Below are 54983 nucleotides of genomic sequence, written 5' to 3'. Positions count from 1 at the left end.
GCCGACAAAACCGACACCTCGTTCATTGCCATCATCCATCTCGCAGCCGCCGTCATAAATTCACGATGAATCTCAACAGGCCTTAGTCGGCGTCGCGCAGGCTCGCGGACAATTGCGTGAGGCTTATGAACTGATCGAGCAGGCAATGGCCAACGCATCCTGGGCGACGGGCGATGATTTCACGCTTGCCGACTGCGCGGCCGCGCCGGCGCTCTTTTATGCCAATACGGTCGAACCGCTGGAAAGCGGGCACGGCAATGTCGCGGCCTATCTCAAGCGCCTCATGGAACGACCTTCCTTTGCCCGTGTCCTGCGCGAGGCCGAACCCTATTTCGACCTTTTCCCGATGGACAAGAAGCCGACAATTGCGCCACCCGCATAACGGGCGCGCTTACCGTGCCGCCTCGGCCCCGCCTTCGGACCAGATCTCCTCGTCGATCTGTCCTGAAAGCTCGGGATAGGCGTCAGCATGGAAGGTCGGCACCAGGCCCTTGCGCTTCTGGTCGAAATAATCCCTGGTCAGTTTCACCACATTGTCCGACAGCATGAGGATGGCGATCAGGTTGATCGTCGCCATCAGGCCCATCGAGGCGTCGGCGGTGTTGAAGACCGTGGCGACGCTCTCATGGGCGCCCCAGATCACCATGGCCATGACGGTGATGCGAAGAATGGCGAGCGGCAGGCGGCTGCCGGCGCCCAGGAAGGCCATCGCGCTCTCGGCATAGGAATAATTGCCGATGATCGAGGTGAAGGCGAAGAAGAAGATCGCGATGGCGACGAAATAGCGGCCGGCCGCGCCGATATGGATCGACAGCGCCTCCTGGGTGAGTTGGGTGCCCGTAACGCCCGAACCGTAATCCAGCGTTCCCGATAGCAGGATCATCACCGCCGTCGCGGTGCAGATCAGGATCGTGTCGATGAACACGCCGAGCGCCTGCACGAAGCCCTGCGAGCAGGGGTGGTGCGGATCGGGCGTTGCCGCGGCGGCGATGTTCGGCGCCGATCCCATTCCCGCCTCGTTGGAAAACAATCCGCGCTTGACGCCGTTGAGCATGGCTGCCGTCACCCCGCCGGTCACGCCGCCCGCTGCCTCCGTGAAACCGAACGCATTTGACAGGATGAGGCCGATGATGCCGGGCACGGCGGTGATATTGACGATCAGCACATAGAGCGCGACCAGCAGATAGGCCACGGCCATGAACGGCACGACGACGCCCGCGACCCGTGCGATCTGGCGAATGCCGCCGAAGATCACGATGCCGGAGAGCGCCGCCACGACGATGCCGACGACCAGATTGGAGACGCCGAAGGCGCCTGCCATCGCGTCGGCGATCGAATTGGCCTGCACCGCGTTGAAGACGAGGCCGAAGGAAAGGATGAGACAGACCGAGAAGATGCCGCCCGCCCAGGGCGCGCCGAGACCGCGGGCGATGTAGAAGGCCGGGCCGCCGCGATAGTCGCCGTCCGCGTTGCGCACCTTGTAGAGCTGGGCGAGCGTCGATTCGGCGTAGGCCGTGGCCATGCCGACGAGCGCCACCATCCACATCCAGAAGATTGCTCCGGGACCGCCGAGATACAGAGCCACGGCGACGCCGGCGAGATTGCCCGTGCCGACGCGCGAGGCGAGGCTGATCGTCAATGCCTGGAACGGGCTGATGCCGGCGCGATCGCTCTCACGGGTCCCGCGCACGGCGCGGATCATCTCGCCGAAACGAACGAACTGCAGAAATCCAAGCCGGAAGGTGAAGAAGACGCCGACGGCGAGCAGGCCGTAGACGAGAACGTAGTCCCACAGGATCGCGTTCAGGAAATCGATGATGGGCGCCATGGTTCGTTCCTTCGTGTCAGGCCGCTCGGGGCGGACATTGTCGGACCCACCATCCGCACGAACTTTGGCCGAGTGAATGCCGGCTGTCCAGTATTGCGGCGCCTGCGTTTACGGCGGTGCGGCCTGTGTGCCCGCGGCGATCGGAGCGGCCGTATCAAATTCAAGTTGAATGAAACGTGCCGCCCCTTCACACTAACGCTCAGGTGCAAGCGCTGGTCGAACCGGCCTGCCGACGGAGGGGACATGATGGACGATAGAATGCAGTCGAAATGGCGCGTTTCTGCAGGGGTGATGCGCAGCGTCGTCATCGTGGCGGCACTCGTGTTCGGTGGGCTTTGGCCCGCGGCGGCACAAACGCAGGATCAGACGACCGCGCCCGCCGTCGAAGGAACGTCGTCCGGTCAGGCCATGACGCCAGAGGCGATCGGCAAGATGGCGTCCGAGATGAGCGAAGCCGAATTCCGGCAATACGTCATCGAGAAGCTCGGACCGCCGCCGGCCGCCGATACACCGGCCGCAGTCACGGCGACCGATCCTCTGCGCCTGACGCTCGACCTGTTCGGCAGTGTCGGCGAGCGCGTGATCACGGCGGTGACGAACCTGCCGGAGATCGCGGCACGGGTCGTTACGGCCGCAAACAATTTCGTCGATCGTCTTGGCTGGTCAGGCGTGGCCTGGTTCGCCCTCGGCGTCGTCGTTGCGATCGGCGCGGGCCTGCTTGCCGAATGGCTGGTCAACCGGTTGGCCGCCCGCTGGAAGCGGGTCGCGGATGCCAAAAGCGAAGACGGAAGCCTCGGCGGCACGTTGCGGGTGCTCGCCGTGCGGTTCGCCCTCGATATGGTGGGACTGATCGCCTTCCTGATCGTCACGCGCGCCGTCGGCCGGGCATTGATTCACGTCGATGCACGGCCGGTGGCGGCGCTGCTTTTGCTCTACGGCGTCGTCGTGCCACGATTTGTCGCCGCTCTTCTGCGTTTCGCTCTGGCGCCCGACCGGCCGGCCTTGCGCCTGGTCAGCACCGACAACTGGACCGCCTCGTTCCTCTATCGAAACCTGGTCGGCATCCTCGTGCTCGTCGGGCTGAGTCTCTTCCTGCTCAACTTCATGCTGATCAACGGCGTCGGCGTGCTTCGCGCCGGTGTCGGTTTCTGGCTCAATCTGGCGATCTTCGTCTGGCTGGGCTGGGTCATCTACAAGGCGCGCGACGGCATGGTGACCATGGTCAGGGGTCTGGACGACGACGCCACCGCCTGGGAGGAGCGCATGGCGCGCGCCTATCCCTGGGCGGCGCTTGTCGTTCTGGGCCTTGCCTGGCTGCTGTTCGAACTGATGGTGGTTGCCGGCTATGGCGACTTGCTGGAAGGCGGCAAGCAGTTCCTGACGCTCGGCATCCTGCTCCTGGCTCCGGCGCTCGACACGATGATCCGCGGTCTCGTGCGTCATCTCGTGCCGCCGATCGCGGGGCAGGGCGCGGTGGCCGAGAAGGCCTATGCGTCAACCAAGCGCAGCTATGTGCGCATCGGCCGCGTGCTGGTGTTCGGCTTCGTCATCTTCGTCGTCGCGATGATCTGGGACCTCGGCGTCACCAGCTTCACCTCCAACGAACTGGGGCAGCGCTTTGCGGCACGCTTCTTCACCTTCCTGATAATCCTGGCGACCGGCTATCTGTTGTGGGAAATTGCGACGCTTCTGTTCAATCGCCAACTCGCCCGGGAGACGACGTCAGATGGCGACCAGCCGGCCGAGGAGCCGGGCGAGAGCTTCGGCGGCGCCGGCGCCACCAGGCTCACCACCGTCCTGCCGCTCCTGCGCATGACGACTCAGGCGACCATCATCGTCCTGACCGCCCTGGTGGCGCTCAGCAATCTCGGCATCGACATCACGGCGCTGGTCGCCGGCGCCGGCATTCTCGGCCTCGCGATCGGCTTCGGCGCGCAGACACTGGTCAAGGACATTGTCTCGGGCATCTTCTTCCTCATCGACGACGCCTTCCGCGTCGGCGAGTACATCGTCGTCGGCAGCACGGTCGGCACGGTGGAGAAGATATCGGTGCGCTCGCTGCAGCTGCGTCACCATGAAGGTCCGGTCCACACCATCCCCTATGGCGAGATCGGCCAGGTGACCAACAATTCGCGCGATTGGGTGATCGTGAAGATGAAATTCACCGTGCCTTTCGACACCGACGTCAACAAGATCAAGAAGATCTTCAAGAAGATCGGCGCCGACATCCTGGAGGAGCCCTATGCCGAGGACATCATCCAGACCTTCAAGTCCCAGGGCGTGGCGAGCGTCGACGATGTCGGCATCGTCGTGCGTGGCAAGTTCATGTCGAAGCCCGGCAAGCAATGGGTGATCCGCAAGGACATCTATTCGCGCGTGCAGAAGGAATTCGCCGCCAACGGCATCCAGTTCGCGCGCCGTGAGGTCCGTGTCGTCATTCCCGACCTCGACAATGGCCAGAACCTCAGCGACGAGCAGAAAGAGGCGGTCGCGGCGGCGGCAGCCGAGGCTGCGGCGCCGCGCGAGCCGACCAAGACGTGATGTACCGAGGGCGCCCTGCGTGCCGCGAACCGTGAAGGACCGCCGGTGGCCGGGCGGAGCGCCCTCAATAGCTGATCGTGCAGGTGTGCGTGATGACGACGGGAACGAGCGGCAGTGCCGGGTCAGGCAGATCGGAGTCGAGCCGGCCCGATATCTCGCATTCCGTCCTGGCCACTCCATAAAGCCGCTCAGAGCCCGATGCGGTGCAGACGCCGCCTTGCCCGTTCTGGGTGCAGTTGACGGTCTTGGGATCGCTGATGAGCGGGACCACCCTGGTGTAGGCGAAGAAGCCGCCATCGGTTGCGCCGACCTGCGTGTTGAGCACCGAAGCCGAGACGTTGCGATAGCCCTCGTCTGTGTCGACCTGGTGGTCCGCAAAGCAGTTGGACTCGGATCCGCCGGACGTTGCGGTGACGATACTTGTCACGGTGTTTCCGACCTGCGTGGTGTTGGTGACACAAGTGTAGCCGGCTTCAACGTCGTGCTGTGTGGCGAGGATGGTCAGTCCGGCCAGCCCGGAAACGGCGACGGCGGCAAGGAGGGAACGGGCCCTGCGATGAAGTTGTTTGTGGATATCGAGCATCATAATTCTCCTTTCTTCCTTCGGGCCCGTTCCGCTCATCGGTCAGTAGTTGATCGTGCACGTGGTGTTGATGGCGACGGGCACCAGCGGGAGCGCGGGATTGGGCAAGGGTTTGCTGGTCCCGCCATCAACCCGGCATTGCACGGAGGCCACGCCGTCGATGGAGCCTGAGTTGGAGGAATTGCAGGCACCACCCCCGGTGGGCGTGGTGCACGTCACCTCGAAATCACTGCCGGATCCTTGCCGCACGGCACGGCTCCGGGCAGTGACGGTCCCGGTCGTGGAGCCGATTTTTGTCGATAGAACGGAGGCGGAGACGGATGTGCTGGACGAACCGGCTTGCGTGCCTGCGACGCAAAACCCGAACGGGCCTCCAAACGTGGCCAGCACGTCGAGGACCACAGAGTTGCCGATCTGCGTGGTGTTGGTGACGCATCCGTAGCCGGCTTGCGCTTGAGTGTCGGTGCTGAAGAACGCCAGGCCGGCCAGGGCGAGGACTGCCATGGTTGCGAAGGCCGGGTGGGCGCGTTGGGTGATCTGTTTCAGGATGTCGAACATTGCGGTTCTCCTTGAGCTAATGCCCCCATTGCTTCGAGTTCTCTCCGTCAGGGTGGGGCCCGTCAGAGGCCATTGATCCAGGCCATCGGCCGGTCACAGGCTGCGGACGGGATTGCCATGACGCACCTCGCCTGTGCGGTCGCCGATGGTCGTCGGCCGGCAGGGAACGCAGGACGTCGATCTTCACAACTCGGAATACGCGCACGCCGCCTGGAGCTTCGGTCGGATTTCGACCGTCGGCGAAAACAACTAATACGAGAATATGTTTAACAATACGTCGTGTAGATTGTAGAGTCAATTTCCGATTGCAGGCTGGATATTGATTTAATGGCAGCTAATTCTTCAACAACTCATGCAATTCGAGATTGCCCGTGTTCCATCCTTGCTGCTTGAGTTGGATTGGCGCGGTGTCGCTCATTGCGTTGCAGGTGGGTGCCGCAGTCGCGCAGTCCGTGCCGGTGCCGACGCCGCGACCGGACCCCGATGCGCTCGAGGCCGTTCCCACTCCCACACCGCGCCCCGCTCATGTGCCGCCAGCATCAAGTGAAGCCGGATACGCCTCCGATCCCCGCTTCACGCTGTCGGGCACACCAATGTCCCTGGCCGATGCCATCTTTCTGGGGCTGCGCCAGAACCGCAGCATCAAGAGCGCCTATATCAACCGGGTGGCGCAGAAATTCTCGCTGAAGGTTGCGGAAGACCGCTTCACGCCGCAATTCGCCATCGCCGGAAGTGCCGCCCGGCATAGGATTGGCGATGTCGACTCCACCACGATCGACGTCTCGCCCGGCGTCTCCGTTCTGGCGCCGACCGGCGCCGTTTTCGATTTCGCCTGGAACAATTCGGCTTTCCTGGGCGAGAGCGAGCGCACTCTTTCCTCGATCGCGGAACTGAGCGTCGAGCAGCCGCTGCTGCGCGGCGCCGGGGTGAGGGTCAACACCGCGCCCGTGCGCACTGCGCGCCTTGGCGAGCGCATCAACCGGCTGCAATTGAGCGCGACCGTGTCGGAAACCGTCGCCTCGGTCATCTTTTCTCACCGCGACCTGCTGTTGGCGCAGGAGGAACTGGCGCTCGCCAAGGCGGCCGTGGGGCGGGCCGAGGAGCTGGTCGGGATCAATGCGGCGCTGATCTCCGCCGGCCGGATGGCCGCAGTGGAATCCGTCCAGGCCGAGGCTGACCTGGAAAGCCAGAAGCTGCGCCTCCTGCAGGCTGCGCAAGGCCTCGACAATGCGCGTTTCGCCCTGCTCGACCTTTTGGGGCTCGATCTGAATTCGAAGATCGTCGCGCGCGAAAATCCGACCCCGAAACGGATCAGCCCGCAGGCCGACAAGCTGATGAGCGTGGCGCTGATGAACCGGCCTGACTATCTGGGGCAGCTTTACGCGATCGAGCAAAGCCGTCTCGGCTACGAAGTGGCCGAAAACGAACAATTGTGGGATATCGACCTGTTCGCGCGCGGCCGATTAGGGCGGGAATACGCCGATGTCGCGCCGACCCGGCGCGTCGCCGACATCACGGCTGGGCTGCGTTTCGACATACCGTTCAACGATCTGTCGCGCCGCCAGCAACTCGTCAATGCCGGCACCGATCTGCGCTCCGCCGAACTGCAACTGGCCGTCATACGCTCGGGCATCGAAATGCAGATCCTCAGCACCGTGTCGGAAATCGAGATCCTGTGGCAGCAGCTCGGCATCGCCCGGCGTTCGCACGAATTGGCGCTGGAAGCGGTCGACATCGAACGGACAAAGCTCAGCGCCGGCCGGTCATCGACCTTCGAGGTGCGCTCTCTCGAAAACGATCTGCGCGCCAGCGAGATCCGGTTGCTCCAGGCGCGGGTCGGCTATCTCAATGCGCTGACAAGGCTCGATCTGCAATTGGGCACGACGCTCAAGACTTGGGAGATCGATCTGCGCGACTGATGCAGGAGGGATCCGGAGTAAAGGCGGATCTGGCCGTGCCGATGTCGCTGATTTCATGGATCATGGGTTGTATATGTGATATCAGTACAATCTTGTCGGGTGGCTACGGCACCGCCGGCCGGAGAGCGGCCCGCATTGCGTGCTAAGGAGGTTGGATCAAGTTGCTCATGCCGCACACTGCTGATCCGGTCCGCGAAAGACAAATGGAGACGAGCGCGGCGGTGCGCGAGGGCAGGGCCGAGCCCGGGCGCGGCGGCATCGCGCTGCGGCTTGAAGGGATAAGCAAGGTCTACGGCGCCGGCCAGCGACGCGTGACGGCGCTCGACAATCTCACGCTTTCCATCGGCGCGGGCCAGCTGACCGCCATCATGGGCAGCTCGGGCTCCGGCAAGACGACGCTGCTCAACATCATGGGGCTGCTCGATGCGGCGAGTGCGGGCTCCTACCATATGGGCGGCCGCGAGACCGCGCGCCTGTCGTCCGACGAGATGGCGATACTGCGCAAGCGATCGATCGGCTTCGTTTTCCAGTCGTTCAATCTCCTGCCCCGGCTGACGGCGCTCGACAATGCCGCGCTGCCGCTGATCTATCACGGATTGCCGCGCCGCCGTCGCCGCGAACGCGCGGCGCGCCTGCTTCAGCATGTCGGCCTGGCGGACCATCTCGGCCACACACCGGCACAGCTTTCCGGCGGCCAGTGCCAGCGCGTCGCCATCGCCCGCGCCCTCATTGCGCGGCCGGCCCTGCTTCTGGCCGACGAGCCGACCGGCGCACTGGATTCGCTCACGGCCTCGGAAATCCTGCGCCAGTTCAGCCGCGTCAATGACGAGTTCGGGGTCACGGTCGTCATCATCACGCATGATCCGCTCGTCGCCGATCATTGCCGCAGGCGGGTGACGGTTCGCGACGGGGCGATCCTCGCAGACGGGGCAACACCATGAACGAGGCCCGATCCATGATGTTCACTGCCTTTGGCGCCGAACACGGGCCAGGCATGCCATCGCACCGGGGCCCGCACATGGCGCTGGCGGTGCTGCGCGAGATCCTGCGCGATTCCATCGGCAATCTGGGGGCGGGGCGATCGCGCACCATCCTTTCGGTGATCGGCATTGCGATCGGCACGGCGGCCGTCATTGCCATGCTCGAGATCGGCCACACCGCAAGGCAGCACGCCATTCGCCTCTATGAAGCGATCGGCGTGGATTTCGTACTGGTGCGCCTCGATGCCAATCGTGCCGGCGCTCCCTTGGGCTTTGCTGCAGCGCGACACCTTGCCGATGCCGGACTGGGCCTTGATGCCGTGGCGCCGCTGGCGGTCGGGCACGGCCAGGCCGTCAGTGCAGGAACGCAGGTGCCGGTCAGCCTGGTGGCGGCCGGGCCGGAGCTCTTCACCTTGACCGAGATGGCCGCCGCCACCGGCCGCGTCGTGACCGAACGCGACGGCCCGGCGCTTTTTGCCGTTGTCGGAACCGATATTGCCGGGGCGATCACGCGTTCCACTGGCCGGCCCCCCGTCGTCGGCGATCACATCCGTGCCGGCAGCGCCGTCATGACCATCGTCGGCCGATTGGCCGAAACACCGATCAACCCACTCATCGGCATCCAGTTCGACCGCGCCGCGGTGGTGCCTGCGTCGGCGGCAAGGCGTGTCATGCCGTTCGACGGCGTGACCCAGATCATTGGCCGCCTCACGCCGGGCTTCGACAGCGAACGCATGAGCGAGCGGGTGCGGGCCTATGTGCACCGCCATACACGCGGCGGCGACGCGACCGTCATGGTCAGCGCCGAGCTTATCGAGAATGTCGAGAAGCAGATGCGGATCTATCAGATCCTGCTCCTGGCGATCGGCAGCGTCTCCCTTGTTGTCGGCGGCATCGGCATCATGAATGTCATGCTGATGAGCGCGCTGGAAAGGCGTGCGGAAATCGGCCTCAGACGGGCGATCGGCGCGCGTGCCGGCGAGATCCGCGCCATGTTCCTCGCCGAATCCGTCATGCTGTCGACGTTCGGTTCGGCCTGCGGACTGATCCTCGGCATGGCGATCGGCTATGTTTTCGCCCGCCTTTCGGGATGGCAGTTCGTCGTTGCACCGTCGGCCGTGCCGCTCGGCATCGGCATGGCGCTTGTCGTCGGATTGTTCTTCGGCAGCTATCCGGCCGCGCGGGCCGCCGCCGTCAGCCCGATCGAGGCGTTGAGAGCCACGTGACGCGATGCCGATGCAACCCGACCAGCTCATAAGCACATCTGGACACCAGCGGCGGCGGCGCGGTGCCATCCTCGCCGTCGTGTTGGCCGTCCTGTTCATTGCAGCCGCCAGTATCTGGATGGGTCGTGCTCATCTCGAGCGGCTGCTTGCCGGCCTCGCGGCGGCGCCCGTCGACGGCGGGTCGGCGCAAGCCGATGTGATCGACAGGCTGAAAACGCCCGACCCGGCGCCCGGGGGAGAGCCCGTGCGGCTCGTGACGCTCGAACCCCGGCCGCTGGTGCAGAATGTCGCGTTGGCCGGAACGGTCCAGGCGGGCCGGAACATCAATGTCGCCGCGCCGTTTGACGGTGTGATCGAGGACAAGCGGGTCGAGTTCGGCACGCTCGTCGAGAAGGGCGACGTGCTGGTCGTCATGGACACCGCCGAGATCGACACACGCTTGCGCGAGGCGGAGGCGGCGCTCTTGAAGGCGCGGATCGCGGTGGAGGAGTTGGAGGACTGGCAGAGCGGACCGGAGGTCGCCCGCTCCCGGCGCTCGGTGGAGGACGCCGAGGCCCAGCTCGACCATCTGGTGCGCCAGGAAGCGGAGCTCAAGGGACTTCTTGAACGGGGCATCGTGCCGCGCAACGAATATGACAACCTTGTCCAGCAGCTCGACACGCAGCGCCGCCAGCTTGCCGGGGTCCGCCAGGACCATGCGGTGCTGCTCGAAAAGAGCAACCAGACCAATCTGCGGCTGGCAGAAATAGAGCTGGAGAATGCACGCATCAACCTCGCCCAGCTTGAAGAGCGGCGCGCCGGAGCCGTGGTGCGTGCGCCGACTTCGGGCATCGTCACAAGGCCTGAACGCGAGAGCGGATCCGGCGCCTCCCAGCCGACGCAGATCGGCGTGCGCATGGCCCATGGAACAGCGTTGTTTTCCATCGCCGACATCGGGCAGATCGTCGTGCGCGCGAGTGTCGACGAGATCGATCTGATGAAGCTTGGTGCCGGGCAGGGGGCCGAAATCGTCAGCGAGGCACTGCCCGGCCATGCCCCGTTCGAGGGGCGGATCACCTCGATCGGCGCCGAGGCGTTGACCGCCGACCGCGCCGGCGCGTCGGCCGGCATTGCGCGCTTCGACGTCCGGGTCGACTTCGCCGACAGCGATGGAGCGCTTGCCGCCGGGTTGCGCATCGGCATGTCGGTGACGGTTGCCGCCAAGGTTTACGAGAATGTGGCGGCGCTGGTGGTGCCGCATGCCGCATTGCTGCGCGACGGCGCGCGCGACATCGTCATGGTCGTCGATCCGATAACCGGAGCGCGCCGGCCCATGCCGGTTTCGCTCGGCGTGCCGACGCAGACCGGCGTCGAAGTGGTCGCCGGCCTGTCGCCGGGCGCCGTCATCGCAGTGCCGAACTGAACGCGCGCTAGACGATCAACGCGGCGGCTTGTCGTCCGGTCCATGGAAGAAGGCCCGGATTTCCTCCTGCGTCACCTCACCGTCGTTGTCGGCATCCAGGGCGTTGAATATCCGGGCCTGGAATTCCTGCGCCTCCTGCAGCGACACGGCGCCATTGCCGTCGGCGTCCATGATCGCGAAGGCGAATTTCATGCGCATGCCGTGCCCTGGGCGGCGGCCGTCAGTGCGGCCTTTCATGTGGTGGCGGCCCATCTGGTGGCGGCCCATTCCATCGGCGCGCCCCATCTGTCGTCCATGAAACCCGCCGCGCCGATCACGGGCCTCGCCGACCTCGCCATCCGCTTCGCCGTCTTGTCCGGCGCGCTCCTGCATCATCTCGCGCATCATGTTGCGCATCATGGAACGCATCGATTCTTCCAGGCTGGTTTCGCTTTGTGCTTCGTCGGCCGGCTGGGCCGGCGTTTCCTGAGCCGACGCAAAGCCGTGCGATAGGACCAATGCACCGATCGCTGCGATGCCTGTCAGCGTTGTCAGTTTCGTCATGACGTCCTCCTGTTGATCGGCGAACGCGCAATTCAGTTCGTCCGGGGTTGGGGAGAATACGGCCTGGGTCCGTTCCCGCGCTACAGGCGGGACAATCAAATGATTGTTATGGACGCGGCATGAACCCGCAGGGGTTGAGGCCCGGTTGTCCCGGCGCGCGCCGTGGACCGCCGCTGCGATGCTATCAATTCCTGTGACGTTTCGTTCAGAAATTGAACTGTATGCGGGTGGCCGCACTGGCTCTTCGTCTTGCCCCCGGTCAGTGCGGCGCCCTATCCTTGTCTCTTCGGCGGGGGAACTGACAATGATTGCACCGAGGCTGCTGTCGGCACCGATGACTGCCGTCACCGGCCGGTCGCGGGTAACGGGAGCGATCCTCTGCGGCACGGATCCGAACTGTCGAGACGATGATGATGAGCAATGTGCTGATGGCGGCAGGGCTGAGCATGATCCTGCTTACCTTGGCTGCGTGCACCGAGAATCAGAAAAAGGAATATGTCGTCGAGTCCAGTAAAGAGACAGTTCCGACGAAAGACGAACCGTCGCCAATGCAATACCCGCCGATAATTCACGATTAGAATAACCATTACAAATATTTCTCTCTTATACATATAGTTTATAGTGTTTCTATTTCGCGGAGATGCGGAATGTGTATTACAAATTGTATTCAATTTTGAGGATGAGGCACGAATTCTCCCGATTCGCGCCACAAAGTCGTCTGGGTTCATTAGCGACATTCGCAGCGTGAGAGGTGGCGCGAAGGCACGCAAAGCGCCGTCGCAGCCATGGGTCGTTGGAGTGCGCGATGTCAGAATCTAACTGGGCGGATCGAAGCGAGCCAAGCAGGGCAGCAAACACATCGTTGTTGGACAGGGTTCTCAACGCAGCATTCTTCGCGGCTATCGGAGCGCTGCTCTTTGTCGCCGGCACGATTGTCGCGACCAGCGGCATATTCCCCGGCCCGCAGATATCAAGGGCCTATGAAGGCGGCAAGGCGCTCTATTCCAAGCTGTCGCAGTACCAGGACGTCTACCAAACCGACCTGTGGTATCCCGAGCGACGTCCGGACAAGGGCGTGGTGGTCAAGCAGCAGGATCGCATGCAGCCCGGGCCGACGCTCTATGCCTCGGGCAGCGCTCCGGCCGCCTTTTTGATCGATGCAGATGGCAAGCTGATCTACAGCTGGAGCAAACCGTTCAGCGAAATCTGGACGCCGCAAGCCGGAGGCGTAAAGAAACCTCAGCCCGATCCGTTCGTCTATTTCCGCAGGGTGCACGTCTTCCCCAACGGCGATCTCCTGGCGCTTTACGAAGGGGCCGGAGACACGCCCTACGGCTATGGCCTCGTCAAGCTGGACCGTGATTCGCAGGTCATCTGGAGCTATTTCGGGCACGCGCATCATCAGTTCGACATCGGCCCGGACGGCAGGATCTATGTTCTGACGCACGAATTCGTCGAGGACGAATTGAAAGGGTTCGAGCACCTTGCCAGCCCGCGGCTGGAGGATTTCCTTGTCGTCCTGTCGCCGGATGGCGAGGAGTTGCAGAAGATCAGGCTGCTCACCGCTGTCGCCGAATCCGAATATCGCCAGCTCATCTACACCGTGGCCAGTTTCGCGGTGGCTGATCCCACCCACGCCAATACGGTCGAGTTTGTCGATCGCGAGGCCGGCGCAGATTTCGCCTTCGGCGACGAAGGCGACGTATTGCTGTCCTTCCGGGCCCTTGATGCGGTCGCGGTTCTCGATCCTGAAACCGCGACGCTCAAATGGGCGACGAAGGGGCCCTGGATCGGCCAGCATGACCCGGACATCCTTGCCAACGGCAACCTGCTGCTGTTCGACAATTACGGCAATTATTCCCGTCCCAGCGGCATTTCGCGGCTCATCGAGTTCAATCCGTCCACGATGGAAATTGCCTGGCAGTATGCCGGAACCGACGATGCTCCCCTCGACAGCCAGATCCGGTCCGACCAGCAGCGCCTGGCAAATGGCAACACGCTCATCACCGAATCGAATGGCGGACGTATCATTGAAGTCACCCCGAGGGGCGAGATCGTATGGGAATTCCTGAATCCCGTTCGCGGCGGACCGGATGACGACATGATCCCCATCATCGGCTGGGCCGAGCGGCTGGATCCGGCCGACCTCGATCCCTCCTTGCTCAATCCGCAGCAACAGTCTGCCCAGCTCAATATGAAGGACCTGCCATGAAGAAGATTGCCATTTTCGTGCTGTTCGTCGTGACGGTTGGCGCACCGGGCACCGCATTCGCCTATGTCGGGCCCGGCGCCGGCCTGAGCCTGCTGGGCGCCCTGTGGGCCCTTGTCGCGGCGATTGCGACGGCGCTAATATTCGTTCTCGCCTGGCCGATCCGCCGCATGATGCGCCGGCGAAGGGCGCAGAGCAGTACGCGGGCGACCGACGGCCAGGCGACCTTGAATTCTGATCACGAGGCACGAGAGAAGAACCGGGCAGGTTGAGAAGATGGGATTTCTGGATCTCCCGGCGTCGCTGCTTGCCGCGATCGACAACTGGATGGCGCCCTATCTTCCCGCCGCGCTCAGGCTGATCCTGTGGGCCGCCATTGGCGCCGTGGTCTCCATGGAGCTCTATCGTCTGCTGTCGCCGCAGGTCAGGATCGCCGAGACCAAAAAGGCGCTTGCCGAAACCCAGCGATACGTTGCCGGGTTTGACGGCGAGTTTCATGAAGCGTGGCCGCACCTGCGCAGGATGATGTCGCTGGCATTTCACCGGATAGGGTTGGTCGTTCCGGCGACTCTTGCGGCGTCCCTGCCGATCCTGGCCGTCATCGTCTGGCTGGGAAGCCAGTACGGCGTCGCCTATCCGCCGCCCGGCCAGAACGTGCCGGTGGTCGTGGACGGCGATTTTAAAGGCCGCTGGGTCCATCGGGCCGAAGAGACCCCGCACGCGGTCGTCATGGACCGCAATGGCGGTGCGGTGGCCGACGTGCCGGTTTCGAAGCCCGTACCGGTCATTCACAAGCGGCAGTGGTGGAACATGATCATCGGCAATCCGGCCGGCTATCTGGACGACGACTTGCCCTTTAATCGCATCGACATTTCCCTGCCGCACCAGCAGGTGCTCGCATTCGGCCCCGCCTGGCTGCGCCGGTGGGAGGTCATCTACTTTGCCGCCATGATCATCATCGCCTTCGCGTTCAAATCGGTGCGGCGGATCGCATGAGCAGGACAGCAGATACGGACAAGCCGGCATCGCCGGAGATCGATCCGTGGACGCACAGGATCGGCGGTGTCGTGGAACGCTATCCGCGCTTTTGGATCAGGATCGGGGATATGGAGACCCGCCTGCTCGATGACCGGATCGGCGACATGAGGATCGACCGGCCCGTCTTCGTCACCGGCCTGGCGCGCTCCGGCAGCACCATCCTGCTGGAATTGCTCGACCGCCATCCCGAAACGGCATCGCATCGCTACCGCGATTTCCCGATGGTCTTCACACCCTGGTTGTGGAACTGGTTCGTCGACCGCGCCGCCAACAATCATCATGAAGCCCGCGAACGCGCCCATCGCGACCGCATAAGCGTCACGCCGGAAAGCCCGGAAGCCTTCGAGGAGGTCATCTGGATGGCGTTCTTTCGCCATCTGCATGATCCGTCGGCCAGCGCCGTGCTCGACGCGGCGACGCACAATCCCGGCTTCGAGCGCTTCCACCGCGACCACATCCGCAAGATGCTGGCCCTCAGGGGCGCATCGCGCTACCTCGCCAAGGGCAACTACAATGTTTCGCGCCTGCGCTATCTGAAGACGATCTATCCTGATGCGCGTTTTGTCGTCCCGGTCAGGGATCCGGTCTGGCACATCGCGTCGCTGATGAAGCAGCACCGGCTCTTCGTGTCGCTGGAAGAGCGCGATCCCCGTATCCTGGCCCATATGCGCCGCAGCGGGCATTTCGAGTTCGGGCTCGGCCGCGTGCCGATGAATCTGGGTGACGGCAGGGCGCAGGACATCGTCAGGCTGTGGCGCGAGGGAGACGAGATCGCGGGCTGGGCCGCCTATTGGGCTTCCGTATATGATCACGTTGCCGATCTGGCAGAGAGTGCCGAGCTTTCGGGGTCCGTCATCGTCGTGCGGTATGAAGACATCTGCGCCGATCCTTCCGGCATGATCGCGTCGATCCTCGACCATTGCGGCCTCGAGCCCGAAGGGCTCGCCGAAACGGCGCGGGCGACCGTCAGCGCGCCGAGCTACTACGAGCCGAAATTTTCCGCTTCAGAGCGGCAAGTCATCCGCGACCGGACGGCGGATACGGCCGCCCGTTTCGGCTATGGGCGGTGAGGGTCTGATCTGGCGGTGAGGGGTTTGGTTGCTGCATCCGTCGGCGCACGACGGCGCTGAGTTCTTTCGGAATGGGAACCATCGGAAAAGTGTTGGCTGGGGAACCTGGATTCGAACCAGGACTAACGGAGTCAGAGTCCGCTGGTCTACCGTTAACCTATTCCCCAAGAGCCCGGCGCTGCCGCATGTCCGATCTTCGGCATGCTCCGCATGGCCTCTTCATGCCCGGCGTTTTATTCATTGAGAGACAAGAGTCAAGGCCGCAGTGCCATCTTGTCGGCTTCGTGCGTTGCGCATTTGCCGATTTCCCGGCGACGGGTTCATCGAGGTCTGCCTGCGCTGAACGCGCCGCATGCCGCATTGGGCTGGATGAATTTGCGTGTCGTCGCTTTCGGAAAACCGGTTCCGATTTACCGGATGATACGTTAGAGTGCCGCCAACTCAACGATCAGGGCCCTGCTGCCGCCTATGGCTGGCGCGGGCCGAAAGGATCTTCTGTGAAAGACCCCCAGGATGGCGGGCTTCCGCCAGGTGGCGGGGCTTCGCGGGGACGTGCGGTCTCCAAACGCCGACGGCACCGCAGATCGGGCCGACAAAAGGCGGCGCGCCTCGCCGAAGGCCTAAAAGAAGCCGAAGCACCGCCCGGCGAAGCGAAGCAGGCACCGCCGCGCAAGCGGCGCAAACGCCGCCGCGCGCGCAAGGTCTATGCGCGTGACGGTGCGGCAATCACCGGCGGGCCGTCTCAACCGACCGCACCTGGTTCGACCGCACCTGGTTCGCGGACCGATGGCGCCGCCGCACCGGTCCGCGTCGGTGCTCCGCCCAAACCTTTCGTACGGACCGGCACGGACGAGGCGGCCTTCGCCGCGCTCGACCTGGGCACCAACAATTGCCGGCTCCTCGTGGCGGTGCCGACGCGGCCGGGTCGCTTCCGGGTGGTCGACGCCTTTTCGCGCATCGTGCGGCTGGGCGAAGGCCTGTCGACCAGCGGGCGACTGGGCGAGGCGGCGATGGACAGGGCGCTTGAGGCGCTCGCGGTGTGTGCCGACAAGCTCAAGGCGCGCCGCATCCGCCGGGCCCGGCTTATCGCGACGGAGGCCTGCCGCTCGGCGGAAAACGGCCAGCAATTCATCGAACGGGTGCGCGAGGAAACAGGGCTGGTCCTGGAGGTGATCGACCGCGAGACGGAGGCGCGGCTCGCCGTATCGGGCTGCGGATCGCTGGTCGAGACGGACACGCAGGGCGTGGTTCTGTTCGACATTGGCGGCGGCTCGTCGGAAATCGCCCTGATCGACATAGCCGGCCGCAGGGCGGCGCGGCTGGCCCGGCATATCGTCTCCTGGGTCTCGCTGCCCGTCGGCGTCGTCTCGCTGTCGGAGCGCTTCGGCGGTCGCCACGTCACGTCGGAGATCTTCGGCCTGATGGTCGATGAGGTGTCGGCGCATCTCCAGACCTTCGAAGGGCGCGAACGGCTGTCTCATGTCGCGTCCGGCGACCGTTTCCACCTTCTGGGGACCTCGGGAACGGTCACGACGCTGGCCGGAATCCATCTCGGCCTGCCGCGTTACGACCGGCGCCGAGTCGACGGGTTGTGGATGGACAACGGCGAGGTCGATCGGATGATCGGCACATTGCTCGGCTGGGAGTTCCAGCAGCGCGTGGACAATCCCTGCATCGGTGCAGACCGGGCCGATCTGGTTCTGGCCGGCTGCGCCATATTGGAGGCGATCCGGTCCGTCTGGCCCTCGCAGCGCCTGCGGGTCGCCGACCGGGGCCTGCGCGAGGGCATCCTGACCGAACTCATGGCCGAGGAAGGCGTGTGGCGCCGCGGCCGCGGCAAGGCGAAGGGAGGCCGGCCATGAAGAAGCCGTCTGGCACTGCCGGGCCGCGCGCATTGAAGACGCGCATCAAGAAGAAGCGCGGCCTGAAGAACTCCTCGCGGCGCTGGCTGGAGCGCCATCTCAACGATCCCTATGTTCATCGTTCGAAGGCCGAGGGCTACCGTTCGCGCGCCGCCTACAAGCTGATCGAGATCGACGACCGCTACCACATCCTGAAGCCGGGCGCGCGCATTGTCGATCTGGGCGCCGCGCCGGGCGGATGGAGCCAGGTCGCCGCGCAGCGCATCGGTTCGACCGACGAGGCGCCGACGATCGTCGCGATCGACTATCTGGACATGGATCCGGTGCCGGGTGCCCACTTCCTGAAGATGGATTTCCTCGACGACGAGGCCCCGGCGCGGCTGATCGAGACGCTGGGCGGCGCACCCGATCTTGTCATGTCGGACATGGCCGCGCCGACGACCGGTCACCGCCGCACCGATCATCTGCGCACCATGCATCTGTGCGAGGTCGCGGCCGACTTCGCCATCGAGACCTTGAAGCCCGGCGGGCATTTCCTGGCCAAGACGTTCCAGGGCGGCACGGAGACGAGCTTGCTCGACCGCCTGAAGCGTCATTTCCGCACCGTCCACCACGTCAAGCCGCCGGCCTCGCGCGACGCGTCGGTCGAGCTCTATTTGCTGGCGCGCGATTTCAAGGGACGTTCGGACGAAGGCGGTGCCGAAGAAGACGTCGGGGACGCCGGATAAGCGGCCGCCAGCGGGGTTACGCCGGTGCGCGAATTGTCGCCGCCGATGCGGTGGCCCGAGACGGCATTGCCCGCATCCGCGGACAGCGCGGCAAACGGCAGTGCGGCGATGGCGGTGATAAGCGCGACGATCACGAAGGCGGTGGAAAAGGCGGCGAGTTCCAGCGTGCCGGCCGCGAAATGGGCGAACGCCTCCAGGATCGCCCCGGCGATCGCGACGCCGAGCGCGATGCTGATCTGTTGCGACACCGCCGCGATGGCCGTCGCCTGTCCGGCCTGGCTGTCGTCGAGATCGGCGAAGACCAGCGCATTGGCCGAGGTGAAGAACAGCGAGCGCAGCACGCCGCCTGCCACCAGCACCGCGATAATGGCCCAGACCGGCGTTTGCGGCGTGAACAGGGCAATCGCCGCGATGAACACGGCCCCGCCGACGGCCGCCATCACCAGCACGGTGCGGAAGCCGCCGCGCTGCAGGGTCGAGCGGGCCATGAATTTCATGCCGATGGCGCCGAAGGCTCCGGTGAAGGTCAACAGCCCCGACTGGAACGGCGTCATGCCGAAGCCGAGCTGGAACATCAGCGGCAGGAGAAAGGGAATGGCGCCGGCGCCGATGCGAAACAGCGACGAACCGGATATCGCTGCGCGAAAGATCGGATTGGCAAACAGCGCCGGATCGAGAATGGGATTGGCGATGCGCCGCGCATGAACCAGATAGAGGGCGCCCGCGGCGAGGCCGACGACCAGCGTCGCCAGCCCCACCAGCGGCGGCAGTGCCGGCAGGCTGACCACCGACAGGCCGAACACGACGCCCGAGGCCGCAAGCCCGGCCAGCACGAACCCCTTGAAGTCGATCGTTCCGGGTGCATTGACGTCGATCTCCGGCAGATGGATCCAGGCCGCGGCAATGCCGGCCAGGCCGATCGGCACATTGATCAGGAAGATCCAGTGCCAGCTTATATAGGTGGTTATGAAGCCGCCGACCGGCGGTCCGACCAGCGGGCCGACAAGGGCCGGGATCGTCAGCCAGGCCATCGCGGAGACAAGCTCGCTCTTGGCCGTGGTGCGCACGAGCACCAGCCTGGCCACCGGCGTCATCATCGAGCCGCCCATGCCCTGCAGGAAGCGCGAGACGACGAAGGCCTCGAGCGAATTGGCGAAGGCGCAGGCGATGGAACCGATCATGAAGACCCCGATGGCCGCGCAGAAGACGCGCTTGGCGCCGAAGCGATCCGCCATCCATGCGCTCAGGGGAATGAAGATCGCGATCGACACCAGATAGGCGGTCAGCGCCAGCTTGAGCGCGATCGGACTGGTGTCGATGTCGGCGGCGATCGCCGGCAGGGACGTCCCGATCACCGTCGAATCCATTTGCTCCATGAACAATGCGACGGCGAGGATGAGCGGGATCGTGCGATTCAATTGTCTGGTCCGGATGGCCTGAAGCGCGCCCCGCTTAGCATGTTGCCTCCGGCCTGTCCCGAGGGAACCGTTCGTCCAGGCGAACCCTGGAGCGAGCGTCGTCACGAAACTTTGAATGGCCCGTCGTGGTGTCGAAAGGGCTTCCGCACCTAAACTCGCGCTTGCATGCCGCTGAGCGAATGCACCGGCCTGAGCACACAACTTGAGCATACAACAGGGAAAAGGGGAGTTGGCGATGAAGAGCTCGATCGACCGCCGTTCGGCGCTGAAATTGACCGTTGCGGGCGGCGCGCTGCTTGCAACACCTCAGATCATGATACGGGGAGCCCATGCACAGATGAGCGAGTCAGAACTCGAACCATCCGGTTTCAATCGCTTCAAGCTTGGCCAGTTCGAGGTCACGACCATCCTCGACGGCAAGCGGGCATATGAAAACACGGCCGAAACCTTCGGCATCGATCAGCCGCCGGAAACGGTGGCCGAACTGCTCGCGGGCGAATATCTGCCGGCCGACCACTGGATGAACTCGTTCACGCCGACGCTCGTTCGTACGGGCGATGATCTGGTTCTCTTCGACACCGGCCTCGGCGAGGGCGCCCGACAGAATGGCCTCGGCAGGCTGCGCGAGCGGCTGGGTGCTGCCGGACATACGCCCGAGGACGTCACGATCGTCGTCATCACCCATTTCCACGGCGACCATATCGGCGGCCTGATGGAGGGCGAGGCGCCGGCCTTTCCCAATGCGCGCTACGTTGCCGGCCAGGTCGAATACGACTTCTGGACGGCGCCGGAGCGCCTGTCCGGGCCCATGGAAAGCGGCGCCAGGAACGTCGAGGCGAAGGTCAAGCCGCTGGCCGACAAGATGGCCTTCATCGGCGACGGCGACAGCGTCGTGTCCGGGATCACCGCCATGGCCGCCTTCGGCCATACGCCCGGCCACATGATCTTCATGCTGGAATCCGACGGCAAGCAACTGGTCCTGACCGCCGACACGGCCAACCATTACGTGGCCTCGCTGCAGCGCCCGGACTGGCATGTGCGCTTCGATGTGGACAAGGAGGCAGGCGTGGCCACGCGCAAGAAGGTGTTCGACATGGTCGCGGCCGACAGGCTGCCCTTCATCGGCTATCACATGCCGCCGCCGGCCATCGGCTTCGTGGAAAAGGTCGGTGAGGGCTATCGCTTCATTCCCGAGACCTACCAGCTCGATTTTTGAGGCGCAGCCCGGCGCGCGGGGGTGACGCCTGTCATCGCCGCGCGATGACTTTTCATTGTCATCGAGACGTGTTACCAGCCACCGCCAATCCTGAAAGGGAAAACCGGAAGATTCGACGCGGTCGGCAAGGGCGCGGCGTCGGTCTCCATTTTTCAAGGAATGGCCATGGCGAAGATCATCGAGACCGCAACCGGCGCCGAGGCGCTCACTTTCGACGACGTGCTTCTGCAGCCCGGCCATTCCGACGTCATGCCGGGTCAGACCGACATCCGCACGCGCATCGCCGGCGACATCGAGCTCAACATTCCGATCCTCTCGGCGGCCATGGACACGGTGACCGAATCGCGCCTCGCCATCGCCATGGCGCAGGCCGGCGGCATGGGCGTCGTCCACCGCAATCTGTCGCCGAGCGAGCAGGCCGAGGAGGTCCGCCAGGTCAAGAAGTTCGAGTCCGGCATGGTGGTCAATCCGGTCACGATCGGCCCCGACGCCACGCTGGCCGACGCGCATGCCCTGATGCGCGCACACGGCATATCGGGCATCCCGGTGGTGGATAATGGCGGCGTCGGCGGTCATGTCACCGGTCGCCTGATCGGCATCCTGACCAATCGCGACGTCCGCTTCGCCTCGGATCCCTCGCAGAAGGTGGCCGAATTGATGACGAAGGACAACCTGGTCACCGTCAGCGAGAATGTCGACCAGGAAGAGGCCAAGCGGCTCTTGCACCAGCGGCGTATCGAGAAGCTGCTGGTGGTCGACGATAGTGGAGCCTGCGTCGGCCTGATCACCGTGAAGGACATCGAGAAGTCGCAGCTCAATCCGAACGCCTGCAAGGACGCCCAGGGACGGCTGCGCGTGGCGGCGGCGACAAGCGTCGGCGATGACGGCTTCGAGCGCGCCGAGCGGCTGATCGAGGCGGGCGTCGACCTGCTCGTCATCGACACCGCGCACGGACACTCGCAGCGTGTTCTCGATGCGGTCACGCGCGCCAAGAAGCTCTCCAACGCTGTGCGCATCCTGGCCGGCAATGTGGCGACCGCGGACGGCACCAGGGCGCTGATCGATGCCGGCGCGGACGCCGTGAAGATCGGCATCGGTCCGGGATCGATCTGCACGACGCGCGTGGTGGCCGGCGTCGGCGTGCCGCAGCTGTCGGCAATCATGTCGGCCGTCGAGGCGGCCGACAAGGCCGGCGTCGGCGTCATTGCCGATGGCGGCATCAAATATTCGGGCGATCTGGCCAAGGCGCTCGCGGCCGGCGCGCGCGCCGCCATGGTCGGCTCGCTGCTGGCCGGTACCGAGGAAAGCCCGGGCGAGGTCTATCTCCACCAGGGACGTTCCTACAAGGCCTATCGCGGCATGGGCTCGGTGGGCGCCATGGCGCGCGGCTCGGCCGACCGCTATTTCCAGGCCGAGGTGCGCGATACGCTGAAGCTGGTGCCCGAGGGCATCGAAGGCCAGGTGGCCTATAAGGGGCCGGTCGGCGGCGTCCTGCACCAGTTGGCCGGCGGGCTGAAGGCGGCGATGGGCTATGTCGGCGCGCCCAACCTGGAAGAGTTCCGCAGCCGCGCCACCTTCGTGCGCATTTCCGGCGCCGGCCTGCGCGAAAGTCACGCCCACGACGTGACGATCACGCGCGAAAGCCCCAACTATCCGGGCATGGCCTGATCTAGCGCGCATTCGCTTCAAACAGTTCCGTTCGAAGCAAAGATATGCGCGCCAGATCAATATGCTGGAACATGTACCTTTCGCTCAAACGATTCCGTTTGAGCGGGACATGTTCTAGATCGCGACCGAGCGGCGTTGGCCGTCCTTGTCTTCGCCGGCGTCGGGCCAAGGCTCCTCTTGGTAGGCGCGCAAGGCGATATCGAGAGACGGCGACAGGGGCCAGGCTTGCGGCGACGGTTCCGCAGAGGACAAGCTGCGCGAGGCAGCGGGATCGGGCAGGGTAACTGCCGTGCCCGATGATGCTTGGCTTTCGCTGCCCGTTTGCCGCGCGTTGCCGGACGGACGAGCGAACAGGCTTAGGGACTGGATGATCGCGGCTGCCAGGTCGGCGTCCAACGCCTGATCGCGGGGATCGTGCGGACCGGCCATGATGCGCGCTGCGCGATTGATTGACGGGAAATTCACGGTCGGCTGCTTCTGTTCAGATCAAGCGCATTGTTCTGCGACGTGGTTAAGGCGGCGTTAATGCGCCGAAGCGAAAGGAGCACGCGATGAATGCGACTGCGATCGTCTGGCCGCTGATTGCCCATGTCGTCCTCGTCTACGCCGTCTATGGCTTGTTGTCGCTGCGGCGGTTTTCGGCCGTGAAAGCGGGATCGGCGACCAACGAGCAGTTCCGCGACAACGTGATCGAGCCGGCCGAAAGCCGCTACGTGCGAAACAATCTGCAAAACCAGTTCGAGCTGCCGGTCCTGTTTCACTCCGTCTGCCTGGCGCTGTTGGTGACGGAGGGCGTTTCGGGAGCCATGATCGCAATGGCATGGATCTTCGTTGCTTCGCGCTGTGCCCATGCCTGGATGCAGGTGACAAGCAACCGGATCCGCCATCGCAGCCCGTTCTTCATGGTCGGCTTTCTGGCGCTCGCCCTGATGTGGCTATGGCTGGGGCTCCATCTGCTTGGCGGCGTCTGAAGGAGCATCCGTGCTGCCCGGCGTCGCGATTTCCCTGACGGCGCGCGCCAGGGCGCGGCATTCGTCACCGCGCGGGCTGTTGCGCCGCCAGGCCAGGCAGATGGTGCGCGCCGGCGCCGGCTCGGCAAAGGGCACGAGCTTGAGATCACGCATGGTGCTGGTGGCTTCAAGTGCCATTTCCGGAACGAGCGTGATGCCCAGGCCATGCGACACCATCTGCAACAAGGTCGTCAGGCTGGTTGCGCCGTAGCTCGCCATGGCCACCGGTTTTACATGGCCGCAGACCGCCAGCGCCTGCTCGCGCAGGCAGTGGCCCTCCTCGAGCAGCATCAATCGGTCGAGGGCAAGGCTTTCGGGCGGGACCGGATGCGAGGTGAAACTCGGATCGGCCGCCGGCACGGCCAGAAAGAACCGATCCTCGAACAGCTTTTCACTGGCAAGGGCCGGTGTTTCAAGGGGCTCGGCGGCAATGAAACCGTCGAGACGGCCATTCAGCGCATCGTCGATCAGCGTCGTCGTCATGGCCTCGCGCAGTTCGAGCTGCAGTTCGGGAAAGCGCTGCCTGATGGCGGGCAGGGCCTCGGGCAGCATGTAGGGCGCGATCGTCGGGATGATGCCGAGGCGGAACCGTCCCTGCATCGCCTGGCGTCCGCGCCGCGCAATCGCCTCGATATCGCGCAACTCTTCCAGGATGCGGGCGATGCGCGGTCTGAGCAGCCGCGCTTCCTCGGTCAGGCGCACGACGCGCCTGTCGCGCTCGAACAGCCGACAATTGAGCCTTTCCTCCATTTCGGCGATCTGCGCCGACAGGGCCGGCTGGGTGACGCCGACGATCTCGGCCGCCCGGCCGAAATGCATCGTGTCGGCCAGGGCCTGGAAATATTCCATCTGTCTCACGGTCAATCTTATCATAATGAAAAATTATCACAGGAAATAGGAATCGCAATTTGAATCTATCGTGAATCGGTCGTAACTTTTGAATTGTTCCAAACTGGAGTGACAAGCACACTCCGGTTCGCCATCTTCCGGCCTCACGGCCCATGCGAGGAAGCCCGCCTGATGACAGATTGTCCAACCTGGCCACACGGATCGGCCCGCGCGCTGCGCCGAACGTGACGTGAATGCCTCTGCCGCGACGATCGGGCGCCGGGCGGAACAGATATATCGAGCGAATTCGAAGACCACAGATCGGAGAGAGACATGGACGCTAAAGCTGAAAAGGCCGGCACCTGCCCGGTGGTGCACGGCAACACGAATGTGAACATGCGGTCGAACCGCGACTGGTGGCCGAACCAGCTCAACCTCAAGATTCTCCACCAGAATTCTTCCCTGTCCGACCCGATGGGCACCGGCTTCGACTACGCCGAGGAATTCAAGACGCTCGACCTGGCGGCGGTGAAGAAGGACCTCACCGCGCTGATGACCGACAGCCAGGAATGGTGGCCGGCCGATTTCGGCCATTATGGCGGGCTGATGATCAGGATGGCATGGCACTCGGCCGGCACCTATCGCACCGGCGACGGACGTGGCGGCGGCGGCAAGGGCCAGCAGCGCTTTGCGCCGCTCAGCGCCTGGCCCGACAACGTCAACCTCGACAAGGCGCGCCGTCTGCTGTGGCCGATCAAGCAGAAATACGGCAACAAGATCTCCTGGGCCGACCTGATGATCCTCGCCGGCAACGTCGCGCTGGAATCCATGGGCTTCAAGACCTTCGGCTTTGCCGGCGGCCGCGCGGACACCTGGGAGCCGGAGGAAGACGTCTACTGGGGCGCAGAGAAGGAATGGCTGGAGCTCAGTGGCGGATCCAACAGCCGCTATTCGGGCGAGCGCGAGCTCGAGAACCCGCTGGCCGCCGTTCAGATGGGCCTGATCTACGTCAACCCGGAAGGCCCTGACGGCAACCCGGATCCGCTGCTGGCGGCCAAGGACATCCGCGACACGTTCGGCCGCATGGCCATGAACGACGAGGAGACCGTCGCGCTGATCGCCGGCGGCCACACCTTCGGCAAGGCGCATGGCGCCGGCGATGCCTCACTCGTCGGGGCGGACCCCGAAGCCGCCGGCCTCGCCGAGCAGGGGCTTGGCTGGAAGTCGAGCTTCGGCAGCGGCATGGGCGACGACACGATCGGCGGCGGCCCCGAGGTGACCTGGAGCCAGACGCCGACGCAGTGGAGCAACAACTTCTTCGACAACCTGTTCGGCTACGAATGGGAGCTGGAAAAGAGCCCGGCCGGCGCCAATCAATGGGTGGCGAAGGATGCGCCGGAATCCATTCCGTATGCGCGGGATGCCTCGAAGCGCCGCAAGCCGACCATGCTGACCACTGATCTCTCGCTGCGCTTCGATCCCGATTACGAGAAGATATCGCGCCGTTTCCACGAGAACCCGGATCAATTCGCAGACGCCTTTGCCCGCGCCTGGTTCAAGCTGACCCATCGCGACATGGGCCCGAAATCCCGCTATCTCGGCCCCGAGGTTCCCGAAGAGGACCTCATCTGGCAGGATCCAATCCCGGCCGTCGACCATGAACTGGTCGATGCCAAGGATATTGCCGACCTCAAGGCGAAGATCCTCGCCACCGGTCTGACGGTGCCCGAACTGGTCTCCACCGCCTGGGCCTCGGCCGCGACCTTCCGTGGTTCGGACAAGCGCGGCGGCGCCAATGGCGCGCGCATCCGCCTTGCCCCGGCCAAGGATTGGGAGGTCAATCAGCCCGCGCAGCTTGCCAAGGTTCTGGCAGCCCTCGAAGGCGTCCAGAAGGCCTTCAACGATGCCCGGACGGGCGGCAAGAAGGTTTCGCTTGCCGATCTGATCGTGCTTGCCGGTTCGGCCGGCATCGAAAAGGCCGCCAAGGCGGCCGGTCACTACGTCGAGGTTCCCTTCGCGCCGGGCCGCACGGACGCCTCGCAGGAGCAGACCGATGTCGAGGCCTATGACGTGCTCGAGCCGGTCGCCGACGGCTTCCGCAACTATCTCAAGGCCCGTTACACGGTGCCGGCCGAAGAGCTGCTGATCGACAAGGCGCAGCTCCTGACGCTGACCGCTCCGGAAATGACGGTGCTGATCGGTGGGCTGCGGGTGCTGGGGGCGAACCATGGCGGTTCCAGCCATGGCGTCTTCACGGACAAGCCCGGGACGCTCACCAACGACTTCTTCGTCAACCTGCTCGACATGGGCACGGCCTGGAAGGCGGTGTCGGAGGACGAAGACGAGTTCGAGGGTCGCGACCGCAGGACGGGTGCGTTGAAGTGGACCGGCACGCGCGTCGACCTCGTTGTCGGCTCGAACTCGCAACTTCGCGCGCTTGCCGAGGTCTATGCCCAGTCGGATGCCGGTGAAAAGTTCGTCAAGGACTTCGTCAGGGCCTGGACCAAGGTGATGAACGCCGACCGTTTCGATCTCGCCTGATCGCCGCGACAGGTCCGAGACAATGCCGGCAGGGCGCGGAGTTCCGCGCCCTGCCTCTTTTTGTGCCGGGCCGGCAGGGCGCGGAGTTCCGCGCCCTGCCTCTTTTTGTGCCGGGATGGTCGCTGCGACCGCGCCGCGCTTGTGCGCCTCACCGTGACAAGCTACGAGTTGGCCAACGGGTAAGCCGAAGATGGGAAAACCTGAATGCGCTTGGGCGGACGGCTGTCTGCAGCCATCGAAGTTCTTCACGATATTCAATCACGGCACCGGCCTGCGGCCGAAGCGCTGAAGGATTGGGGCTTGTCGCATCGCTTCGCCGGGGCTGGCGACCGTGCCGCGATCGGCAATATCGTCTATGACGCGCTGCGTCGTCGCCGTTCGGCCGCCTGGTTGCTCGGCGACCAGACGCCGCGCGCGCTGGCGTTCGGCGCGCTGCTTCTGGAATGGGGCGAATCCGCTTCGTCTCTCAACGCCGCCCTCGAGGGCGATCATTTCGCGCCGCCCGCAATGAGCGAGGACGAGCTTCGCGCGGTGGAGGCCAATACACTTGCTGCCGCGCCGGCCGAAATCTCGGCCGATTGCCCCGACTGGTGCGCCCCCTATCTTGAACAGGCCTTCGGATCCGCATGGGCCGAGGAGGGCAGGGCGCTGGCCGCGCGGCCGCCGCTCGATCTGCGCGCCAATACGCTGAAATCGAGCCGCGAGCGCGTGCTGGCCGAACTGGCCGGGCAGGGCGCCGTGCCGACCCGGATTGCCAGCGACGGCCTGCGCATCGCACCCGTGGAAGGCGGCCGCAGACATCCCAACGTTCAGGCCGAGCCTGCCTTTCGCAAGGGCTGGTTCGAGGTGCAGGACGAAGGCTCGCAGATTGCCGGCGAGCTTGCCGGGGCGCTGGCCGGCATGCAGGTCCTCGACTATTGCGCCGGCGGCGGCGGCAAGACGCTGGAACTGGCCGCGCAGATGAACAATCGGGGCCAGATATTCGCTCATGACGCGGAGAAGACGCGCCTGGCGCCGATATTCGATCGCTTGCGCCGCGCCGACGCGCGCAATGTGCAGGTCGTCTCGAAGGCCGACGAGCTCGAAACGCTCGGCGGGCGCATGGACATCGTCCTGGTCGATGCGCCGTGCACCGGATCGGGAACCTGGCGCCGCCGCCCCGACGCCAAATGGCGGCTGACCCAGCGCCAGCTCGACCTTCGCGTCAATGAACAGGCGCAGATCCTCGACAAGGCGAGCCGCTTCGTCAAACCGGGCGGGCGCCTCGTCTACATCACCTGCTCGGTCTTTCCGCAGGAAAATGGCGGCCAGCTTCGCTCGTTTCTCGCGCGCAATCCGCGGTTCCGGCCGGTCGACCACGACAAGCTCTGGCAGGGCACTTTTGCCGACCACGCCGGGCGTGTCCGCATCGACGGCGAGGCCGGCGTCGTCATGACGCCGCACTTGACCGGCACGGACGGCTTTTTCTTCGCCGCAATGGAGCGCAATCCCCAATAGCGCCGGTTTGTGCCGGCCGGCGATATGAACAGCGGCTGATTTTCGCAGTGCAGCATTTATCATTGCCGGGCTTTGCCGGCTTTGCGATAAGTGCAAGGAAAGCGGAGAGGACACGCCATGGCTGCCAAGATCGTTCCGGAGGCCGACTTCGAGGAGCGCGTGCAGGCGAGCTTTGCCCGCCAGAACGCGATGAAAACGGTCGGCGCCGAACTGACACGCGTCGCGCCCGGCATGGTCGAGATCGAGATGCCGCATTCCGACGGCTTCACCCAGCAGCACGGCTTCCTGCATGCCGGGGTGATCTCGATGGTGCTCGATTCGGCCTGCGGCTACGCGGCCTACTCGCTGATGCCGCGCGATGCGGCGGTGCTGACCATCGAGTTCAAGGTCAACCTGCTGGCGCCTGGAAAGGGCGAGCGCTTCCTGTTTCGCGGCAGCGTCACCAAGCCGGGACGTACGATCATTGTTGCCGACGGTCAGGCCTACGCCTTCGACGAGACGGGCGAGGCCAAGCTGATCGCCACCATGACCGGCACCATGATGACCGTGCTCGGTCGTGCGGGGATCGAAGGATGAGCGCCATGCCGCGCATCGACGTTCCGCTGACGGCGATGGGCGGGCGCGACGTCCTGTTCGTCATGGCGGTCGATGCCGAATACGGCCCCCATCTGAAAAAGCGGTTCAAGCCCTTGATGACCGGCGTCGGCCCGGTCGAGGCGGCTGTCGAGCTCACGGCGGCGCTTGCCGCTGCCGCTCGGCGCGACCGCCTGCCGGGCCTCGTCGTTTCGCTCGGTTCGGCCGGCAGCAGGGTTTTGGAGCAGACCGAGGTCTATCAGGCCATGTCGGTCTCCTATCGCGACATGGATGCTTCTCCGCTGGGCTTCGACAAGGGCACAACACCCTTCCTCGACCTTCCCGCCACCTTGCCCCTGCGGCTGCGTGTGCCCGGCATCAAGGAGGCGAGCCTTTCGACGGGCGCCAATATCGTCTCCGGCGCGGCCTACGCAGAGGTCGATGCCGATATGGTGGACATGGAAAGCTATGCCTGCCTGCGCGCGACGATGCGCTTCGGCGTGCCGCTTGTCGTCCTGCGCGGCATTTCCGACGGCAAGGCGGAATTGCGCCATGTCGGCGATTGGACGGAATATCTGCACGTTGTCGACGAGACACTGGCCGCGGCGGTCGACCGGCTGGAAACGGCGATCACCGAGGGCACGCTGGACGCCGGCGCGGCGCGGGGGACCTGATCGCGCGCCTCTTGGCTCCTGGCAGCCGCTTCAAGCTTGCACAATTGCGGCGACTTCTTTATGGGCTCGACATGAACACGACCTCCCATCCCGACACCGTCCTCATCATCGATTTCGGCAGCCAGGTAACGCAGCTGATCGCCCGGCGCGTGCGCGAAGCCGGCGTCTATTCCGAGATCGTCCCCTTTCAAGCCGCCGGCGAGGCTTTTGCACGGTTGCATCCGAAGGCCGTCATCCTGTCCGGCGGTCCGGCATCGACCGTCGATACCGGCAGCCCGCGGGCGCCCGACGAAATATACGACGCCGGCATTCCGGTGCTCGGCATATGCTATGGCGAGCAGACCATGTGCGCCCAGCTCGGCGGCAAGGTCGAGGGTGGACATCACCGCGAGTTCGGCCGCGCCTTTCTCGACGTGAAGGAGGATTCGGCACTCTTCGAAGGGGTGTGGCCCAAGGGCACGCGCCACCAGGTGTGGATGAGCCATGGCGACCGCGTCACGGCGCTCCCGCCGGGCTTCCAGGTGATCGGCACTTCGACCGGCGCGCCCTTTGCCGCGGTCGCCGATGAGGATCGCAGGTTCTATGCCGTGCAGTTCCACCCCGAAGTGGTGCACACGCCGGACGGTGCGCGGCTCCTGTCGAATTTCGTTCACAAGATCGCCGGGCTGAAGGGCGACTGGACCATGGCCGCCTATCGCGAGCAGGCCATTCAGGCGATCCGCGATCAGGTGGGCGACGGCAAGGTGATCTGCGCCCTTTCGGGCGGGGTCGATTCCTCCGTGGCGGCGCTTCTCACGCACGAGGCGGTGGGCGACCAGCTCACCTGCATCCTGGTCGACCATGGTCTGATGCGCAAGAACGAGGCGGCCGACGTGGTGGCCATGTTCCGCGAGCACTACAATCTGCCGCTTATATTGGTCGACGCGTCGGAGCGTTTTGTCGGGGCGCTGGAAGGCGAGGCGGATCCGGAGACAAAACGCAAGACGATCGGGCGGCTGTTCATCGAGGTGTTCGAGGAAGAGGCGAAAAAGCTTGGCGGCGCGGATTTCCTGGTGCAGGGCACGCTCTATCCCGACGTCATCGAAAGCGTCTCCTTCACCGGCGGCCCCTCTGTCACCATCAAGTCGCACCACAATGTCGGCGGGCTTCCCGAGCGCATGAACATGAAGCTCGTCGAGCCGCTGCGCGAACTGTTCAAGGACGAGGTGCGCGTGCTCGGCAAGGAACTGGGCCTGCCCGAAAGCTTCATCGGTCGTCATCCCTTCCCCGGGCCGGGGCTGGCGATCCGCTGCCCTGGCGGGGTGACACGCGAAAAGCTCGACATTCTGCGCGAGGCCGACGCGATCTATCTCGATGAAATCCGCAAGGCCGGCCTCTACGACGCCATCTGGCAGGCCTTTGCCGTGCTCCTGCCCGTGCAGACGGTGGGCGTGATGGGCGACGGCCGCACCTATGAATTTGTCTGCGCCTTGCGCGCCGTCACCTCGGTCGACGGCATGACGGCCGATTTCTACCACTACGACATGGACTTCCTCGGCCGCGCGGCAACCCGCATCATCAATGAGGTGCGCGGCATCAACCGCGTTGTCTACGACGTGACGAGCAAGCCGCCGGGCACCATCGAGTGGGAGTGATCCGGCGTCCTTCGCAGCCTATCGCGATCGATCGTAAATCGACGTATCTATTTGAAAAGAAAATAAAATTTCTCTCTACCTATCGCGATCTATCGCGGGTAAGCGAGATCATCTGACGGTATGGCTGACGGTATCTGAAATATCGTCAAGGGGTCGCTTTTCAAATACCGTCAGCGCCGCGAAGCCAAGAAGCCTATCCATTTCACACATAACATGCTGATATTAAAAGGAAGCATGAAAGAGTTGACGGTATTTCGTGTGACGGTAAAAATGAGCCATTCGATGTGGTATTTTGCGTCGGAAAGGCCTTTCACATGCTTACCGATCTCGCACTTAAGAAGCTGAAGCCAAAAGAGAAATTGTACAAGCTGTCGGATCGCGACGGTATGTATGTCGCCGTCGCGCCATCGGGGCTAATTACCTTCCGCTACGACTACCGTCTCAACGATCGCCGCGAGACGTTGACCATCGGACGCTACGGTCCGGACGGCATCGGTCTGTCCGAAGCCAGAGACCGATGCACGGCCGCAAGGAAGTTGGTGGCAGAAGGGCAATCTCCGGCTCTCGAGAAGCAGCGCAAGAAGCGGCGGCTGACACCTGCTGCGAGCTTCAGGGAGGTCGGCAGGCGCTGGCTCAGCGAGGCGCGCATGGCCGATAGCACGCGATCCATGCGCAAGACGATCTTCGACCGCGACATCCTGCCGGCATGGAAGAACCGACTGCTGACCGAGATCACGCCGGAGGATCTGCGGACGCTCTGTCACAAGGTGAAGGATCGCGGCGCGCCGGCGACTGCCATCCATGTCCGCGATATCGTCAAACAGGTCTACGGTTTCGCCATCCTCCACGGCGAGAAGATGCGCAACCCGGCCGACGACGTAGCCCCCGCCTCGATCGCGACCTTCGTCGCCAAGGACCGCGCGCTGACGCCGACCGAGATCCGGATCATGCTTCAGGAACTGGAGCATGTGCCGACACTGCCCACCATCCGCCTTGGCCTCCGGCTGATCCTGCTGACCATGGTGCGGAAGAGCGAGCTTCTGGAGGCGACCTGGGACGAGGTGGATTTCGAGAGCGCCGTGTGGAGCATCCCGAAGGAGCGGATGAAGCGCGGCAAGCCCCACAACGTCTATCTGTCGCAGCAGTCGCTCGACATCATGATCGCGCTCAAGACCTGCGCTGCAAACTCGCGCTACGTGCTGCCGTCGCGCTACGAGGCGGACGAGACGATGTCGAAAGCCACGTTCAACCGCATCACCATGGCCATCATGGAGCGGTCGAAAAAGAAGGGTTTGGCGCTGCAGCCGTTCACGGTTCACGATCTGCGACGGACCGGCTCAACATTGCTCCACGAGCTTGGCTTCAACAGCGACTGGATCGAGAAGTGCCTCGCCCACGAGGAGCGACGTTCATCCCGCAGTGTCTACAACAAGGCTGAATACGAGCAGCAGCGCCGCCACATGCTCCAGGAGTGGGCCGACATGATCGATGCCTGGGTCGCGGGGCAGAAACGGGTGCCGACGCTCTATCCCCCGTCGATGCAGCTGTTGGCCCCGGATGCTGGCTGACATCTTCGCGCCCTGGCACCCCTTAGCCGAACCGTCGGGCTATCGACGTGCATCAGCGCGTGAATTTTGATCACCAAACGCGAAATCCGATCACTCGCGAGCGGGTGTGATTATCGGCCACCGCGATGCGGCGCTTCCGGCCGCTCTGCTCCGCGTCACGTTTCGAATCCTCTCAATGATTGGGAGTATCCGGTTCCGGAAAGAGGTGGTGGACGATCGACATCACTCACTGTCGGACCGGCCGAGTACGACGCTGACGAACATCTGGGATTGGGGCACGCCGCAGCGAAGCATCTTCCGAGGCACGCCGCCGATCTTCGATCCATGCCTCAATCTCGCTCAAGTCCCATACGACGCAGCGCGGCGTCAGAAAAAACCGCTTCGGAAACTCACCACGCCGCTCCATTTCGTAAATTGTCGTGTCCGCAAGCGGGACGATCTTGCGCAGTTCCGGGCGCCGTATCGCACGTTTGAAGGGAAGCGGCGCCGCTGGAATGAATCTGCCGTTGCCCGAACCCGGATCATCGCTCGCTCCCCTGTGTGTGGGCACCTGTTCAGCAATCGAGCGAGACGTCTTTCGGTCTCCATCGGCAATCATGGCCCCACCTCTCGGTCGATATTCAAGTACCATCAACCTGTATGTCGCTGATAGAGAATGGAAGACCTTCGCCGGAGCGATGCGGCATTTGGGATGTCATAGCGTAGAAATGGGATGGTCCCGAAGGAACGCGAGGTTGGGCAATGGACAAGGACAAGATAGACGGATCCGCATTGATCATAAGCAAGAGCGACTCCCTGCTCCCTCACATTCTGGACTCAAGGTAAGCGTCGCTTCAGAACGATGTCGAAACGGAACGAAAAGCGAACTTTTTGCTTGATCGGGCTACGGCCAAGCCGTAGACAGATTGGCGGATTGGTCGCTTACGGAGAGCTGATGCTGTGGCGAAGCGGAACAGACACTATGGCGCGATCGCAGCCGGGCTCGCCTCATGATCGCGTCCACCAATGGAGCTACGGAGCGCCGTCGGGAGTATCCTCCGGTCGACGTCAAGGCCATCCGCGAGGCAAGCGGCATGACGCAGAAAGCCTTCGCCAATACCTATGGCTTTACCCTTGGGGCACTGCGCGACTGGGAGCAGGGGCGGAAGCGCCCAGAACGCACGGCTCGAATTCTGCTGCGCGTGATTGTCCAGGCGCCGGACACGGTTGCCCGCGCGGTGGCAGGGTCCTGACCATGGCTATCGTGCTCATAAACTCCGTGCGGGGCGTCTGACGATGGATGTCGTTTCGTCCGACCGCCGTTCGGCGATGATGGCTCGCATCCAGGGGCGCAACACGAAGCCGGAGATGGTCGTGCGCAAAATCGCACATCGCCTGGGCTATCGCTTCCGGCTGCATCGCCGCGATCTGCCTGGCTCGCCGGACCTGGTGTTTCCGGCACGAAAGAAGATAGTATTCGTTCACGGGTGTTTCTGGCATAGTCATGAAGGTTGCAGATTCGCATATAAGCCGAAGTCAAATATCGAGTTCTGGGAAAGTAAACTTCGAAAAAACGTGGAACGCGACATTCGTGTAAAGGGGGAGCTGGAATGCATGGGGTGGGATGTACTGATCGTATGGGAGTGTGAGACGGTCGACAACGACCTCGTGGTCGCGAAGCTGCGGGGGCACGTCGGCCATGACCACGACTGAGCAGCAGCAGATTCGCAGGGTTAAGGTCGAACGGCTGCGCGCTGGCGCCCAGCCGCGTGTCCTCGAAATCTGTTCGGGCGCCGGCGGTCTGTCACTCGGACTGCTCACGGCAGGGTTCGAGCTGACGGCGCATGTCGAGGTCGATCCCGAAGCGGCCGAAAGCTATGCACTGAATTTCGGACAGGACAAAGAGCTGGATAATCCCTGGTCGATCGCCCGGAACATGGAGCACTGCTCGGCAGAGGACCTCGTCCGTGATCTCGGCCTCAGCACGACTGCTTGCGGATCGTTCGACATTCTCGCGGCGGGGCTGCCCTGTCAGGCCTTTGCCCGGATCGGGCGATCCAAGCTGCGAGCCGTCGCCGGGGAGGACGACGCTTTCCAGAAGGATCCGCGTGCCGCGCTATATCGACGATTTCTGGAGTACGTTGCCGATACTCAGCCACTCGTCATCATCATCGAGAATGTTCCCGACATTCTGAATTTCGGCGGGCACAACGTCCCTGAAGAAATATGCGATACGCTCGAAGAGGCCGGTTACCGGACGGCATATACGATCCTCAATGCCGCCTATTACGGCGTGCCGCAGGTGCGCGAGCGCCTGTTTGTGGTGGCGATCGCCGACGTGCTCGGCTGTACGCCATCGTTTCCCGAGCCGACTCATTTTCTTGAGCTGCCCCGCGGCTACGAGGGCTCGCGGCGGGTTGCGCTCAAGCATGTCAATATGGAGAGCGGCCGGTTCCACGAGATCCACAAGCCGCGTCGACAGCTCCCGAACGCCGTCGGTGTCCGGGCGGCGCTGGGCGACCTTCCCAAGATCAAGGAGCATCTGACCGATCCGCGTGCGATCCGCAGGCGCCGGCTGGATGATGTCCTCGACTACCGAACGCCGAAGGGTGGGCTCTCAGGCTATGCAAAGCTGATGCGCAACTGGCCGGGCTTCGAGACCGTGGACGGAACCGGTGGCCATCTTGTCAGACTGACTCCCCGGGATTTTCCGATTTTCCGGCGTCTCCCGCACGGTGCAGACTATCCGCAGGCACGGCGGCTCGCCGAGGAGCTGTTCACCGATGCCGTGAAACGGAAAAGGCTGACCGACAGCGAATCTCCGGCTTGGCTGGAGCTGCGGCAGGCGATCGTGCCACCCTATGACCCGGAGAAATTCCCGAATAAATGGTGGAAAATGGACCCGCTGAAGCCATCGCGGACGCTGACCGCGCATATGGGCAAGGATACCTATTCCCACATCCACTATGACAGCTATCAAGCCCGCACCGTTTCGGTGCGCGAAGCGGCCCGGCTGCAATCGTTTCCGGATGGCTTTCGCTTTGCCGGCGCGATGAATGCCGCTTTCCGGCAGATCGGCAACGCGGTTCCGCCCCTGCTCGGGTTGGCGGTTGCGAAATCGCTGAAGCGGCAGATCGACGAGGCACTGGCGCCGGCCGAGGAGACCGACGGCCGGCAGGTTGCGTGATGTGCATGACGGGGGCGGAGGGCAGGCAGGATCTCTTCGATCATGCGCCACCGGCGGCCAGCGCTCTGCTCGAAGCGCTGCGCGGGCTCGGCTATTCGACCGAAGCCGCTATTGCGGATCTGATCGACAACAGCATTGCCGCGGGCGCCCGCAAGATCAGGATCGATTTCTTCTGGCAAGGGCCGGCTTCGATCGTCCGTATCATTGATGACGGACGCGGGATGGATGACCACACGCTGTTCGAAGCGATGCGCCCCGGTGGACGCCATCCCCTCCTTGTAAGAGATCCCGATGATCTTGGAAGGTTCGGCCTGGGCCTCAAGACCGCATCATTGTCTCAGGGGCGTGTGCTGGCGGTCGTCTCGCGCACCGCCGGCGGCTCGGAATCGCGGCGCAGCTGGGATCTGGACTATGTCGCACAGGCCGATGAGTGGCGGCTGCTGCGGAACATCCCGGCCGATGTACAGGAGCATGCGGCAATACCGGGCGCAGACTCCGGCACTGCGGTCGTGATCGGTCGACTGGACCGGCTGCTCGGCGAGGACATGCAGAGTGAGGCAGCCCGCACACGCTTTCGTTCAATCGCCCGGCGAGTCGAGCGTCACTTGGCCATGACGTTCCATAGATTTCTGGAAGGTCCACAGCCGCGTCTCGAAATCGCGATCGGAGGCGGTGACAAGGGCGCACGAATTGCGCCTTGGGATCCCTTTCTTCAGTGGCATCCGGCAACCACTCCGACGCCGGTGGAGCGGCTGACGCATCGGAGCGGCGAGATCGAGGTTCAGGGGTTCGTTCTGCCGCACCGGGACAAGATGACCGCCGATCAGGTCGAGGAAGCGGCGGGTCCGGACGGCTGGCTCGGGCATGAAGGCTTCTTCGTCTATCGCAATCGCCGGCTGCTCGTGGCCGGGGGCTGGCTTGGCTTGGGCCCGGGACGGCGCTGGACCCGGGACGATGTCCATAGGCTGGCCCGCCTGCGCCTGGATCTTCCGAACAGCGGCGACGGCGACTGGAAGGTCGACATCCGCAAGTCGACGGCGACGCCGCCATCAACGCTTCGTCCGCGGCTGCAGGGTCTTGCCGAACAGGTGCGGCGAGATGCCCGCGAAGTATTCGCGTGGCGGGGAGGACGCAGCACCAGGCAGCCGAGAGCGCCGATTGCGCGGGTCTGGAACACCGTCGAGACCGCGCGCGGGACCGTATACCGCATTGATCGCGCGCATCCGGCCGTCCAGCGCGCGCTCGATGCGACCGGCGCGAGTCGACGGCTTTCGGAAGAGATGCTGACGGTCATCGAAGCGGGGCTGCCCGTGCAGCGGATCTGGCTCGACGTTGCCGAGCAGGGCGACCTGCCGCCGTCGCCGGCCAGCATGCCAGCCGAGGAGGCAGCGGCGATGCAGTCACTCTACAGCCATATGAGGGAAGGACTGGGTCTGTCGGCCGCCGATGCCCGCCGCCGCCTTCTATCGATCGAACCTTTCGCAGGCTATCCCGCGGCGGTGGCCCGGCTTGCCGATGAGACAACATGAAGCCATGATTGATCAAGACGCCCAGGCACAACTCCTCGAACTCGCCCAGCTCAGACTGGCGCAGCGCAATGCTGCCGAGCCGCTGTCCCGCGAGGAAATCGCTCACACGGTCGATCAGCTGCTTGCTGCCTTTCCCGAGTGGCGGGAGCCCATCTCGCTTGAGACCGTGCTCGCGACGCTGGGCTCGCTCTTCAGCACGTTCGTTGGCGAGGAATCGGTTCTCCGCGCCCATGACAATCATATGCTGTGGCTCGACGGGCGGCGCGATCAGATCGGATGGCGCTTATGGGAGCGCTATCGCACCCATCTGATCCGCAAGCGCATGCCGCAGACCGCCATCAACGCGCTGGGACGCGTCACCGATCGCGCGCTGGAACTGCTCGGCGATCCGTCTGGTTCAGGGGCATTCAATCGTCGCGGCATGGTCGTCGGAGATGTCCAGTCGGGCAAGACCGGCAACTATACCGGGTTGGTCTGCAAGGCGGTGGATGCTGGCTACAAGGTGATCATCGTTCTCACGGGCATGAACAATAACTTGCGCAGCCAGACCCAGATTCGCCTCGATGAAGGCTTCATCGGCAAGATCAGCGTGCCGATGGATGAAGCGACGAGCCGCTTTGTGGGGGTCGGCGAGATCGACCCGTCGGTCATTGTCGACTGGGGCACCAACCGCACGGAAAAGGGCGACTTCAATCATCGGGCAATGTCCCAGTTCGGTATCCATCCCGGTGGGCGCCCGTTGCTGCTGGTCGTCAAAAAGAACGGCAGCGTGCTCAACGGCGTCCTCGAATGGATTCGGTCGACCGGAAATTCGAGCGATCAGCAGGGGCCGCGATTTGCCCACATGCCGCTGCTCGTGATCGATGACGAGGCGGATCAGGCTTCGATCGACACCAAGCAGCAAAGCTTCAATGGCGGGGTCGCCGACCCCGATCATCAGCCTTCGCGGATCAACGCGAGAATCCGCCAGATTCTCGGCCGGTTCGATCAGGTTTCGTATGTGGGCTATACGGCGACGCCCTTCGCCAATATCTTCATTCACCCGGACGCGGAAACCGGAAACGAGTTCCAGGATCTCTTTCCGCGAGACTTCATCATCAACATTCCGGCACCGGAAACCTATGTCGGGCCGAGCCGGCTCTTCGGCTCTGCGGTTGACGAGGAGACGGGCGAAGCTGAACCTGGCCTGCCCGCGCTGATCGAAGAAATTGACGACTATGCCGCGAGCACAGCCCGGCGCGAGACCAGGGGCTGGATGCCACCAGTTCACAAGACAGATCACATCCCTCTCTACGATGGCCGCGAGTGCGTTCCACCGACTCTCGAACGGGCGATTGAAAGCTTCGCGCTGGTGGTCGCGGCGCGTCGGGTCCGGGGCCAAAGCCGCCAGCACAACAGCATGCTGATCCATGTCACGCGCTGGAAGGCGGTTCAGCGCAGGGTGGTGCAGCAGATCCGTGAGGCGCTGGACGCACTCACGAATGCCGTCCGCTACGGCGGCTCCGAGGGAATGGGCCCTCTCAGGGAGCGCTGGGAGGCGGATTTTGCGCCCGTGACTGCTGAACTGGCATTGCCCGATTGCCCGCCGGTGGCATGGGAGGATGTCGAAGCGGCACTGCGCGCTACTGTGGAATCGATCCGAATCCGTGAAATCAACGGAAGCTCGGCCGATGTGCTCGACTACGAGCAGAACCGCGAAAACGGCCTGAACGTCATTGCAATCGGCGGCGACAAGCTGGCGCGTGGCCTTACACTCGAAGGCCTGTCAGTCAGCTATTTCCTGCGCGGCACCACGATGTACGACACGCTCATGCAGATGGGGCGATGGTTCGGCTACCGTCCGGGCTATCTCGACCTCTGCCGTTTGTTCACGACCGGCGACTTGGCTGAGTGGTACGAGCACATCGCGATCGCGAGCGAAGAACTTCGCCGGGAGTTCGATCGCATGGAAGCGATCCGGGCGCGGCCGATCGATTTCGGCCTGCGTGTCCGCAGTCATCCGACGCTGACTGTCACATCGCGCGCCAAGATGCGGCATGGCACTGAACTCAGAGTCTCCTTTGCAGGGGATGTTTCGGAAACCACGGTCTTCGCAACCGACGACCGGACTCTGCAGACAAACCTCACTGCGGCGACGGATCTGATTGAGCGGCTCCAGAGCTCCGGTACCGTCTATTGGGCCAATCCGGAACAGGCACGCGAGGGTGGACGGTCGCATAGATGGGATGGGTCTCATCTATGGTCCGGGGCACCGGCGGATGCGGTGCTCGGCTTTCTGGACCGGTTCAGCACGCACGAGGATGCGTCGCGCGCCAGCGCCAACGTCCTGGCACGCTACATCCGGCGCCAGGTCCAGCTCGGCGAGCTCAGCCGCTGGAACGTACTGCTGGTCGGCGGCGAAGGCCGTGACGAAGTGTCGATCGGCTCCATCCGAATGAACTCGGTGCTGCGGCAGCCCAAAGGTGGCTATGGCGAGACCCCGCCCTGGCTGACCATTGCGGCCGGTGATCGCTTCGTGATCCGCCGCCTCCTGAACCCACGCGACGAGGCGGTCGACGTAGAGGCGGCTGCCTATGCCGCCGCGATGACGGAAACGATCGCCAATCCGCCCAAGCGTCGCCGGGCCGATGATGAGCGCGCTCCGGCTCAACCGTCAGGGGTCTATCTGCGCCGTCAGCGGTCGCCGGAGACCGGGCTGTTACTGCTCTATCCGCTGTCGCGGCGTGCTCTGCTGGGGCCGGAGGACGCGCGGGTTGAGCACCCGTTTCTCGACGTTGCGGTCCCGCCGATCGGCATTGGGATCAGCTTCCCGGCGAGCAACCGGGCGCAGTCGGTGAGCTATGTTGTCAACAACATCTACGCTGCCGACGATGACGATGAGGGCGAGACATGACGGCGGTCTCCGAGGCCCTGACGGCACTGGAGGAGGAGGGGCGACGGGAACCGGGTTGGCATGTCCGCCGGGTTCATCCGGCTGCGCCCTGCGAGGTTCTCGCCGGTCTGCGTCAACCCGACGGCATCCCCGGGCTGCTACTTGAGGTGCCGGCCGATCAGGTTCCGCCCGATCTCGCGCTGCCGCGATCGAACGGGTTCGTTGTCGAGCCGGCGCTGCTCGGCGGCGGTCATGCCGGTGTCGTCCGCTTTTCGCTTGCGCTGACCGACCGCAGCTACGGGGCAGTCTTCACCGTGCTGTGCGAGGACGTCGCTGAAGCGGCAGCCAAGGCATCCACGCCGCGGGCAGCCCTGCGGAACTGGACGGGGCGCCTGCACATCTGGCAGGCGTTCATGGCCAAGCACGGCAGCAGCGGGCTTTCCGACGCCGCCGTAACCGGCCTTGTCGGCGAGCTGATATTCCTGCGGGAGGAGCTGGCAACCAGGGTCGGGCTTGGCGCCGCAATCGGGATGTGGGCGGGACCGCACGGCGAACCCAACGACTTTGCGCTCCCTGGCGGGTTCGTTGAGATCAAGGCGACAACGCGACAGGCGCCCGAATTGGTCGATATCTCCAATGCCGAGCAGCTCGACGAGGGGCGTGGCCGGATTCTTCTCGGCCATGTCCGGCTGCGTTTGGATGGTGACGGTGCCACGCTTCCGCAGCTCGCAGCGGATATCCGGCGCCGCCTCGCCGACGAGGCACCGCACCGGATCGCCGATTTCGATGGCCGGCTGCTCGCGGCAGGCTATCTGGTCACCCATGACGATCTCTATACCCGAGCCTATCGCCGTGATCGGCTCGATCTGTTCGATGTCACAGGCACGTTTCCAAGATTGACGCGATCCGAGCTTAGGGCCGGAATACGAACGTGCAGCTACACGATCGAGCTGTCGGCCTGCGCGCCCTTCGTCGTCGGGTCTGCCGTGCTCGACTCCATCGCGGAGGACAGCGCAGTTGGCTGAGGAAAGGGATCTGGCCACTTTCGCTGCGGCTCTAGCCGAGGACGTGCGCGACAGGGCGCTGGGGGACTCCGCCGGAGCTGAATTTACGGAGAACGCGTTCGCCGAGATAATTTCCGAACACCTCGCCGAGATCGGCATGCTCGACAATCCGATAGTATGCTTTCACCAGGGTCGCTTTGGCGCCGGCGGGGTTCGATTGAACGGCTATGCCGTCCCGGACGACGGTGAACGGTTGGACTTGATCGTCGCCCTGTTTGAAGGCGGCACGGATCAGCGAACCGTTCCGACAGCAGATATCGTGCGGATCGGCGGGCAGGCGGCCCGCGCGCTGCAGGCGGCGTTGCGGGGCGACCATGAGCAAATGGAGCGCGCGAGCGACGCCTATGCGATGATGCACCGGATTTCTGAGCTCCTTGAAGGCGGTGTCCGCGAGGCACGGGTGTTCGTTCTCACCGATGGTCTTTCAGCGGCTCGCGGTATCGAGCCACAGGCCGTCGGGAACGTCTCGGTCACGTTTGAGATCTATGACCTGCGGCGTCTCATGCGGACGATGGCGACAGGCCAGACGCGAGAGATCATCGAGATCGATCTGGGCCTGATGGGGTTACAGCCGATCCCCTGCGTGGCGATGCCCGCCTCAGACGGTGAATATGAATCCTATCTCGCCATCTTCCCAGGCGAAGCACTCTACCGGATGTACGAGGAGTTCGGCCCCCGCATCCTGGAATACAACGTCCGGGCATTCCTTCAGGCGACGGGCAAGGTCAACCGCGGTATCCGCGACACGCTCCGCGACGAGCCGCACCACTTCATGGCCTACAACAACGGCATCTCGGTGACGGTGGACGAGATCAGCACCGAAGCCGCAGCGGACGGATTGAAGATTACCGGATTTCGCGGGCTGCAGATCGTCAATGGCGGCCAGACCACCGCATCTATTCATCGGGCACGCAAACGCGAACGTCTCGACATCCCGCATATTCATGTCGCGGCGAAGATCACTCGCCTGCCGCCTGACAGCGTGGAGGAAATGGTCCCCAAGATATCGCGCTTCGCCAATACACAAAACGTCATCCAGGAGGCCGACTTCTCGGCCAATGAACCCTACCATATAGCAGTCGAGCGGCTGTCGAAGACGATCTGGGCGCCGGGTGAGCGCTCGCGCTGGTTCTACGAGCGCTCGCGCGGCCAGTACCGGACGGCGATGAATATCGAGGGCACGACACCGGCCCGCATGCGCGCGTTCCGGGACCGCACGCCACCAAGCCGGCGATTCTCGAAGACCGATCTGGCCCGCGCACTCAACAGCTGGAGCAGACTGCCGCATATTGTAAGCGGGGGTGCGCAGAAGAATTTCATCGCGTTCATGCGCAGCCTCCGTGAGCAGCGAGGAGCGTCGTGGGAGCCGGACGATGCCTATTTCCGCGACGCGGTCGCCCAGATCATCCTTTATGCTGCGGCACAGCGTATTGTCCGCCAGGAAGGTTTTCCAGCTTACCGCGCCAATATCACTTGCTATCTTGTCGCCTATCTGTCGCACCGCACCGGCGGCCGGTTGCGTCTCGATGAAATCTGGCGATCGCAGGGGATAAGCACGGGGCTGGAGGCCCTGCTGCGGGGCTGGTCGCGCAACGTTGATCGCCAGATTCAGGAGAGCTCGGCGGGACGGAACGTCACCGAATGGTGCAAGAAGGAGGGCTGCTGGATGGGGCTTCGCAACCTCGATCTGCCGGTGAGCGACCCGCTTCCGCCCGAATGGGGAAGCGCCTCAGCGATATCCGGCGGAACCGAGCCAGGACCGGTCTCAAAAGACACCCATGCTGCTGCGGCAACCTGCATGCGGCTGCCGGCGGAGACATGGTTCGCGATGCATCTGTGGGGTCGGCGCACCGGGTCGCTTGCCGAATGGCAGACGGGCATCGCGCACACGCTCAGCAGCTATGCAAGCGGAGGGTGGACCAAATCACCGACGCACAAGCAGGCAACGCACGGCGTCAGGATTCTCGAGATCGCCAGGGAGAAGGGATTCGATCCCTTTTCGCCCACCGATGTCGCACGAATGCAGACGGATGACGGCTGAACGGGATCAAAGGTCCGGGGGAAATTCCTCGCTCAGCCAGGAGGAGACCGCCTCGGCGCTGCCGCGACCACTCGCCCGGAGCAGCGCAATGATATCAGCCGCGGCGATCACGATCACCGGATGCTGATCTTCCTTGATTTCGCGATAGGCCTGCAGATCCAGCCACGTTGTCGTAACCAGGATTCCGAACTGTCGATGCCGCAGCCGCGAAATCAACCGGGACATGTCGCGGACTCCGACCGAACCCGGCGGTGAGTAGCACTTCGCCTCAAGTGCGAAGTCGACAAGGATGGATCCAGGACCGCTACCGATACGCAACTGGCCTACGGCATCTCGGCCGCCGTCGCGGGATGGCCGGGTGACGTCGAGCGAGGCAATGTCGGGGATCATGAGTCGGGCAATCGCGGCAGCGCAATGTTCGAAGGTATGTGGCCTGCCCTGGAAATGATGCCGGACCGCATGGATCATCGCCTCGCCGTCGGCATCGGCGGGCATCTGCTCCTGGCGGCTGCGATATTCGATCGACCGCGTGGCGGTCAGCGGCTTGCGCCGTCCGCTGTTCTGCCATGTTAGCCAAGCCGCCGGAGCATGCGCGTCGTCGCGTGCGCCGGCGACGATACTCTCGATCCACGCGCGCGAAATGACGGCCGCATCGAGGACGGTGAACCGGGCCCGGTAATTCTGAAATCGACGATTGCCGGCGGTGCGCCAGATCGCGACCAGGTCTTCGGAAAGCGAGAGGTCTGATGCACCGGGCACTGCCAGCCCGAGAAAGATGGCATCACGCCAGCCACCCGAACGGGCGAAGAGGAAGATCGGGGGGACGCGTTGCCGGGCCTCCACACCACCATGAGCCTCCTCAAAAATGCGCTGCAGCAGCTGGTTTCCGCGCCGGCCGGTATCGTGGAGCCCGCGGCCTGGGCTCTTGTTATCGCCGTAGTAGGTGAAGACGCCGGTCTCGCGGTCGAGCGCATCAGGCCAATCTGGGTCACTGAAGCTGGAGGTCAGCAGCAGCATCTCCAGTCGCCCCGCGATGTCACCCCGGTAACGGAACCCGCCCTGATTGCTCATACTGAGCAGGCGTGGAAAGGGGTCGTCGCCGGCATTGCCGTTACGACTGCCTTGATAGACGGCGTCCACATGAAGATCTGTGGTAGAAAGCTGTTCGACGGCAATGATTTGCAAGAGCATCTCCTTGGGAATCGGCCGAACCGATCAATCCTCATTACCGGACTTTCCGGTCTTCCTTGGACGGCGTAGCATTGCAGCATGTTCAAACATATCAGGTTCGACGTTCAAATAGAGCGCACGGTTTCTGCTGAAGGTCTCCGGTGGCCGATCGGCGCGGAGGTCGAATCCGACAGCGGCCTTGGCTGCAACCGCGAATATTGTGATCTTCGCGGTGTTTCGTGGACCGATGCGCGGCAGATCCATGCCTTCGAACTGGGGATGATTCGGCAAATCGAGACGAGGGTAGTACCCGACGAAGATTATGCGTCGCTCGAAGAGGAACTGGAGTCAGCCGACGAGGCTGGACTGCTGATGGGCCTCGATATTGGTGTCGCTTCCACGGTCGCCGCGCTCTCTGCAGCCCGGTGCATTCCCGTCACCAGCTGCAACGGCGGGGCGTTCGGGATACCGCACCACGAGGTCCATCCGCTCGTCGTATTCTGCGCAAGATCGCAGCATTTGGAGCTGCTTGTTCAGGGAGCCGAGAAGGCAAGCGTCGGACTGGTCAGCAATGCGTCGGGGTATCTCGTAGTTTACGCCGACGACATCAGAAAAATGTCCGCCTTCGCTCTCGCGCTGATCGAAATGCGCACTGATTTCCGGCAGCTGCGCTTCCGCGCATCCGGCAAAACGGGAGCCGGTGAGGGCTCCGAATCCAGCCAGCTGAAGCTGTTTGATTAGCGGCGGCAACATGGCCGGGCATGCAATTGACGTCAATCGAACGTTATGATGCCGGGTCTTGCCGAATAGCCGCTCATCTGTGACGCGATCTGGCTCATCAGCGGCTCCCGCACACGGTACAGAACTGTTGCTCCCACCATTTCTGCGTCAGAAAGCGACGTCGTCCAGTGCCAGTCGATGATCAGGCGGCGATTGGTTGGCACCCCGCCGCCGTTCGGTGGTATTGCAAAGCATGGCGTCGTCGAGATCGCGCCGTGATTGTGGAAGCGAAGACCGAGGCCTTTTTCCTTCATTGTCCCAGGCACTTCGAGTGCGAGCACGACCGGCCGCATGACACCCTTGGCCTGAGCCTGATCGCAGATGGCGCGCATGCCGACGAACACCCAGCGGCAATCCCGCGCGACTTCTGCCATATCGGGAAGGGAAGGTTTGTTCTGTCCTTTCGACTGGCTGGAGAGGAAATCCGCCGCAATATCCTGCATCGTGCGCTGTGTTCTCGCGGCCATCTTCTCGGCCGCGCCATCAGGGAGCATGAAGACCACGCCGCGATCGCCCGCCTCCATCGGGCCCGAACCGGCGCGGGCGATATGACTGAGCGCATTGAGGTGTGAACCATGCGCCGGTCCAGGTGTTGGCACGTCCGGTGCGAGCGTGATCGCATCGGTCCACAGCTGGACCTCGCCATCAGCCGGCAGCTGATGCATGAGGCGATCGAAGAGGATCGGCACCAGTGCCTCGTTGACCGCGGCGCGGCGGTCCGCCGCGACATTTCCGCCCCCCACCGCGCTGCGCGCGATATGGGTTAGGACGCCGTGGAGGGCTGGGCCGTATCGCGCTGCGAATCTGTCCTCGCGAGAAAAAAGGTCCAGCAACGAGCAGATGACGTCTCCCGCGGCACGGCGTGCGGACGTTTCCCATTGCATGAGCGCCCGGATCTGCGGCTGATCGGCGATTACCGACATAATCTGCTCGCGAAGGCTCGCACCGCTGTCCTTTGCAGCGCCATCAGGTGTGAAGTTCTCCTTTTGCAGAAAGCCGGTCACAGCGGGCGGCGGGATCTCCGCGACATGGGCGGCTAAATGCGCCATCAGCCCATCATGCTTGTCGGCCTTGCTGCTCCAGGTGATCAGCACATAGGGGCCATTGTCAGTCGCCAGGACCTTGCACAGGATGGTGGCTGCAGCTTCGAACATCGCGACATCGTTGGTCACGGCCTTGAGGTAGTTGATGTCGAAGAACACCATGCGCACGCCACTGAGCGGCGCGCGAATATCGACCTTCGTTCCTTCAACCAGAACCGGCAGGCAGGCGATATCAAGTTGCCGCAGCGCCTGCACGATCGTGGCGAGTTCCTTCGGATCGTCGTCAACGGCGATCACCGAGGGAGGATGGATCATTTGATCATCTCCCCGAACTGCATGGCGACCACCGCACCATCTACCCAGGCAGGCAGCTCAAGATCCTCGCGATCGGGGAAGAGCAGTGAGCCACTGGCCAGCGACATCGCGAGCGAGGAATAATAGAGGCCGAGGCCCATGCCGTCCGGGCGTCGAGTGAAGAAGGGCTTGGTGACAATCTCCGGCAGATCCTGAAATCCCGGGCCGTTGTCCGCGACGATCAGGGCCGGACCACCCGGAAGATCGTCGGTCAAAGCGATATGGATTCGCCGTACCTGCGGCTCCTCCGGCCCCTGGTCAGGCCAGCGGACACGGAGCCAGTAAATGGCATTGTCGACGAGATTGACGAGCACATTCTGGAGCAGCGCCGATGAACCCGGAATTCTGATTCTGGGCATCCCTTCCGGCAGATCATACGTGACCTTTACTTGGTGCCGTCTATAGCGTCGGACGTTGATCTCAGCGTTACTTTGCACGAGTTCGCGGATGTCGACACCGTCTCGTGCCTTCTCTCTGAGTAGGCCGCCAACGCTTTCGATGAGGCCCATCAGGCCCCGGGACTGCTGCTCGAGGAGTTCGGGAGAAGCCTTGCTGCGGACGGCCTCGTGGATCGAGCGAACGCCCTTCTCGACCTCGTGAATAACGATTGCGAGATTGAGACCAGACATACCCGCACGCAGGAGCATATCACGCATCTCAACGTATTCTTTCTCGACGCGGTCCACCAGGGGAAGAATTGTTCTGGCATCCGCCGTCCCGGCGACCGCCTCCCTGAGACGCCGCAGCGGCGTCTCGACCAGAATTTCATCTTTGTCGGACGCGTCTTCAAGTAGACGTTTTAGGCGATCCTTGTCCAACGCACGTTCCACCTCGAAGCGGTGGATGACGGCAGTCACGATCCCCCGAAACCGTTTAAAAGTCTCGGTTTCGTCAAAGCCTTCGCGGTTGGTTTTTTCCCGGAGTCCGGTGCTTGTCTCCAGGTTCAGATCGATAGCGCCAATGACGATATTGCGGCTCAGGCGCTGAGATGGTCGGTTGACGCGTCGTAGGTCTAGATGCAGCCAGTCGTCGCCGGGTTCACCATAGTTGTAGACGCGCACGCCGTCGCGATAGACGCGAACACCGCCCTGCTGATCGAGGAACTGCTTCACGAGCGAGTTCTGAGGAAGCAGCGTCAGTATCTTGCGGTCGCGGTCATAGGCTACAAACTGGCCGCTGATCGGACCAATGCCATCCAGCGTCCGAACATCCGCTACTGGAGACGACCTGTCCCCGGACTCCCTTTCGAGAAGGAGTGGATCGCTCTCGCCTGAGAGACGTCGCCCCTCAAGTCTGCGCCCGATCGGTGATCTGAATTCATACGACCAGCTCAAGGTGCCGTCGAATCTGAACTCGAAATGCCAGGGCGCCAGCTGGACCAGAGCATCAACATCGGGCATGCCAACAAGCCATTCGGGATGCTCGGGAATGCTCAGCTCGGCGGAGAAGCCGTCTGAAGAATCGAAGGGCGAGCTAATCGCTGTGATCGATCGGTACAATTGACGGGCCTCGCCGCGCCGCCACTGTCGGTTTCGCAGCTTGCGGATCGAAATCAGAGTGCCGTGCGGCTTCCGACCATTCTCCTCCGTGAAGAATTCGGCCTCGCGCGTGTGGACAGTGACACTCGTCTGATCAAGATACCGGACGCTGGTCAGTTCATCCCAGTCGAGCACCACTTGGTGTTCAACTTTCTCCCCTCTGGGCCGGGTGAGGAGCTCTATCCGGCGCCCGAGTTTGTGGACCGCGAACCGGCCGACCCCTTTCTCGCCGAGCGGCAGACGGTTAAACAGCTTTGTACGTCGTTTTTCCAGTCGCTGGATCTCGCGATGGTCGCTGGCGGGTTCAAGCCAGATCGAAGTGATGGTCTCCAGATCCATTCCGTCGCCGGTATCGATGACGTCGATCGTCGGATCGTCGCTATCTACGCTGGCAAGTGTCACCGTGACCAATCCCGCATCAGCGTCATAAGCATTCTTGACGAGCTCGAATATTGCGAGCTGGTCGGTGCCGATCAACTGATCTCCAAGAAGCGCAAGTATGCGCGCCCTGGCGCGAAACGGGGCGACGACCGGCTCAGTCAAGCGCACCAGCCCCCGTGTGACCGCGCACCTGGAGCACACGGACGTAGGTAAGCACGCAAATGAGCCGTAGGGCCGCAGCCAGCTAATCGACAGCCGGGGAGCCTCTGGAGTGAGAAGACGGTCTTGCGCGGGCCCAGCTGACTCGAGGTGCCGGCTGCTCTAGCCGCACCGAGACACATTTGGTGCGCAAAGACTTGCAGCCGCATGCGGAAAGTCAAAACGGAATCCATGAGCAACCCCTCGTCAAAAGGGTGGTGCTCCTTCCGATCCAGCGTTCCTCTGTTTCGGCCACCCATGGCAGGCTTCCTAGCATGTTTTTCAAGCCACCCGCCAGAACTCTAGGATAATCGAACTTCCACTGTCAGCCCTGGTAGTTCATGCACATCGATGGAAGTCGTTCGGCGCCTAGACTTGCTCCCGCGGCGGCTTCGAGCCAGCACCTCGAGAATATCTGTTTCCGGGTTGTTCCGATATCTTTGAACCAACCGCGGCCAGCTCTCCCAATGCGCACGAAGATCATAACCAGTCTCACCGCTGAAGAGTGCAGCGTGCCGTGCAAGCACAAGTAGGATTGGAGGTGCCGAACCCGAAGGGCCGAGGCCCAAGGCGGTGGAGATTTCTCCTGAAGAACGTCCGTCAATCCATTCGAAAACGCGGCTTACCCACTCGTTAGCCTTCAGTAAATTCACGCGCCGGCTGTTTCGCTCTGCGAGAGAGCGCCCATGAATGTCGGGCCATTTCAACTGTACTAAGCCAAGCCGGCCTGTCTTATTATCGAGCAAGACGGCATCGATATCGGTTAACTCTGTGCCGTCCTTTCGTCTGATGCGGAAACCTCGATCAGGGATTGTGTATCTTGGTGGAGCAAACAGCTCTTGAAGGTTCTCTCTAAATACCTCCTCCCGCCCACCCACCGCCCTGTCCCAATCTCGACGGAACGTTCGACGGAGATGCCAGGTCAAGCCCGCGCTTGCATTCATCACACCACCAAATATTGGCAGCAGCACGAAGTGCCTGCCGAAGTCGACATAGTAGGGTAGCGGCAACTCATGATCGCGCTCGCAGATGGCCGCCGTGTCCGCATTTAACGACAGGCCGGCAATGATCTGTTCCGACCATTCGGCCGTTTCTCCAGACTGCTGCCAAACCGCCGCGATGTCGTCTTTACGGGCAAACACTGTGAGCAAGTTGCGAAGTCCGAGGCCCTGTGTCTTTGCCTTTAGTCGCGTAGCGCAGGCGATGTGGTGCAACACACGGCCATATGCTGATATCGAGGATCCATTCCAGTCCGCGAATGAACGTCCTCCGAGAAGTGCACTGCCCGGAAGCGCGTCAGCCTCTGCCGTTCCGGCACTATAGATTTCTGCAAAATCGTTATGATAGGCCATCACTTCCTCATCGGGGTCGTACCGCAGAAACCACCCATCATGCACGCTTGCATAGCGGTCTATCTTGGCGGCTACTTCGGCCTTTTGGGCCGCCATTCGAGTCTCGATCGCTGAGAACCGCTGACGTGCCAAGTCGCTTAGCCACGCGCCGGCTTTACGTTCCTCGACATCGTCGTCGTCGAAAGCCATCTCCAATACCAAGTGATTGTCCGAGACGAATGTGGCTTCAGCCAGTCCATATTGCTCCGCGGCTGCAAGTCTTTGGACGACGGCAAGCCGCCCACAGTTCATGAGATGTTGATCGGCCACAGAGCTGAACTGTGGTGACGTCGGCCCCCACGGCACGCCGCCAGAATCCTGCTGCAGCTTTTCCAAAAATGGCTGCAGAGCGGAAGCGGCCCCTAAGAGGATTAGATGTCGAGCACCGTCGCTGCGCACGAGCTGCGCACGATTGGGGGCCATCGTGAATGCAAACGACGCCTCATCCAGGCCGCGCACGAGCTCTATGAGGAATTGACGTTCGTATCCTCTCCAGTTCGCCGCTGTACGCGCCAGATATTCTGTTCGGATTGAGACGATCGTCTTCTCAGCGCGATGCATAGTCGCCTTCCACTGCATGTGCCTGCCCAGGTAAGCTCTGTTGGCGGGCGATGGGCACATCGACCGGATTGACCACTGCCTGTCGCGGGGTGAATGAACTTGAAAATCGCATCGAAAGTAGTTCGCGCCCTGTCACTGTTGCCAACTGATTCCCCCAGAAAAACTTTGCCCGAGTTCGTCATAGCGGCATCGGCCGCCGAGATCATCAGCAACACTTTCGAGTGTTTGGTTCTAGGACTTCTGACGGGTCAACAGTTTCCCCAACCGGTTCTTCGCCCGGCTCCCGCTTCGCTTGTGCCAGGCCGGGTTTGCTAAGGGCTCTGCCCTCGCGCGGCGCAAGGCGGCCGGGACGGTCTCCCCGACCTTCCGCGCGGGCGCTTGAATCCGCACTTTCGTAAAGCCTGACATCCGCTTGTGCAGGCCGGGTGATCCCCCTCCGTCCCGGCCGCCTTGCACCTTGCTACCCCGGTCTCGCCGACGGGCAGGGTTGCAGCGCAGCGCTGCGCTGCAACCCTGCCCATAGGAGAAAGGCCATGACGACCAAAGCGAAGACCGAAATCATTGTCGAGAACGGGGCGGAGATTCTCGTACCGCTGAATAAGCTGAAGAAGTCGCCGCGCAACGCGCGGAAGACGGCGCACAGCGAGGCGACCATCGAAGCGCTGGCGGCGAGCATCCACGCGAAGGGAATGCTGCAGAATCTTGTGGTGGAGCCGGAGCGTGATGCGGAAGGCGAGCCAACCGGCTTCTACTTCGTCACCGTTGGCGAAGGCCGCAGGCTTGCGCAGTTGCTTCGCGCGAAGCGGAAGCAGATCAAGAAGACCGAGGCGATCCGCTGTGTTCTCGACACAGCCAACGATCCGCGCGAGATCAGCCTGGACGAGAACGTCACCCGCGAAGCGATGCATCCCGCCGACCAGTTCGAGGCGTTCCGTGAGCTTACGGAAAATCGCGGTTGGGGAGCGGAGGAAATCGCAGCCCGCTTCGGCGTCACCCCGCATGTGGTGACGCAGCGGCTTCGCCTTGGGGCGGTGAGCCCGAACCTGTTGCAGGTCTATCGCGAGGGCGGCTTGACCCTCGACCAGTTGATGGCCTTCGCCATCACCGAGGACCGCGCTCGGCAGGAGCAGGTTTACGAGAACCTGTCCTATAACTGTGAGCCCTACGTCATCCGCCGCGAGTTGACGCGGATGAATGTGCCGGCCACGGATCGCAGCGCGATCTTCATCGGCTCGGAAGCCTACACGGAAGCCGGTGGCGTTATCATCCGCGACCTGTTCACGGAGGATCTGGCTCACCGTGACTCCGCCGCTGCCTGAGAGCGCCCAGCCTGGAGCGCGGGCCAAGGGAGCAGAACGCTTCGAGGGCTTCTTGCAATCGCTTGGCCGGCGGCTGGCCACGGGTGACCGGTTTCTGAAGGAGCTATCCCGTGACGTCGATCCAAGGTATGCGGCTACCACTGAAGCGGATTGAGCCATTCAGCTACGCGTCGTGAGACGACCCATTCCTAACCTTCATCTGCTAGATGTAGTTGTTTAGTACCGCCAATTTGAGCACGTCAGCCGTAACCTATGCGCGACAGGTCCCGTAGAAGCAGCGAGATGAGGCCGAATACCGTGACGCCGCCCCTGCCTTCAGCGACCAACCGCTTATCACTGTCGTGCCGGTCGGACATAGAGATTGACTTGGTCTTTCACCTTGTTTGAAGGCCACGAGTTACCGACTTGCGTGAACCCGTGACTTTCGAACAGTCGGCGCGATCCAACATTCATGGACTGGATAGTTGCAAACAGACCTTTCCCTTTAACGACCGCGAATGTGGCTAAGATCAAGACGTCGGCGAGGCGTGCCCGGCGATGGTTCTTGTCGACATGCAGGTAACCGACCTCGCCAAGGTATTCGGTGTCAGGAAGTGCAACTCCCGCACGGTCTTCGAGAGTTCGTTGATAGGGCCGGTTGTTCTTGATCGCATTCACCCCAACGAGCTCGCCGCCGAGATACAGGAAGGCCAGATAGTGCGCGCCCGCGATGCGAGCCGATAGACCATCCTTCTGAACCTGTGGGTCTTTCAAAACCAGTTCCTTGAACGCCTCGCGCTGCCTTCCAGTGAATGCGCTCGCCGATCTTACTGTCAGTTCAACGGTCATCTTAAGCTGCCTCCCATGATGGGTGTATTGCCGAGTGCCGGGTTGCCCCAAATTGAATCACTATGTGTCGACGGTGACTGTAACCTCTCGACGTCCTATTGTTCTTCCATCAGGGCAGGGGAGCGTGCGATGACAATCATCACCTCGATAGTAGACTGGTTTGATTTGACGAGGGGGATCGCTGTTGCTGGGTTGCTGCTCGCAGTCTTCAACACTTTACACAATTATCGACGCGACAGAAGGCAGGAACTTCGCCGACATCCCCGCCTACTACCCTCTCTAGTCAATGGCTTCTACCGCAGCGATGAGGCCTCACAAGGTCGAATATACGCGTTGCACGTCACAGTTAGGAACCCGAGCGATACCAACAATTCCATATCGGAGGCGGAGCTCACCATTCGATATAAGAATGCCGAGCACGCGGATATTACAGTTCGGATCCCTGCGAACTCACAGAAAGTCGAGCAGCTTGTCGCTACTAAAGATGACATATTGCGGATACCGATCCAGATTCAGGCACACAACACTGTGTCTGGATGGCTTTACTTCTTCGTCTCATTTGCCCTCATAGAGGGCGTTTTGATCGAGGGCTACGACCTCATTCTCGTGGATACCCACGGCGACGTCAGCCGGGTTGCTCCCAATGTGATGCAGGAGTTCCGGGGATGAAATGGCCTTTTAAGAAAGGTGGTAGATTCTACCTCAGAAGTCCTGCGGAAGGGGTGCCAGTCCCAATTGCCGGAGATGCCGCCGTCGCTACGGTAGGAATCGCTGATGGAAAGCTTGTTCCGCTTCTGATTCTCGACGTGGCCAATCGCCCAGATTTGGCTGAGGCCATTCGTGTCCATCAGAATTTCGAAGCCGGCGATGTTGTCGTCCAATGGGGCGCAATGCCAGATAGTCAAGACAAAGTAGCCTTGTTCTTGCGCTTTCTCCGGCCGACAGTGCTAAATGCGGTGATTGAGTTTGACATCGTGAAACAAGGAATCCTAGTCGAGCACATCCTGATGGCCGGTGCTATGTATATCCAGGCAGGTAAGCCCGGGGACAGACTCGTGCACAATCCAAACTTGCCTAAAATGATCGTTCAAATTGCTGAGACCGGATATCGGCCGTATTGGGATAAGCTGTTTTTGAAGGCGATCGCACGTCACTTGCGGGCTCAGGGACATAGCCGCGCTGACGCGAAGCGTGTGGCCCAGAACTATATCCGCGAGCTAAGGGACATGTCGGACTTCAGAATGCTAGACCGAAGGACGCGAGTTGCGCCGAAATCAAGTTGAAAGACGAAGGCACGGTATGGTGTATCGCCATGAGGAATCTGCTCTTGTTGCGATCAGACCGCGTTAGTGGTCGGCGCGAAAGGTAAGTGTCCACCCTTTTTGAGATATTCGAATCCGCCGTTTGGGTTTTTGGCCGTACGAAAAGCGCGGCGTAGCTAGGAGTCAGCCCGCCGATTGCCGCCTTCTCTTCGCCATGGCCGCACGCACCTAGATACTTGTTGAATCGGCCCCAGATCCGGTTCTTTTAATCGTCCCCGTCCGGGGAGAGAGGTGGACCCGTCTGATGAGACAGTTTGGCGGCTTGGCTAAGGTGGATCGGGTTCGTTTTACGCCGCCAGTCGCTCCGTCGTT

General features: G+C 63.0%; 44 protein-coding genes, 1 tRNA gene and 2 pseudogenes. 33 read left to right on the top strand and 14 right to left on the bottom strand.

The genetic code is table 11. The features are described from left to right. Positions 1-58 precede the first annotated feature (58 nt). Positions 59-382 (top strand): glutathione S-transferase family protein, encoded by a 324-nt coding sequence (locus GM909_RS22760; RefSeq protein WP_157019503.1) that lies wholly within the window; start codon positions 59-61, stop codon positions 380-382. Between the two features lie 9 nt (positions 383-391). Here the strand turns inward: GM909_RS22760 and GM909_RS22755 are convergent, their stop codons facing one another. Then, on the bottom strand, positions 392-1828 hold the full coding sequence (locus tag GM909_RS22755; RefSeq protein ID WP_157019502.1) for an alanine/glycine:cation symporter family protein: 1437 nt from the start codon (positions 1826-1828) through the stop codon (positions 392-394). 243 nt (positions 1829-2071) lie between these two features. On the opposite strand from GM909_RS22755, the gene GM909_RS22750 reads away from it, so the two are divergent. Beyond that, a complete protein-coding gene (locus tag GM909_RS22750) occupies positions 2072-4369 on the top strand; it encodes a mechanosensitive ion channel family protein (RefSeq protein WP_157019501.1) in 2298 nt (765 codons plus the stop codon). Between the two features lie 64 nt (positions 4370-4433). On the opposite strand, the gene GM909_RS22745 is transcribed toward GM909_RS22750, so the two are convergent. Both GM909_RS22745 and GM909_RS22740 read right to left on the bottom strand, forming a co-directional pair. Continuing rightward, positions 4434-4952, bottom strand: a complete 519-nt coding sequence (locus GM909_RS22745) for a hypothetical protein (protein ID WP_157019500.1) — start codon at positions 4950-4952, stop codon at positions 4434-4436. Positions 4953-4994: 42 nt separating this feature from the next. Continuing rightward, entirely contained in the window at positions 4995-5510 is a 516-nt protein-coding gene (locus tag GM909_RS22740; protein WP_157019499.1) for a hypothetical protein, read from the bottom strand. Positions 5511-5917: 407 nt separating this feature from the next. On the opposite strand from GM909_RS22740, the gene GM909_RS22735 reads away from it, so the two are divergent. From GM909_RS22735 to GM909_RS22720, 4 genes are all read left to right on the top strand, one after another. Continuing rightward, a complete protein-coding gene (locus GM909_RS22735; RefSeq protein WP_157019498.1) occupies positions 5918-7429 on the top strand; it encodes a TolC family protein in 1512 nt (503 codons plus the stop codon). Between the two features lie 167 nt (positions 7430-7596). Next, on the top strand, positions 7597-8370 hold the full coding sequence (locus tag GM909_RS22730; protein WP_235912029.1) for an ABC transporter ATP-binding protein: 774 nt from the start codon (positions 7597-7599) through the stop codon (positions 8368-8370). Further along, the gene (locus GM909_RS22725; protein ID WP_157019497.1) at positions 8367-9635 is read left to right on the top strand and encodes an ABC transporter permease; all 1269 of its coding nucleotides are present in this window, start codon (positions 8367-8369) and stop codon (positions 9633-9635) included. Before GM909_RS22730 ends, GM909_RS22725 begins: the two co-directional genes overlap by 4 nt. A 4-nt stretch (positions 9636-9639) precedes the next feature. Next, positions 9640-11037, top strand: coding sequence for an efflux RND transporter periplasmic adaptor subunit (locus GM909_RS22720; RefSeq protein ID WP_157019496.1), 1398 nt, complete (start codon positions 9640-9642; stop codon positions 11035-11037). Positions 11038-11052: 15 nt separating this feature from the next. Here the strand turns inward: GM909_RS22720 and GM909_RS22715 are convergent, their stop codons facing one another. Next, a complete protein-coding gene (locus tag GM909_RS22715; RefSeq protein WP_157019495.1) occupies positions 11053-11928 on the bottom strand; it encodes an EF-hand domain-containing protein in 876 nt (291 codons plus the stop codon). A 514-nt stretch (positions 11929-12442) separates the two neighbouring features. On the opposite strand from GM909_RS22715, the gene GM909_RS22710 reads away from it, so the two are divergent. The 4 genes from GM909_RS22710 to GM909_RS22695 are packed head-to-tail and all read left to right on the top strand — an operon-like array spanning position 12443 to position 15897. Next, entirely contained in the window at positions 12443-13792 is a 1350-nt protein-coding gene (locus GM909_RS22710; protein ID WP_235912028.1) for an arylsulfotransferase family protein, read from the top strand. Further along, positions 13789-14061: a hypothetical protein gene (locus GM909_RS22705; RefSeq protein ID WP_157019493.1), complete on the top strand. Its 273-nt coding sequence runs from the start codon at positions 13789-13791 to the stop codon at positions 14059-14061. Before GM909_RS22710 ends, GM909_RS22705 begins: the two co-directional genes overlap by 4 nt. 4 nt (positions 14062-14065) lie before the next feature. Then, positions 14066-14785, top strand: coding sequence for a hypothetical protein (locus GM909_RS22700; RefSeq protein WP_157019492.1), 720 nt, complete (start codon positions 14066-14068; stop codon positions 14783-14785). Further along, positions 14782-15897 (top strand): sulfotransferase family protein, encoded by a 1116-nt coding sequence (locus tag GM909_RS22695; RefSeq protein WP_157019491.1) that lies wholly within the window; start codon positions 14782-14784, stop codon positions 15895-15897. Before GM909_RS22700 ends, GM909_RS22695 begins: the two co-directional genes overlap by 4 nt. A gap of 93 nt (positions 15898-15990) precedes the next feature. On the opposite strand, the gene GM909_RS22690 is transcribed toward GM909_RS22695, so the two are convergent. After that, a tRNA-Gln gene (locus GM909_RS22690) sits at positions 15991-16064 on the bottom strand. Between the two features lie 330 nt (positions 16065-16394). On the opposite strand from GM909_RS22690, the gene GM909_RS22685 reads away from it, so the two are divergent. Continuing rightward, complete coding sequence (locus GM909_RS22685; protein WP_235912027.1) at positions 16395-17759, top strand: Ppx/GppA phosphatase family protein; 1365 nt, start codon at positions 16395-16397, stop codon at positions 17757-17759. Next, positions 17756-18487 carry an RlmE family RNA methyltransferase gene (locus GM909_RS22680; RefSeq protein ID WP_157019490.1) on the top strand — a complete coding sequence of 244 codons (732 nt, stop codon included), beginning with the start codon at positions 17756-17758 and terminating at the stop codon, positions 18485-18487. The genes GM909_RS22685 and GM909_RS22680 overlap by 4 nt, the downstream gene beginning before the upstream one ends. Here the strand turns inward: GM909_RS22680 and GM909_RS22675 are convergent. Continuing rightward, positions 18412-19905: an MFS transporter gene (locus GM909_RS22675; RefSeq protein WP_157019489.1), complete on the bottom strand. Its 1494-nt coding sequence runs from the start codon at positions 19903-19905 to the stop codon at positions 18412-18414. The genes GM909_RS22680 and GM909_RS22675 overlap by 76 nt on opposite strands. A 235-nt stretch (positions 19906-20140) precedes the next feature. Between GM909_RS22675 and GM909_RS22670 the strand changes: the two genes are divergently transcribed. Both GM909_RS22670 and guaB read left to right on the top strand, forming a co-directional pair. Further along, a complete protein-coding gene (locus tag GM909_RS22670) occupies positions 20141-21121 on the top strand; it encodes an MBL fold metallo-hydrolase (RefSeq protein WP_157019488.1) in 981 nt (326 codons plus the stop codon). A 165-nt stretch (positions 21122-21286) separates the two neighbouring features. Next, complete coding sequence (gene guaB / locus GM909_RS22665) at positions 21287-22789, top strand: IMP dehydrogenase (protein ID WP_157019487.1); 1503 nt, start codon at positions 21287-21289, stop codon at positions 22787-22789. Positions 22790-22903: 114 nt separating this feature from the next. Here the strand turns inward: guaB and GM909_RS22660 are convergent, their stop codons facing one another. Further along, positions 22904-23218, bottom strand: coding sequence for a hypothetical protein (locus tag GM909_RS22660; RefSeq protein WP_157019486.1), 315 nt, complete (start codon positions 23216-23218; stop codon positions 22904-22906). A 122-nt stretch (positions 23219-23340) separates the two neighbouring features. Here GM909_RS22660 and GM909_RS22655 point away from each other — a divergent pair, with 122 nt between their 5' ends. Next, positions 23341-23760 (top strand): MAPEG family protein, encoded by a 420-nt coding sequence (locus tag GM909_RS22655; protein ID WP_157019485.1) that lies wholly within the window; start codon positions 23341-23343, stop codon positions 23758-23760. Here the strand turns inward: GM909_RS22655 and GM909_RS22650 are convergent. Then, positions 23725-24672 (bottom strand): hydrogen peroxide-inducible genes activator, encoded by a 948-nt coding sequence (locus GM909_RS22650; protein WP_157019484.1) that lies wholly within the window; start codon positions 24670-24672, stop codon positions 23725-23727. The two genes, GM909_RS22655 and GM909_RS22650, sit on opposite strands and share 36 nt — an antisense overlap. Positions 24673-24960: 288 nt before the next feature. Between GM909_RS22650 and katG the strand changes: the two genes are divergently transcribed. From katG to GM909_RS22620, 6 genes are all read left to right on the top strand, one after another. Next, positions 24961-27168 (top strand): catalase/peroxidase HPI, encoded by a 2208-nt coding sequence (gene katG / locus GM909_RS22645; protein ID WP_157019483.1) that lies wholly within the window; start codon positions 24961-24963, stop codon positions 27166-27168. 204 nt (positions 27169-27372) lie between these two features. Further along, entirely contained in the window at positions 27373-28665 is a 1293-nt protein-coding gene (locus GM909_RS22640) for an RsmB/NOP family class I SAM-dependent RNA methyltransferase (RefSeq protein WP_157019482.1), read from the top strand. Positions 28666-28782: 117 nt separating this feature from the next. Then, complete coding sequence (locus GM909_RS22635) at positions 28783-29241, top strand: PaaI family thioesterase (protein WP_157019481.1); 459 nt, start codon at positions 28783-28785, stop codon at positions 29239-29241. A 5-nt stretch (positions 29242-29246) separates the two neighbouring features. Continuing rightward, positions 29247-29912 (top strand): 5'-methylthioadenosine/S-adenosylhomocysteine nucleosidase, encoded by a 666-nt coding sequence (locus GM909_RS22630; protein ID WP_157019506.1) that lies wholly within the window; start codon positions 29247-29249, stop codon positions 29910-29912. Positions 29913-29983: 71 nt separating this feature from the next. Next, on the top strand, positions 29984-31546 hold the full coding sequence (gene guaA / locus GM909_RS22625; RefSeq protein ID WP_157019480.1) for a glutamine-hydrolyzing GMP synthase: 1563 nt from the start codon (positions 29984-29986) through the stop codon (positions 31544-31546). Between the two features lie 314 nt (positions 31547-31860). Next, positions 31861-33114 carry a tyrosine-type recombinase/integrase gene (locus GM909_RS22620; protein WP_157019479.1) on the top strand — a complete coding sequence of 418 codons (1254 nt, stop codon included), beginning with the start codon at positions 31861-31863 and terminating at the stop codon, positions 33112-33114. A 226-nt stretch (positions 33115-33340) separates the two neighbouring features. On the opposite strand, the gene GM909_RS22615 is transcribed toward GM909_RS22620, so the two are convergent. Further along, positions 33341-33712 (bottom strand): AlpA family phage regulatory protein, encoded by a 372-nt coding sequence (locus GM909_RS22615; RefSeq protein WP_157019478.1) that lies wholly within the window; start codon positions 33710-33712, stop codon positions 33341-33343. A gap of 391 nt (positions 33713-34103) precedes the next feature. Here GM909_RS22615 and GM909_RS22610 point away from each other — a divergent pair, with 391 nt between their 5' ends. The 7 genes from GM909_RS22610 to GM909_RS22580 are packed head-to-tail and all read left to right on the top strand — an operon-like array spanning position 34104 to position 43786. Then, complete coding sequence (locus tag GM909_RS22610; RefSeq protein WP_157019477.1) at positions 34104-34346, top strand: helix-turn-helix domain-containing protein; 243 nt, start codon at positions 34104-34106, stop codon at positions 34344-34346. A 43-nt stretch (positions 34347-34389) separates the two neighbouring features. Then, positions 34390-34806, top strand: coding sequence for a very short patch repair endonuclease (locus tag GM909_RS22605; RefSeq protein ID WP_157019476.1), 417 nt, complete (start codon positions 34390-34392; stop codon positions 34804-34806). After that, the gene (locus tag GM909_RS22600) at positions 34793-36280 is read left to right on the top strand and encodes a DNA cytosine methyltransferase (protein ID WP_157019475.1); all 1488 of its coding nucleotides are present in this window, start codon (positions 34793-34795) and stop codon (positions 36278-36280) included. The genes GM909_RS22605 and GM909_RS22600 overlap by 14 nt, the downstream gene beginning before the upstream one ends. Before the next feature lie 5 nt (positions 36281-36285). After that, positions 36286-37809 (top strand): ATP-binding protein, encoded by a 1524-nt coding sequence (locus GM909_RS22595; protein ID WP_198174364.1) that lies wholly within the window; start codon positions 36286-36288, stop codon positions 37807-37809. Positions 37810-37813: 4 nt separating this feature from the next. Next, a complete protein-coding gene (locus GM909_RS22590) occupies positions 37814-40702 on the top strand; it encodes a Z1 domain-containing protein (protein ID WP_198174363.1) in 2889 nt (962 codons plus the stop codon). Next, positions 40699-41706: a PD-(D/E)XK motif protein gene (locus tag GM909_RS22585; protein WP_157019473.1), complete on the top strand. Its 1008-nt coding sequence runs from the start codon at positions 40699-40701 to the stop codon at positions 41704-41706. The genes GM909_RS22590 and GM909_RS22585 overlap by 4 nt, the downstream gene beginning before the upstream one ends. Continuing rightward, positions 41699-43786 carry an AIPR family protein gene (locus GM909_RS22580; RefSeq protein WP_157019472.1) on the top strand — a complete coding sequence of 696 codons (2088 nt, stop codon included), beginning with the start codon at positions 41699-41701 and terminating at the stop codon, positions 43784-43786. The genes GM909_RS22585 and GM909_RS22580 overlap by 8 nt, the downstream gene beginning before the upstream one ends. A gap of 6 nt (positions 43787-43792) precedes the next feature. Here the strand turns inward: GM909_RS22580 and GM909_RS22575 are convergent, their stop codons facing one another. Next, positions 43793-44971 (bottom strand): restriction endonuclease, encoded by a 1179-nt coding sequence (locus tag GM909_RS22575; RefSeq protein WP_198174362.1) that lies wholly within the window; start codon positions 44969-44971, stop codon positions 43793-43795. A gap of 84 nt (positions 44972-45055) precedes the next feature. Here GM909_RS22575 and GM909_RS22570 point away from each other — a divergent pair, with 84 nt between their 5' ends. Next, positions 45056-45697, top strand: a complete 642-nt coding sequence (locus tag GM909_RS22570) for a hypothetical protein (protein ID WP_157019470.1) — start codon at positions 45056-45058, stop codon at positions 45695-45697. A 32-nt stretch (positions 45698-45729) separates the two neighbouring features. Here GM909_RS22570 and GM909_RS22565 read toward each other — a convergent pair whose 3' ends face one another. The 3 genes from GM909_RS22565 to GM909_RS22555 all read right to left on the bottom strand — a co-directional run bounded on the left by GM909_RS22565 (position 45730) and on the right by GM909_RS22555 (position 51202). After that, on the bottom strand, positions 45730-47094 hold the full coding sequence (locus GM909_RS22565) for a hypothetical protein (RefSeq protein WP_157019469.1): 1365 nt from the start codon (positions 47092-47094) through the stop codon (positions 45730-45732). Next, the gene (locus tag GM909_RS22560) at positions 47091-49148 is read right to left on the bottom strand and encodes an ATP-binding protein (protein WP_198174361.1); all 2058 of its coding nucleotides are present in this window, start codon (positions 49146-49148) and stop codon (positions 47091-47093) included. Before GM909_RS22560 ends, GM909_RS22565 begins: the two co-directional genes overlap by 4 nt. A 404-nt stretch (positions 49149-49552) precedes the next feature. Continuing rightward, on the bottom strand, positions 49553-51202 hold the full coding sequence (locus tag GM909_RS22555; RefSeq protein ID WP_157019468.1) for a hypothetical protein: 1650 nt from the start codon (positions 51200-51202) through the stop codon (positions 49553-49555). Positions 51203-51735: 533 nt separating this feature from the next. On the opposite strand from GM909_RS22555, the pseudogene GM909_RS22550 reads away from it, so the two are divergent. Continuing rightward, positions 51736-52491: pseudogene (locus tag GM909_RS22550) on the top strand (ParB/RepB/Spo0J family partition protein); the annotation flags it as partial. After that, positions 52487-52675, top strand: a pseudogene (locus tag GM909_RS26135) (CopG family transcriptional regulator); the annotation flags it as partial. The pseudogenes GM909_RS22550 and GM909_RS26135, both read left to right, overlap by 5 nt. 179 nt (positions 52676-52854) lie before the next feature. Here GM909_RS26135 and GM909_RS22540 read toward each other — a convergent pair. Continuing rightward, positions 52855-53349: a GNAT family N-acetyltransferase gene (locus GM909_RS22540; RefSeq protein WP_157019467.1), complete on the bottom strand. Its 495-nt coding sequence runs from the start codon at positions 53347-53349 to the stop codon at positions 52855-52857. 129 nt (positions 53350-53478) lie between these two features. Here GM909_RS22540 and GM909_RS22535 point away from each other — a divergent pair, with 129 nt between their 5' ends. Both GM909_RS22535 and GM909_RS22530 read left to right on the top strand, forming a co-directional pair. Then, positions 53479-54018 (top strand): hypothetical protein, encoded by a 540-nt coding sequence (locus GM909_RS22535; protein ID WP_157019466.1) that lies wholly within the window; start codon positions 53479-53481, stop codon positions 54016-54018. Further along, complete coding sequence (locus GM909_RS22530; RefSeq protein ID WP_157019465.1) at positions 54015-54632, top strand: hypothetical protein; 618 nt, start codon at positions 54015-54017, stop codon at positions 54630-54632. The genes GM909_RS22535 and GM909_RS22530 overlap by 4 nt, the downstream gene beginning before the upstream one ends. The last annotated feature ends 351 nt before the right edge of the window (positions 54633-54983 follow it).

Origin of the sequence: Mesorhizobium xinjiangense, assembly GCF_009749525.1 — a bacterium.
In the GTDB taxonomy this organism is placed as follows: Bacteria; Pseudomonadota; Alphaproteobacteria; order Rhizobiales; family Rhizobiaceae; genus Mangrovimarina; species Mangrovimarina xinjiangensis.
The sequence above is the reverse complement of the archived record's forward strand: the minus strand, read 5'-3'. Positions and strand labels throughout refer to the sequence as shown.

What these genes read in the sequence shown, in the direction of transcription:
- GM909_RS22755 (WP_157019502.1), bottom strand. Translation starts at nt 1,828, where the DNA reads ATGGCGCCCATCATCGATTTCCTGAACGCGATCCTGTGGGACTACGTT.
- GM909_RS22750 (WP_157019501.1), top strand. Translation starts at nt 2,072, where the DNA reads ATGATGGACGATAGAATGCAGTCGAAATGGCGCGTTTCTGCAGGGGTG.
- GM909_RS22745 (WP_157019500.1), bottom strand. Translation starts at nt 4,952, where the DNA reads ATGCTCGATATCCACAAACAACTTCATCGCAGGGCCCGTTCCCTCCTT.
- GM909_RS22740 (WP_157019499.1), bottom strand. Translation starts at nt 5,510, where the DNA reads ATGTTCGACATCCTGAAACAGATCACCCAACGCGCCCACCCGGCCTTC.
- GM909_RS22730 (WP_235912029.1), top strand. Translation starts at nt 7,597, where the DNA reads ATGCCGCACACTGCTGATCCGGTCCGCGAAAGACAAATGGAGACGAGC.
- GM909_RS22725 (WP_157019497.1), top strand. Translation starts at nt 8,367, where the DNA reads ATGAACGAGGCCCGATCCATGATGTTCACTGCCTTTGGCGCCGAACAC.
- GM909_RS22720 (WP_157019496.1), top strand. Translation starts at nt 9,640, where the DNA reads ATGCCGATGCAACCCGACCAGCTCATAAGCACATCTGGACACCAGCGG.
- GM909_RS22705 (WP_157019493.1), top strand. Translation starts at nt 13,789, where the DNA reads ATGAAGAAGATTGCCATTTTCGTGCTGTTCGTCGTGACGGTTGGCGCA.
- GM909_RS22700 (WP_157019492.1), top strand. Translation starts at nt 14,066, where the DNA reads ATGGGATTTCTGGATCTCCCGGCGTCGCTGCTTGCCGCGATCGACAAC.
- GM909_RS22695 (WP_157019491.1), top strand. Translation starts at nt 14,782, where the DNA reads ATGAGCAGGACAGCAGATACGGACAAGCCGGCATCGCCGGAGATCGAT.
- GM909_RS22680 (WP_157019490.1), top strand. Translation starts at nt 17,756, where the DNA reads ATGAAGAAGCCGTCTGGCACTGCCGGGCCGCGCGCATTGAAGACGCGC.
- GM909_RS22670 (WP_157019488.1), top strand. Translation starts at nt 20,141, where the DNA reads ATGAAGAGCTCGATCGACCGCCGTTCGGCGCTGAAATTGACCGTTGCG.
- guaB (WP_157019487.1), top strand. Translation starts at nt 21,287, where the DNA reads ATGGCGAAGATCATCGAGACCGCAACCGGCGCCGAGGCGCTCACTTTC.
- GM909_RS22660 (WP_157019486.1), bottom strand. Translation starts at nt 23,218, where the DNA reads ATGGCCGGTCCGCACGATCCCCGCGATCAGGCGTTGGACGCCGACCTG.
- GM909_RS22655 (WP_157019485.1), top strand. Translation starts at nt 23,341, where the DNA reads ATGAATGCGACTGCGATCGTCTGGCCGCTGATTGCCCATGTCGTCCTC.
- GM909_RS22650 (WP_157019484.1), bottom strand. Translation starts at nt 24,672, where the DNA reads ATGATAAGATTGACCGTGAGACAGATGGAATATTTCCAGGCCCTGGCC.
- katG (WP_157019483.1), top strand. Translation starts at nt 24,961, where the DNA reads ATGGACGCTAAAGCTGAAAAGGCCGGCACCTGCCCGGTGGTGCACGGC.
- GM909_RS22640 (WP_157019482.1), top strand. Translation starts at nt 27,373, where the DNA reads ATGCGCTTGGGCGGACGGCTGTCTGCAGCCATCGAAGTTCTTCACGAT.
- GM909_RS22635 (WP_157019481.1), top strand. Translation starts at nt 28,783, where the DNA reads ATGGCTGCCAAGATCGTTCCGGAGGCCGACTTCGAGGAGCGCGTGCAG.
- GM909_RS22630 (WP_157019506.1), top strand. Translation starts at nt 29,247, where the DNA reads ATGCCGCGCATCGACGTTCCGCTGACGGCGATGGGCGGGCGCGACGTC.
- guaA (WP_157019480.1), top strand. Translation starts at nt 29,984, where the DNA reads ATGAACACGACCTCCCATCCCGACACCGTCCTCATCATCGATTTCGGC.
- GM909_RS22620 (WP_157019479.1), top strand. Translation starts at nt 31,861, where the DNA reads ATGCTTACCGATCTCGCACTTAAGAAGCTGAAGCCAAAAGAGAAATTG.
- GM909_RS22615 (WP_157019478.1), bottom strand. Translation starts at nt 33,712, where the DNA reads ATGATTGCCGATGGAGACCGAAAGACGTCTCGCTCGATTGCTGAACAG.
- GM909_RS22610 (WP_157019477.1), top strand. Translation starts at nt 34,104, where the DNA reads ATGATCGCGTCCACCAATGGAGCTACGGAGCGCCGTCGGGAGTATCCT.
- GM909_RS22605 (WP_157019476.1), top strand. Translation starts at nt 34,390, where the DNA reads ATGGATGTCGTTTCGTCCGACCGCCGTTCGGCGATGATGGCTCGCATC.
- GM909_RS22600 (WP_157019475.1), top strand. Translation starts at nt 34,793, where the DNA reads ATGACCACGACTGAGCAGCAGCAGATTCGCAGGGTTAAGGTCGAACGG.
- GM909_RS22595 (WP_198174364.1), top strand. Translation starts at nt 36,286, where the DNA reads ATGACGGGGGCGGAGGGCAGGCAGGATCTCTTCGATCATGCGCCACCG.
- GM909_RS22590 (WP_198174363.1), top strand. Translation starts at nt 37,814, where the DNA reads ATGATTGATCAAGACGCCCAGGCACAACTCCTCGAACTCGCCCAGCTC.
- GM909_RS22585 (WP_157019473.1), top strand. Translation starts at nt 40,699, where the DNA reads ATGACGGCGGTCTCCGAGGCCCTGACGGCACTGGAGGAGGAGGGGCGA.
- GM909_RS22570 (WP_157019470.1), top strand. Translation starts at nt 45,056, where the DNA reads ATGTTCAAACATATCAGGTTCGACGTTCAAATAGAGCGCACGGTTTCT.
- GM909_RS22565 (WP_157019469.1), bottom strand. Translation starts at nt 47,094, where the DNA reads ATGATCCATCCTCCCTCGGTGATCGCCGTTGACGACGATCCGAAGGAA.
- GM909_RS22555 (WP_157019468.1), bottom strand. Translation starts at nt 51,202, where the DNA reads ATGCATCGCGCTGAGAAGACGATCGTCTCAATCCGAACAGAATATCTG.
- GM909_RS22540 (WP_157019467.1), bottom strand. Translation starts at nt 53,349, where the DNA reads ATGACCGTTGAACTGACAGTAAGATCGGCGAGCGCATTCACTGGAAGG.
- GM909_RS22535 (WP_157019466.1), top strand. Translation starts at nt 53,479, where the DNA reads ATGACAATCATCACCTCGATAGTAGACTGGTTTGATTTGACGAGGGGG.
- GM909_RS22530 (WP_157019465.1), top strand. Translation starts at nt 54,015, where the DNA reads ATGAAATGGCCTTTTAAGAAAGGTGGTAGATTCTACCTCAGAAGTCCT.